The organism is Pseudomonas sp. BN102 (assembly GCF_029871245.1).
Taxonomy (GTDB): domain Bacteria; phylum Pseudomonadota; class Gammaproteobacteria; order Pseudomonadales; family Pseudomonadaceae; genus Metapseudomonas.
This window is the reverse complement of sequence record NZ_SSON01000077.1, coordinates 289,429-346,329: the sequence shown is the minus strand read 5'-3', so window position 1 is coordinate 346,329 and position 56,901 is coordinate 289,429. Positions and strand designations below refer to the sequence as shown.

Here is a 56,901-nt window from a genome sequence, read left to right as displayed (position 1 = left end):
GCAGGGGCGCAAGGTGCTGGCCAAGCTGCTGGTAGGGGGCAAGGCCGGGCGGCATTTCCAGCGCGAGCTGGCCGGCGTCAAGGCGCTCCACGACCAGAGGCTGGACTCCCCGGCGCTGCTGGCGGAAGGCAATCTGGCAGGGCAGGGCGGCTGGTTGCTGTTCGAGTACCTGGAATCCGCCGAAAGCCTCTGGGATGCCTGGCGCCAAGTGGAGCGCGACGTACCTTTGTCCGATGGCCAGCAGGCCGTTCTGGGCGAGGCCCTGGCGGCGATCGGCCGGTTGCATCTGGCCGGCCTCGCCCAGGAGGACCTGCACCTGGACAACCTGCTGCGCCATGGCGACAAGCTGCATGTAATCGATGGCGGCGGCATTCGCGCCGAAAGCCCAGGCAAACCGCTGACGCGGGACAAGGCGCTGGCCAACCTCGGTGTGTTCTTCGCCCAGTTGCCGGCGGAGCTGGACCCCTTCCTCGAAGAGCTGCTGGTGCACTACTTGCTGGTCAATGGCGAACACGCCCTGCCGCTGGAGGCCCTGGAGATGGAAATCGCCCGGGTGCGGCGTTGGCGCCTGGGCGATTACATGAAGAAGATCGCCCGCGACTGCAGCCTGTTCAGCGTCGTTGGTGGGGCATTCGGCCTGCGTGCGGTGCGCCGGGACGCCGAAGCCGGGTTGGAAAGTCTGCTGCAGGCGCCGGACGCCGCCCTGGAAGGGGGCCGCTACCTGAAGCAGGGCGCTACCGCCACTGTGGCCGAAGTCACGGTCGCTGGCCGCCAGCTGCTGCTCAAGCGCTACAACATCAAGGGGATGCTGCACTGGCTGACGCGCTTCTGGCGGCCAAGTCGGGCCTGGCACAGCTGGCGCGAGGGCAATCGCCTGGACTTCCTCGGCATCGCCACACCGCGGCCGCTGGCCGTGCTGGAACGGCGCTTCTGCTGGCTGCGCGGACGTGCGTACCTGATTACCGAATATCTCTCCGGGCAAGATATAATCGCCCGTTTTCGACCCTATCTGGACGACCCCGAAGGGGCCGGCGCTCCGCCCGAAGCCGAATTGCAGGCCCTCGACCAGCTGTTCGCCGCGCTGATCCGCGAACGCATCAGCCATGGCGACCTCAAGGGCTACAACCTGTTCTGGCAGGACGGCCGCTGGACCCTGATCGACCTCGATGCCGTGTGCCAGCATCGCAGCCAGCGTGGATTCGCCCGGGCCTACGCCCGCGACCGCGCGCGCTTCCTGAGGAACTGGCCGGCCGAGTCGGCGCTGTACCAGCTACTGGACAAACGTTTACCGCAGGTGCCCGGCACCTGCCCTGAAAGAGGTTAACCCCGTGGCATTGACGATTCTCGGCCTTTCCGGCGCCCTCAGCCATGATCCGTCCGCCGCGCTCTACATTGACGGCAAGCTGATCGCGGCCGCCGAAGAAGAGCGCTTCGTGCGCGACAAGCACGCGAAGAATCGCATGCCCTACGAGTCGGCCAAGTTCTGCCTGGAGCAGGCCGGCATCAAACCTTCCGACGTCGATGTGGTGGCCATCCCCTTCGCCCCCATCAGCCTGTTCGGCAAGGCCCGCTGGCATTACGCCAAGCGCTACTGGTACGCCCCGGATCGCGCGCTGGACGCCATCCTCATGGGCAACCGCCGCTACAAGCGCTACCGCAAGAAGATCGTCTGGTGCCTGGAGCAGCTGGGCTTCGACGCCAAGAAGGTGAAGATCGAGCCGGTGGAACACCACCTGGCCCACGCCTCCAGCGCCTACCATTGCTCGGGCTTCAAGGAGAAGACCGCGATCCTCGGTATCGACGGCAAGGGCGAATACGCCACCACCTTCTTCGGCTGGGGCGAGAACGGCAAGATCCACAAGATCAAGGAATTCTACGATCCGGATTCCCTCGGCGGCCTCTATGGCGCGATCACTGAGTACCTCGGCTTCGAGATGCTCGACGGCGAATTCAAGGTGATGGGCATGGCGCCCTACGGCGATGCCGCGAAGTACGATTTCTCGCGCCTGGCGAAGTTCGAGAACGGCGAGCTGATCATCAACACCGACTACGCCAACGTCATCGGTTTCCGCCGCCACAAGGAAAACGGCAAGGGCTACTACTTCTCGCCCAAGCTGATCGAGTGGCTGGGCCCGAAGCGCCAGGGCGATATCGCCGACGACCCTTACATCCACTATGCAGCCAGCATGCAGGCGCTGTTCGAGAAGCTGGCGCTGGAGATGATGGATTACTACCTCGGCGACATCATCCGCCAGACCGGCAAGATCGCCTTCGCCGGTGGCTGCGCGCTGAACGTCAAGCTGAACCAGAAGATCATCGCCCGTCCGGAAGTGAAGGAGCTGTTCGTCCAGCCCGCTTCCGGTGACGCCGGCACCTCCGTCGGCGCCGCCGCCTATGTCTCGGTCAAGCGCGGCGTGCCGGTGGAGAAGATGGAGCACGTCTACCTCGGCCCGTCCTTCTCCAACGAAGACGTGATCGCCGCTTGCGCCAAACACCCGAAGCAACCGGTGTTCAAGCGCATCGACAACACCCCGCAGCGCATCGCCAAGATCATGGTTGACGGCAATCCGGTGGCCTGGTTCCAGGGCCGCATGGAGTTCGGCCCGCGCGCCCTGGGTGGCCGCTCCATCATCGGTTGCCCGAGCGCGGTCGGCGTGGCCGACCGCATCAACGAACAGATCAAGTTCCGCGAGCGCTGGCGCCCCTTCTGCCCCTCGATGCTGGATACGGTGGCATCGCAGATGCTCAAGGTCGACCATCCCTCGCCCTTCATGACTTTCACCTTCGAAGTCAACGAAGAGTGGAAGACCCGCGTGGCCGAAGTGGTGCACGAGGACGGCACGTCCCGCGCCCAGGTGCTGGAGCGCCGTCACAATCCGCGCTGGTACGATCTGATGAAGGAGCTGGAGAACCTCACCGGCAACGGCGTGTCGCTGAACACCTCGCTGAACCGTCGCGGCGAGCCGATGATCTGCTCGCCCACCGACGCGCTGAACATGTTCTACGGCTCGGACCTGCAGTACCTGATCATGGAAGATATCCTCGTCGTCAAGGGCGGCAAGGACTGGTATGACAATGTCGACTAAGCCGCTGCTTAGTGTCGTCATTCCCAGCTACAACTACGCGGGCAAGCTCCCGCGTGCCGTCGAGTCGGTGCTGGTCCAGGCCACCCCGGAGGTCGAACTCTGGGTGGTGGACGATGGCTCCACCGACGACACCCCGGCGGTCTTCGCGGCCCTGAGCCAGCGCCATGGCGCCGCCTTCCAGGGCGTGCGCCAGGCCAATGCCGGCCCCTCGGCCGCGCGCAACAACGGTGTGCAGCTGGCCCAGGGGTGCTATGTGCTGCTGCTGGACGCCGACGACGAACTGGCGCCCGGTGTGCTGCCCGGTCTCTGCGAGCGCCTGCGCCAGCAGCCGGACATCGGCCTCTGGCTCGCCGGCCACGTGGCGGTGCAGCCCGACGGTCGCGAACGCGAGCACCCGGCCAGCGCGGTGCCTGTCGATCCATTCAAGCGCCTCAACGGCTACCTGCTGGACAAGAAGATCGCCCTCAGCCACGGCGCTTGCGTCTTCCTTCGCGAACTGCTGCTCGAGCGCCCCTATCCCGAGCACCTGCGCCACAGCGAAGACATCCCGGTCTTCGCCTACTGCCTGACCCAGCGCCAGGTGGAGGTTCTCGACCTGATGCTGGCGCGCATCCACAAGCACCCCGGCAGCCTGCGCCATAACGCCGAGGCAGCGCGCAAGGTGGGCCTGGCTCTGGTGGAGGAAGTCTTCCTCAAGCTGCCGGCCAGCCTGCAACCGCTCAAGCCCGCCTACCGCGCCCAACGCTGCCTGTCGCTGTTCCGCACTTGCCTGCTCGCCGGCGACGAGTCCAGCGCCCGCGACTACTACCGCGAGGCGCTGCGCACGGACTGGCGGGTGCTGTTCAAACTGTCTTACAGCCGCAAAGCTGCGCGCTTGTGGTTGCGGCAGGGCAAATGAAAGTCCTGGCACTCAGTTCCGTAGGGCGGGAGCCCGATTTTTCCTGCGTCTATGAGCAACTGGGCGGACAGGTCGATCTCGATCTGCGGGTCCTCGACAAGGATGCCCAGCGCAACCTGCGTCGCTCACTTAGCTCCGTCGACCTTTCTCGCTACGATCGAATCCTGGTCGATCTCCATTTCAAGAACATTCATGGGCAGACCCGATTCCTCAGCGGGCTCGGCGGTCTTCTGATCTACGAAGAGGATGCCTGCCAGAACTACCTGGAAAACTCCCGGTGGCGCGGCCGTTTCAGTCGCTTCTACAGGGCGCTGCCCAATGCGCGGATCGTCGTGACCGGCGCCAGCGTGGCCGAACGCCTGAAGGGCGAAGGCTTGAATGTCCAGTTCATTCCCAAAGGCTTTGATCCGCGGGTGATCTTCCGTGAAGAAGTGGAGCGGGACATAGAGCTGGGCTTCATCGGCCGGACCGCCAGCGCTGCCTATCAGGAGCGGAAGCGACTTCTGGACCTGCTGGCGGCCGAGGACTCGCTGCAACTCCTGCGTACGGCTCCTGGGGAGCCTTACCGGAAGATGCTGAACCGCATTCGCTATTTCGTCAGTGCCGATGTCGGGCTGGGCGAATACATGGCCAAGAACTTCGAGGCCATGGCCTGCGGTTGCGTCCTACTGGCCTGGCGTCAGGGACTCGAGGAGGAGGCCATTGGCCTGGAGGATGGCGTACACCTGCTCTTGTATTCCGACGTCGACGAACTGCGGAGACACCTGGCCAGGCTTCGTGATGACTCCAACCTGGCGCAGGCCATAGCCGACGGTGGGCGGCGTTTCGTAGAGCAGCACCTTTCCCATCCCCAACTGGCCGAGCGCCTCATCAAAGTGCTGGAGGAGCCCTGGCTGTCGCCTGCCCCTGTTTCTGTCTGGCAGGCTTTCTGGTCACGGATCAACCCATTCTGAGCTATCCCATGTCTTCGACGAACAATGGCCAGCAGCCGCTGGTAACCGTGATCATCGCCTCCTACAACCACGCGCCCTATATCGAGGCGAGCATTCTCAGCGTCCTGGCGCAGAGCTACCCGAACATTGAGCTGCTGGTGGTGGACGACGGGTCTCGTGACGACAGTGTTTCCCGCATCCAGGCACTGCAGTCTATCCATGGTTTCGACTTTCGAAGCCAAGCCAACAAGGGGCTGTCGAGAACTCTAAACGAGACCATCGCGCGGGCGAAGGGGAGCCTCATCGCACCTTTCGGTTCCGATGACATCATGCTTCCCGGGCGTATTGCCGCTCAGGTTGCCTACATGGCGGGCAAGCCGGAAGTCGGCATTTGTGCGGGAGATATCCAAACCATCGATGCGACAGGCCGGCCAAGCGGAAAAGACCGCGACTTGCCGCAGCGCCGGCTGGACTTCGAGGACGTGTTCCTGGATCGCAAGCCCGGTGCACCGGCGCCGACCCTGCTGTTCCGCCGAGAAGCCCTGGAGCGCGTCGGAGGCTTCGACCCGGAGGTCAGGCTCGAGGACCTGATGATCGAACTCAAGATCACGCGCGCCGGGTATTTCATCGATATCCTGGCAGAGCCGCTGGCACTCTATCGGGTGCACGAAAGCAATACCTACAAGAACTATCGCTTCATGGTGGATAACGTGCTGCGAACGTACGAGCGATTCAGTGACCACCCGGACTACCCGAAGGTCTGCGCGCGATTCCGCAATTCAATGCTGCTCAAGTGCGCCCGGCAGGATAAGGCGCTGGCGCGCGAGCTGCTCGCCGACTTGCCGTTGAGTGCGTGGAATATGAAGACCCTTCGTGGGCTGTGGCGCCTGCTACTGTCGGCGTGAGCGAGCGTAGGCGAGGAATGCTCCGAGATCGTCGCAGCAGAGCTTGCCGACGATCCTCCTGATTTCCTCCTCAGGCCATTCCCACCATGCCGATTTGAGGAGCTCGTTGCGAGTTTCCTCATCGAAGCGCCAGCGGATGTGCTGAGCGGGGTTCCCTGCCACAACTGAATAGGCGGGAACATCTCGGCTGACCACTGCGCCGGAAGCGACCACTGCACCGTGGCCTATGTTCACGCCGGACAGGATAGTGCAGTTGGAGCAGAGCCAGACGTCGCTGCCTATGACGACGTTCCCGCGGGTGCCGCCGAAGCCCTTGATATGGGCAGCCTCAGGAAGATACTCGGGAAAAGGATAGCTACTGACCCAGTCGATTCGGTGGTGGCCGCCGAGGAAAATCTGCACGTTGTCGGCCATGGAGCAGTAGCTGCCGATCTGCAGGGTGCTACCTTCATTCCAGTCGTGGACTACAGGCATCCCATAAGTGCCCAGGCCGATCTGGTAGTCCGGATAGCGTTTACGAAATCGGTCTTGGGGACGATAGAAGCGAGGCAGGTCGGGAATTCCGCGCCAACGCTTCCAGGCCTTTCGCAGCCTCTGCTCAAACTTTTTCAGTAAGTGCATGCATGCGTTCCTTGCTCTTGTGCAACATTTCGGCGGCAAACAACAAGGCCATGGGAATCCAGATCAGGAACCAATGCTCTTTCGGGCGAGAGAGGAAGGAGCCCCCTTCGGTCATGCTGGCGACGAGGCCGAACACCAGGAGCGTCGAGGCGATCATGGTCAGAGGGTCCTTGCGATTGCGCCAGGCGAACAGCAAGGCCACGACATAGAGCAGCACCCAGAGCGCCAGACCGACCGCGCCGCAGTAGTACAGAACGGCCAGTAGCATGTTGTGAGGATCGGCCATCGCGTAGTCCATTGCCGTTATCCAGATCTTCATCGGAGCATCGTAACCGTGCCCGAGCCAAGGGGCGTCGAGAATCTGCAGCCAGGTATTGGCCCAGATTTCCGGGCGCAACGAGAGCCCGCGGGAGGTCAGCACTCCGGGGTCGACAATCACCAGCAGAATGCCCGTCAGAATGGTGGCGGCCAGTATCAACAGGCTCCGTCTGTTCCAGTTGGCTAGCGCCAGCCATGCGCAGGCTACGGCAAGCGCGACAAGAGGTGTGCGTGAGCCCGTTGCGATGATGAGTGTCCCGAGGACCGCCAGAGAAATCAGGGGCATAGGAGAGTAGGGGCTTTTACCAAGGAACCAGTTCGCCGCCCAGAGCGCCATGAAGGCTCCGTACACGTGGGAGCTGAGGAGCGGGTTATAGAGAGCGCCGTAGCCCGTCAGGCGATCCGGGCTCCCCTCATACAGATAAAGGCCAAGGGATGCCAGTCCTGCCAGACTTGCGATCAGCGCGCTGCCTTGTAGGCTGATCTTTAGTCTGCCAGGTGCCTTCAGGGCCAGCAGGCCGGCGGAGAAGAACAGCATGAGTACATAGAGCGGCCTCTTGGCCAGTGAGCTGAAAGGGTCGTCAGTGCTCGACCAGGCCAGGGTGGTGAGGGTGTAGAGGCTGAACAGGGCGAAGACGGCCACAAGCGGCGAGGTTAACAACGACCTCAGGCACGTGGGGCGTAGCAAGACCGCCAGCAGGGTGGGAGTTGCCAGGAACACGTAGTAGAGCTTGTGGTAGAAGGTCCGGTCTCCAATCCAGAACATACCGGTGAGGAGGGCGACCCAGCCGACCGGCAGGACATTTCTGACAAGCCAGTCCGATATAGTCTCCATACGCCTGGAGGCGCTGTTCGGTGCGGAGTCGGATTTTTGGTGGAGGGTGGTCATAGCGATTTCAGTCGAAGGGCAAACTGGTTGGTGACAGTAAGGTTGGTACTGGCCAGGTAGGCTTCAAAAAAAACCTGATTGTCGCTGGAAAGAAGCCAGGCGCGGTCATCACCGTAACGCAGGAGATGTCGGAAATTACGTAAGCGTTTGCTTTTGCCCAGGGGAGTGGAATGCCCCTTGAGATCTGCGATGTCAATCAGGCCCAAGTTGTTTTCCGGCGTCAGGACGACGTTGCCGAGGTGAAGGGAGCGGAAATAGATGCCTTGGTCGTGAAGGGTGGCAACGAACTCGCCGAGCTGCGCATGGAGCACACAGGCAGCAGCTTCCCCGCGGGCTTTGTAGATCTGTCGCAGCGTATCTCCCGGCAACGGCTCATAGTGCACGACATCCCTGGCCAGGCTGCCGACACGATAGACGCCGAGAATGTTCGGACAGGGGATCCGCCGCTCACTGAGCAGGCGGGCATTGTCGGCAAACCGCTGCGCGTAGGGGTAAAGCATGGCAGAGGATAGTAGGCGTTTGCGCCGGAACAGCTTTAGAAAGCTCCCGTCAGCCAGGCGCAGCACTTTCGCTCCGTACCTGTCGCGTTCCAGTACGTGGGCGCCGGCGCTTAACTTCAGGTAAGTCGCGTGATCCAGGGCTTGCATCAATGGGCCTCGAATGGTGGCCGCGTATCTTACCCCAGCTCGCAGTGAGGAATGGGCAAAATGGGCCCTGTGTTACACTCGCGCTCTTTTTCGAGCATCCGAGTCCTATGAGTCTCAACGACCAGTCCCGGCCCTCCAGCCTGAAAATCTATCTGCGCCTGCTGGGTTATGTCCGACCCTACGTCGGCATGTTCATGATCAGCATTCTGGGCTTCATCATCTTCGCCTCCACCCAGCCAATGCTCGGCGGCATCCTCAAGTACTTCGTCGACGGGCTGACCAACCCGGAGGCTTCGCTGTTCCCCGATGTGCCCTACCTTCGCGACCTGCAACTGCTCCAGGCGGTGCCCCTGCTGATCGTGCTGATCGCTGCCTGGCAGGGCCTGGGTTCATACCTCGGCAACTACTTCCTGGCCAAGGTGTCGCTGGGGCTGGTGCATGACCTGCGGGTGGCCCTGTTCAACAACCTGCTGGTGCTGCCCAATCGGTATTTTGACAACCATAACTCCGGACACCTGATTTCCCGGATCACCTTCAACGTCACCATGGTTACCGGCGCCGCTACCGATGCCATCAAGGTGGTGATTCGTGAAGGCATGACGGTGATATTTCTGTTTGCCACTCTGCTGTGGATGAATTGGCAGCTCACTCTGGTGATGGTCGCCATATTGCCCTTGATCGCCCTGATGGTGAGCAGTGCCAGCCGCAAGTTCCGCAAACAGAGCAAGAAGATCCAGGTAGCCATGGGCGACGTGACCCACGTCGCCTCCGAGACCATCCAGGGCTACCGCGTGGTGCGCAGCTTCGGCGGTGAGGCCTATGAGCAGGCGCGTTTCTTCAAGGCTAGCCAGAGTAATACCGAGAAGCAGCTGCGCATGACCAAGACCTCGGCGGTCTACACGCCCTTGCTGCAGCTGGTGATCTTCTCCGCCATGGCGGTGCTGATGTTCCTCGTGCTGTACCTGCGCGGCGACGCCTCGGCGGGTGATCTGGTTGCCTACATCACCATCGCTGGCCTGTTGCCCAAGCCTATTCGCCAGTTGTCCGAGGTCAGCTCGACCGTGCAGAAAGGGGTCGCTGGCGCGGAGAGCATCTTCGAGCAGCTGGACGAGGAGCTCGAACTGGACCAGGGTGGCGTTGAGCGTGAAAGCGCGACAGGCCGCCTCGAGGTACGCAACCTGAGCTTCCAGTACCCCGGCACCGACAAGCCGGTGCTGCAGGGTATCTCCTTCAGCGCCGAGCCGGGCCAGATGGTCGCCCTGGTGGGGCGTTCCGGTAGTGGCAAGTCCACGCTGGCCAACCTGATTCCGCGCTTCTACCACCACGATCAGGGGCAGATCCTGCTGGATGGCGTGGATGTCGAGCAATATCGCCTGCGTAACCTGCGCCGCCATATCGCCCTGGTGACCCAGCAGGTGACGTTGTTCAACGACTCGGTGGCCAACAACATCGCCTATGGCGACCTGGCTGGTACGCCACGGGAGGATGTCGAGAAAGCTGCCGAGGCTGCCTACGCCAAGGAGTTCGTCGACAAGTTGCCGCGAGGCTTCGATACCGAGGTCGGCGAGAACGGTGTGCTGCTGTCCGGAGGCCAGCGCCAGCGCCTGGCGATTGCCCGGGCCCTGCTGAAGAATGCCCCGGTGCTGGTTCTCGACGAAGCCACTTCGGCCCTCGACACCGAATCCGAGCGGCATATCCAGGCGGCATTGGATCGAGTCATGGATGGCCGTACCACCCTGGTCATCGCCCACCGCCTGAGCACCATCGAGAAGGCGGATCTGATCCTGGTCATGGACCAGGGGCGGATCGTCGAACGTGGCACTCATGCCGAGCTGCTGGCCCTGAACGGCTACTACGCGCGCCTGCACGCGAACCAGTTCGCCGAGGAAGCTCACGTGGAGGTGAGCTGACGGAGGTCGACGGAACCTCTGGAGCTTGATGGAGGTGTCGCGCCCTGGTGCGACGGAGAAGGGATTTGCTCAATAGATTCAGGCTTTATCGGGAACGCGGGTGGGGGCTGCTGGAGGCGGCCTCCTACCGGGAAACCTGGCAACGCTACGGCGGCAGTGTCATCACCCATCCGCTGGTCGTCGAGCGCCTTTCGGCACTGGCAGGGATACCGGTGCGCTACCTTGGCCGGCGAGTCGACGACCAGCTCGTGGCCGCCATTCCCACCTGGGGAAGCCATCTGGCCCTGTCTCGTCGCGTACTGAAGCGGCGGGGGCAGCGCAACCTCTTCGACCTGGGCAATGCCGAGGTCATACTGCCGGTGGCGCCGGGCGCCCGTGCCCAGTTGCGCCACCGTGGCGACTACCTGTCCGAACTGAACCTCCGCGGCTGTAGCGGCTTGCGCCTGAAAAAGGAACAACTGGCACTGGCCCGTGCGCCGGAAGAGTTGTCGAAGAAATTCCGCTACAACCAGCGGCGCGAACAGCGGCTGTTCGAGGAGGCCGGCGGTGTCGTGCACCCGGTGCATGACTTCAGTCCCGGCGAGTTCGCCGCCATCTACACCGAACTGTTCGAGCGTCGCTGGGGCTTCGAGGTCCCCGGCAAGGAGCGTCTGGCCGATGTTTTCGGCCTGTTACGCGAGTTTCTAAGCGGCTCCCTGCTGATGGTCGAAGGCAGCCCGGCCGCCGTTCAGGTTCTGTTCAGGGTCGAATCGCCAGACTGGCTGAGTTTCGAGTACGTCAATGGTGGCGTCGACCCCGCTTACCAGCACCTCAGTCCAGGCAGCGTCCTCAGTTACATCAATACCCAGGCCGCCTGGGAAGATGCCCGCTCCCGGGGCAAGGCCCTGCGCTACTCCTTCGGGCGGGCCGATCGCGAATACAAGGATCGTTGGTGCAACAGGGTTGCCGCCTTTCAGGTGTGAGTGAATGGAAACACGCAAGCAGCAGTTGTTGCGCCGGCACCGGCGCAGCAAGCGCCTGTTCATGGTCGCGGCATTGCTGGTACTGGCGGCCCTCGACTGGTTCGGCTCCTGGAACAGCCTGCCGGTTCTCCTGGTGCTGGCCTGGATCGCCCATGAGGCCTGGTTTGCCGACCACCTGTTCTATTCCCCGCGAGAGGACTACCGCTACCGCTTCCCGGAAACGGCCGTCGCGCTGCCGGCGCGGATCGACGGGCAGGGACTGGGCCTGGATGCGGGGCAGTTGCCCACCGCTGCGGATACCCTGATCCTCGAGCTGGATATCCGCAGCACCTGGCTCGGTCGCTGGCTGGACCCCCACGTCCTGATCCGGGACGGCGAGCTGGCCGATCGCCAGGACTTCGAACGCGGCGTTCGGGGGCGGCGCTACCTGAACCTGTCGGGCCTGTTGCCGTCGCTGCGCACCGGGAATCTGCAGCTGCTCGGCCGATTCTGCCGCCTCTCGGGGGCGGCGACCCTCCACGCCTTCAGCAATCCGGATTACGGCAAGCGACGCGTAATGCTCCTGGCACCGCACGCGGATGATGCCGAACTGGCCGCTTTCGGCCTGTACAGCCGTAGCGCCGAGGCCAGCATAGTCACTCTGACCCAGGGTGAGATCGACGCGCAGAGCTACCGCCGCATGGGTCTGGACAAGGCTGCGGCCGCGCGTCTCAAGGGCCGGCTACGCAGCTGGAGCAGCCTGGCCGTACCGCTCTGGGGTGGTGTCCCGGCGACTCGCTGTGTGCAGCTTGGGTACTACTGCATGCGGCTGGCTTCCATGGCTGCTGATCCGGCGAAGGCATTCGGTTCGATGGAGTCGGGCGAGTCGGATATCCGCAGCGTTCGTCGCTTCAACCCGCTGGTGCTGCCCGGCGATATCGACGGCGTGCCGAGCTGGAACAACCTGGTAGCTGACCTGGCTGCGCTGCTCAGGCGCTTCCGTCCCGAAGTGGTGGTCCTGCCGCATCCGCAGCTCGACCCCCATCCCGACCATCTCCATGCGAGCAAGGTCCTGGACCAGGCCGTGGCGGCGAGCGGCTGGCGCCCTCACATTCAGCTGCTCTATGCCAATCACCTGTACGACAACGACCGCTGGCCCATGGGCCCGGCCGGCAATGGCATCGCCCTGCCGCCCTGTATGCAGCCCTTGCCGACCGATGGTTTGTGGAGTCCCGTGCTGGACGGTGCAGTGCGCCTCGACAAGGCCCAGGCCCTGGCCATGCAGCATGACCTGCAGACGCCTCTGCCGCTGAAGAATCGCCTGCGTCGGGCGATCCAATGGGTCCTGGCAGGTAGACGTTGGCCAGAGGTCGGTCAGGACGATTTTTTTCGCAAGGCGGTGCGCCGCCATGAGCTGTTCTGGGTGCGTACGCAGCCCGATTGAGAGTCTCGGGAGCGCTGAGCTGCTATGTTATGATCCGCGCCGTTTTTGACGTCCGGAGACTCCATGAAGCTGTCCATGCCCCGATTCGATCAGGCCCCCGTTCTGGTGGTGGGCGACGTCATGCTCGACCGTTACTGGCATGGCGGTACCTCGCGCATTTCCCCCGAGGCGCCAGTACCCGTGGTCAAGGTCGATCAGATCGAGGACCGCCCCGGCGGCGCGGCCAACGTTGCGCTGAACATCGCCGCCCTGGGTGCGCCGGCCATGCTGGTGGGCATCACCGGTATCGACGAGGCGGCAGACAGCCTCACCGACAGCCTCAACGCCGCGGGTGTCGACGTGCACTTCCAGCGTCTGAACCAACAGCCGACCATCGTCAAACTGCGGGTCATGAGCCGTCACCAGCAGTTGCTACGCATGGACTTCGAGGAAGCCTTCGACACTAACGCCGAGGCCCTCGCCGCGGAAGTCGAGCGCTTGCTGCCGCAGGCCAAGGTGCTGGTGCTTTCCGATTACGGCAAAGGCGCCCTGAAGAACCACCAGGTGCTGATCCAGGCCGCCCGCCGCAATGGCGTGCCGGTGCTGGCCGACCCCAAGGGCAGGGACTTCAGCATCTATCGCGGCGCCAGCCTGATCACCCCGAATCTCAGTGAGTTCGAAACCATCGTCGGCCGCTGCCTGGACGAAGCCGAGCTGGTCGCCAAGGGTGCAGCGCTGATGCAGGAGCTGGAACTGGGCGCCCTGCTGGTAACCCGCGGCGAGCACGGTATGACGCTGCTGCGCCCCGGTCACCACGCCCTTCATCTGCCGGCCCGCGCCCGTGAAGTGTTCGACGTCACCGGCGCTGGCGATACCGTGATCTCCACCCTGGCCGCCGCCCTGGCCGCGGGCGAGGAACTGCCCCAGGCCGTGGCCCTGGCCAACCTCGCTGCCGGCATCGTGGTCGGCAAGCTGGGTACCGCCGCCATCAGCGCCCCGGAGCTGCGCCGCGCGGTGCAGCGCGAGCAGGGCTCCGAGCGCGGGGTGCTGAGTCTGGACCAGCTGCTGCTGGCCATAGACGACGCCCGAGCCCACGGCGAGAAGATCGTCTTCACCAACGGCTGCTTCGACATCCTCCATGCTGGCCACGTGACCTACTTGGAACAGGCGCGTGCCCAGGGCGACCGCCTGGTGCTGGCAGTCAACGACGATGCTTCGGTCAGCCGCCTCAAGGGGCCGGGCCGTCCGATCAACAGCGTCGAGCGGCGCATGGCCGTGCTGGCCGGACTGGGGGCAGTGGACTGGGTCGTCAGCTTCGCCGAGGACACCCCCGAGCGCCTGCTCGCCGAGGTCAAACCCGACGTGCTGGTCAAGGGTGGCGATTACGGTATCGACCAGGTGGTCGGCGCCGACATCGTCCGTGCCTACGGCGGCGAAGTGAGGGTGCTCGGCCTGGTGGAGAACAGCTCCACCACCGCGATAGTCGAGAAGATCCGCAGCAAGTGACCCCTGGCCACTGGCCGCTCTGCCAGTGGCCTGCGTCGGCCCGGTCATAGGCGTCCGGGCCGGCGACGCCCATCATCGCGGCATCCTCATCCTGCATGGAGTGCGATGCCGATGAATCCCAATACCCAGGGTCGCGCCCTGGCCGTGCTGAATCGCGTGGCCCAGGCCGACTGGCCCGATCGCCTGAAGCTGCGCAAGGCCTTCGAAAAGCTGCTCTATCGCGGAACCCGTGTCGGCTTCCTGCTGGCAGCTCGGCGGGCGCGCAAGGCGCCGCGGCAGGCGAGTGCGGATGAGTTGTTCGACCTGTCGCTGTCCGACGAGCAGCGCATGCTGGTGGACATGCTGGACGCTTTCGCCCTTCAGACCCTGCGCCCGGCCGCCCATGATGCCGATGCCCGCGCCGCGCTGCCCGCCGGTCTGTTCAACCAGGCCCATGAGCTGGGCCTGGCGCACTATGGCGTCGGCGAGGCGCTGGGCGGTCTGGCCGGTGAACGCACCATCCTGACCAATGCCCTGATGGCCGAGGCCTTGGCCAAGGGCGACCTGAGCCTGGCCGCGGTACTGCTGGCGCCACTTTCGGCCGCCAACTGCATTCGCCGTTGGGCCTCGCCCGAGCAGCAGGCCGCCTGGCTGCCGGCCTTCGTCGCCGCGCAGCCGGCGCCACGCACGGCGATAGCGGTGAGCGAGCCGGCGCTGCTCTTCGATCCCCTGCGGCTGGCGACCCGCGCGCGGCGCAAGGGCCGGCACTACCTGCTGAGCGGCGAGAAATGCCTGGTCCTGGACGGGGTGGAGGCCAGCCGTCTGATAGTGGCCGCCGAGACTGGCAGCGGACCGGCGCTGTTCATGGTAGAAGCCGGCAGCAAGGGGCTGCAGTTGCGCCCGGAGCCGGCCATGGGCCTGAAGGCCTGCGGCACGGCGCGGGTCAGGCTGAAGGGTGTGAAAGTGCCCGTGGAAAATCGCCTGGACGGCGTCGGTTTCGATTACCAGGCCTTCCTCGACCTTGGCCACCTGGCCTGGTGCGCCCTGTCCCTCGGCACCGCCCAGGCCGCGCTGGACTACGTGGTCGGCTATTGCAACGAACGCACGGCCTTCGGCGAGCCCATCAGCCACCGCCAGGGGGTGGCCTTCATGATCGCGGACATGGCCATCGAACTGGACGCCATACGCCTGATTGTCTGGCGTGCCTGTGCCCGCGCGGACCGCGGCGAGGCGTTCCGCCGCGAGGCCTACCTGGCCCGCCTGCTCTGCGCCGAAAAGGCCATGAAGATCGGGACCGATGCGGTGCAACTGCTTGGCGGCCACGGTTTCACCCAGGAGCACCCGGCCGAGCGCTGGTACCGCGACTTGCGCGCCATCGCCGTGATGAGCGGCGGTCTGCACCTATGAGGAGAGCCACATGAACCTGGAAATCCCGCAGAAATTCCGCGCCCTGGGCAACCAGGCCCAGCAAGTGGCGGCCCAGTACTTCCGTCCCCTGTCACGCAAGTACGACAAGGCCGAACATGCCTATCCACGCGAGCTGGACCTGTTGGCGGCGTTGCTGGATGGGATGAACGCCGGCTCCCCGGAATCCGTCGGCGCCGGTTCCGCCAGCAAGCGCAGTGCAGCGACGGAGGCGGGCGTGCGCAATGGTGGCAACCTGTCCGCGCTGCTGGGGGTGATGGAGCTCTGCTGGGGCGATGTCGGCCTGCTGCTGGCCATGCCGCGCCAGGGGCTGGGCAATGCCGCCATCGCCGCCGTGGCTAACGAGGAACAGCTCGAACGTTTCAAAGGCACCTGGGCGGCCATGGCCATCACCGAGCCGGGTTGCGGTTCGGATTCGGCGGCGATCCGCACCACGGCCATCAAGGATGGCGAACACTACGTCCTCAATGGCGAGAAAATCTTCGTCACTTCCGGCGCGCGCGCCGATGCGGTGGTGGTCTGGGCCACCCTGGATCGCGGCCTGGGCCGGGCAGCCATCAAGTCCTTCGTGGTGGAAAAGGGCACGCCGGGCATGACCGTGACGCGCCTGGAGAGGAAGCTCGGCATCAAGGCCTCGGATACCGCGTCGATCAACTTCAACGATTGCCGGGTGCCGGCCACGAATCTTCTGGGCGATGCCGAGGTCGATGTGCAGAGGGGCTTCGCCGGGGTCATGGAGACCTTCGACAACACCCGCCCGCTGGTGGCCGGGATGGCGGTGGGCGTGGCCAAGGCCGCGCTGGACCGCACCCGCGAGCTGCTGGAGAAGGCTGGCTGCAAGTTCGACTACCGCAGCCCGCTGCTCAGCGTCAGCCATGCCGAGGCCACGCTCTACCGCCTGGAGGCCGAATGGGAGGCCGCGCGCCTGCTGACCCTCAAGGCGGCCTGGATGGCAGACAATCGCCTGCCCAACTCCAGAGAGGCCTCCATCGCCAAGGCCAAGGCCGGTCGGGTGGCCAACGAGATCACCCTGAAGTGCGTGGAACTGGCGGGCGCGCTGGGCTACGGGGAGGACGAGCTGCTGGAGAAATGGGCGCGGGATTCGAAAATTCTCGACATCTTCGAGGGCACCCAGCAGATCCAGCTGCTGATCGTCGCGCGGCGGCTGCTCGGCAAGAGCTCGAGTGAACTGAAGTAAGCAAGGGTAGGGTGCGCCCTGCGCACCGCCTAGGTTTCAGGCTTTTGTGCGCACGGCACACCCTACAAATCTGCAGGGCCAACTCAGTCGCGCCGGGGCGCCTTGCGCGTCCCCGGCTTCAGCACGCCACCTTCTTTCCCGTCGGCCGCGCCGTCCCCACTCGCGCTAACCAATCCTTCCAGCGCACGCGCTCTTCATGGACCAGCCAGCCGTCCTGCTCGGCGAAGCTCTCCGAAAGCCAGACGCCGCGGGTGCTGGTGGCAGAGAACTCGCCATTGCGCAAGGTCAGCAGCTCGCCGGTGGGGACGCCCTGGTACAGCGGCAGCAGGTAGATGTCGGGCCGGCGCCTCTCCAGGCTCGCCACCAGCTCGCGGCCCTGCAGCACTTCATCGACATGGAAGAGGCTGATCTGGTGGCTGTCCCGTGGCAGGTCCAGGCGCAGGTCGTAGACCAGCTGCAGCGAGGCGGTGGGCAGGTGGACATAGGCCTGCGGCCGCTCCAGCAGGGTCAACTTGCCATTGCGCACCGGCCGCGCCGCGCCGGAGAGCGGACTCAGGCGGAAGTGATTGGCTTCGCGATAGCGCAGCTGGCGCTGATAGGGCGTGGGCAGCCAGGTGTCGGCGAAACGACCGGCCAACCAGCCTTCCGGAGTTTCGATCAGGCACTCCTCGGCCACTTCCTGGATGGCGGTGAGCAGTGGCAGGTTCAGCTCGTGGGCCGGGACATAGCCGGAAATCAGCTTGAGCACGGTGTCGCCCCGATCGTGTCGGCGCTGGCGCACCACCAGCCAGTAGTCGCGGCCCTGGAGGTTCAGGGTCAGCCGCACCGAAACGCCGAGGTTCGCCAGTTCCACCGCGAAGCGCCGGCTGTCGTTCACCTCTACCGGTCTTCGGCGCTCCAGCATCTGCGAGAAGTTCAAAGGCCGCCCCAGGCTCTGGTAGCTCAACGCGTCGGCACTGGCTTCGACATGCAGTGGGAGGGTCTTGAATGCGCTGGGGTCCTTGCGGGCGAGGATTCGCGGCATGTCGGCTCCTTCTGGAGGGGGGCGGCTAGGGTAGACCCCCGATCACTGCGGCGGCCGTCGCGACATTATGGGTCAGATGCAGCGGATTGATGGTCCCGACTATCGCGCTGGTCACCCCGGGATGACCGAAGATCAGTTCGAAGCTGGCGCGCACCGGATCCACCCCCGCGCCCAGGCAGGCATGGCCGCTGGCCAGGCCTTTCTTGACCAGGATGCCCTTGTTCTGTTGCAGCGCGAAGTCGAGCACCGGCTTCTCGTCCTGCTCGTTGAGGTTGTAGGTGACCATGGCGCAGTCGCCCTGTTCCAGGGCCAGCAGGCCGCCTTCCACCGTCTTGCCGGACAGGCCGAAGGCGCGGATCTTGCCGGCCTGCTTCAGCTCGGCAAGCGTCTCGTACACGCCGCTGTCGCGCAGTACCGCCAGGTCGTTGCCGTCGGAATGCACCAGCACCAGGTCGATGAAGTCGGTTTCCAGGCGTTTCAGGCTGCGTTCGACGGAGAACCTTGCGTGTTCGGGGCTGAAATCGAAACGGGAAACACCACCGTCGAATTCCTCGCCCACCTTGCTGACGATCACCCAGTCCTGGCGCTGGCCGCGCAATAGCGGACCGAGGCGCTCTTCGCTGCGGCCATAGGCCGGCGCGGTGTCGATCAGGTTGATGCCGAGATCCCGGGCCAGGGCCAATAGCTGACGGGCCTCGAAGTCGTCGGGAATGGTGAACCCGCTGGGGTACTTCACCCCCTGGTCGCGGCCCAGCTTGACGGTGCCCAGGCCCAGCGGGGAAACCAGCAGGCCGGTGCCGCCGAGGGGGCGATGGAGGTTGTGCAGGTTGTTCATCCCAGCAGCTCCTCCCAGACGGGTTGCGCCACGGGAGGGCGGGGCAGGTGAGGCAGGGGAGGGTGGGCAGCCGGGCGCAGCCCGTCGCGTTCGAAGGCGGCCAGCACGCGGTCGGCGAAGTCTGGCGCCAGGGCCAGCTTGGTCGGCCAGCCCACCAGCAGCGCGCCCTGCTCACTGAGGAAGGCGTTGTCCGGACGGACCAGGCCGGATTGCGCCGGCTCGGCGCGGTCGACCCGCAGGGTCGCCCACTGGGCGGCGGACAGGTCGATCCAGGGCAGCAGCTGGCGCAGTTCCTGTTCGGCGGCGGCGATCTGCTCGGCCTCGTTGCGGGCCACGCCATCGGCTTCGGCCAGGTCGCCACCCAGGTACCAGACCCATTGGCCGTCGGCGGCCGGGTGGCTGGTGACCGTGATCCGCGGCTTGGGTCCGCCGCCCAGGCAGTGGGCGTAGAGCGGCTTCAGGCTGGGCGCCTTGAGCATCACCATGTGCAGTGGGCGGCACTGCATGGCCGGCTGGCTCAGTCCCAGGGCCTCGAGCAGCGCCTGGTTGCCGGCGCCGGCGCTGAGGACGATGCGCTGGGCCCGGACCTCGCGGCCGTCGATACGCAATCCGATGAGCCGGCCATCCTCCTGCAGGGGCTCGACCTCACGGGCGGCCAGCAGGCCGTCGCCGGCCAGGTCAGCCAGGCGGGCGATCAGGCTGGGTACATCCAGCACCAGTTCGGCCAGTCGATAGACCTTGCCCTTGAATTTCGGGTGTTGCAGGGCGGGCGGCAGGTCGTCGCCCTTGACCTGGTCGACGCGGCCGCGTACCGCCTTGCTGGCGAAGAAGCTGGTGAGGTTGCCGGCCAGGGTGCCGGGGGACCAGAGGTAATGGGCGTCGGAAAGCAGGCGCACGCCGGTGAGGTCGAGTTCGCCCTGGCCTGCCAGGGCCTCGCGCCAGCGTCGCGGCATCTCGGCGATGGCCTCGGAGGCGCCGGTGAGGGCGCCGTGCAGGGCGTACTTGGCGCCACCGTGGATGATCCCCTGGGACTTCACGCTCTGCCCACCGCCGAGGCTGGCGTTCTCCACCAGCAGGGTGGCGAAGCCTTGCTTGCGCAGGCGGGCGTTGAGCCAGAGGCCGGCGATGCCGCCGCCCAGGATGAGCACGTCGGTGGAAAGGGATTCGGCCATGGGAGGGAAGCGCCTCAGAAAAAACAGGGGCGCAGTATAGCGCCCCTGTCGGTGAAGCTGCCTGGAGCCGGTCGTCGACCGGTTCTCAGTGGCCGGTGCTGCTGGAGAACAGCTGGATGACGACGACGCCCGAGACGATCAGCCCCATCCCGAGCATGGCCGGGGTATCCAGCTTCTGCTGGTAGAGCACCAGCGCGGCGACGCTCACCAGCACGATGCCGAGCCCGGCCCAGATGGCGTAGGCGATGCCCACCGGGATGCTGCGTACCACCAGGGTGAGCATCCAGAAGGCGATGGCGTAGCCGCCGATCACCAGGATCAGGGGCAGGGGTTTGTTGAAGCCGTCGATGGCCTTCATCGAGGTGGTGGCGATCACTTCGGCGGCGATGGCGATAGCGAGATAAGCGTAGCCGGTCATGGTCGGGCCTCCTGTGCAATGACGCGGATTCTAAGTGCTCTGGCGATGGGATAAAGTCATTACCTATCTGTTTTTGAGATGGGTGGCCGGTCATGCAATGGAACCTGGAGCAGATTCGCCTGTTCGTCGGCGTCGCCGAGGGACAGTCCTTTTCCGCCGTGGCCCGACAGCTGCGTCGCGCCCAGTCGGCGGTCAGCAGCGGCATTGCCCTGTTGGAGGAGGACCTCGGGGTGCAGTTGTTCGATCGCAGCAGCGGGCGCCAGCCGCGCCTCACGGAGGCGGGCAAGGCCCTGCTGGAGGAGGCGCGCGAGGTGCTGCGCCAGTGCCAGCGCCTGGACGGCCGCGCGCTGGGTTTGGCGCGGGGCGAGGAAGCGCGGCTGCGCCTGGCCCTGGACGAGGCCATGCCCTACCAGCCGGTGCTGGCCAGCCTGGAGGCGCTAGGGCGGGCCTTCCCGCTGCTGGAGGTGCAGCTGGCCAGCAGCGCCCAGGGGGACGTGGCGCGCAAGCTGCTGGAGCGCCGCGCCGACCTCGGCCTGCTGTTTCACCTTGAGCGCATGCCCGATGCCCTGGAGCGCCAACGCCTGGGCACCATCGAGATGGTCACGGTCTGTGGCGCCGGCCACCCCCTGGCGGCGCAGTCCTACGCCGACCGGCATGAACTGGCGCGCCATCGCCAGGTGCTCATGGCGCCCCAGGACAGCCACTACCCCGGCGGCGAGCAAATTGGCCCGCAGGTCTGGCGCGCCGACAGCTTCTACGTCATGGCTGAACTCCTGATGCGCGGCCTCGGCTGGGCCTGGCTGCCGCGCCATGTGGCGCAGTACCCGGGCTACCAGGGACAGCTGGTGGAGTTGCGCAGCGACTGGACGCCGCCGTCGCTGGTGGTGGAGCTGGTCTGCCGCCGGGATGAGGCCCTGGGCCCGGCGGCGCTCTGGCTGGCGGACAGCCTCGCCGAGCACTTGCAGGCGATGGGCTGAGCAGATGCCAGGTGCCATTGGCGGCCAGTTTGGCTAAGCTCCGCGCCCATGAATCGAGCCCTCTATACCTTGCTGTTCCATCTCGGTCTGCCCTTGGTGGCCCTGCGCCTGGCCTGGCGGGCCTGGCGCGCGCCGGCCTATGCCCGGCGCGTCAAGGAGCGTTTCGCCTTCGGCCTGCCACCGCTCGCGCCCGGTGGCATCTGGGTCCATGCGGTGTCGGTGGGCGAAAGCATTGCCGCCGCCCCCATGATCCGCGCCCTGCTGGAACGCCACCCGGATCTGCCCATCACCATCACCTGCATGACGCCCACCGGCTCCGAGCGCATCCGCGCGCTGTTCGGCGAGCGGGTGCAGCACTGCTACCTGCCCTATGACCTGCCCTGGGCGGCGGCGCGCTTCCTCGACCTTGCGCGGCCGAGGCTGGCGGTGATCATGGAGACCGAACTCTGGCCCAACCATATCCATCAGTGCGCCGCGCGCGGCATTCCCGTGGTACTGGCCAACGCCCGCCTGTCCGAGCGCTCGGCCCGTGGCTATGCGCGCTTCCACAAGCTCACCGCGCCCATGCTGGCCGAGCTGAACTGGATCGCCGTGCAGACCGAGGCCGAAGCCGAGCGTTTTCGCGCCCTGGGCGCGCGGCCGGAGTGCGTGGGGGTGACCGGCTCGATCAAGTTTGACCTGCGCATCGATCCGGCCCTGCTCGACCGCGCTGCCGCCCTGCGCGGGCAGTGGCATGCAGAGGATCGGCCGGTCTGGATCGCCGCCAGTACCCACGCCGGCGAAGACGAAGTCATCCTCGCGGCGCACAAGACCTTGCTGGCGCGGCGGCCGGACGCGTTGCTGATCCTGGTGCCGCGCCATCCCGAGCGCTTCGGCTCGATGTTCGAGCTGTGCCGCCGTGAGGGGCTGGCGACCGTGCTCCGCTCCACGGGTGAGGCCGTCACAGCGGACACCCAGGTGTTGGTGGGTGACACCATGGGCGAACTGCTGTTCCTCTACGCCCTGGCGGATATCGCCTTCGTCGGCGGCAGCCTGGTGCCCAACGGCGGCCACAACCTGCTGGAACCAGCGGCCCTGGGCAAGCCGGTGCTGTCGGGGCCGCACTTGTTCAACTTCCTCGAGATCGCCGCGCAGCTACGCGATGCCGGTGCGTTGGCAGAGGTAAGCGATGCCGGGCAACTGGCCGCGCAGGTAAGCGGGCTCTGGGCCGACCCGGTTCGCGCGGCGACCATGCGCGAGGCTGGGCTGGGTGTACTCAAGGCCAACCAGGGGGCGCTGGAGCGGTTGTTGGGCGGGATTGCGCGGCTTCTGGGCTGAAGCTGGCGAAATCCTTGTAGGGGCGATTTCAATCGCCAAGCAGGCCGAAGGTCTGCCATTCGATTTTGCTTCGGGGTGGCTGTGCCACCCTTGGCGAATGAATTCGCCTCTACAGAAATGACTTCCGTCAGCGACTAGAACGTCGGCGGGGTGATCACCCAGAGCACCAGCGCATCCTTATCCCCGGGATTGCCGTAGCGGTGCGGTTCCTGGCTGGAGAAGCTGAAGCTGTCGCCTTCCTGCAGGCGGAAGTGGCGGTCGCCGACCCAGAGTTCGAATTCGCCACTGAGCACGTAGCCAGCCTCTTCTCCCTCGTGGCTATAGCTCTCTTCGCTGTAGCTGCCGGGCGGGAAGCGCGAGTGGAGCATTTCCAGCTGGCGCAATGGCTGCGGGCTGAGCAGCTCGTCGGTGATGCCATCCTCGTAGTGCAGGCTGGTGCGCGCATTGCGCCGCACCACGTAGCCGCGGTCGGCCTCGCTGGTGGGCGCCTCGCTGGCGAAGAACCATTGGATGGTCACTCCCAGGCTGCGGGCGATATTGAACAGCGCCGGGATCGAGGGATAGGCCAGGTTGCGTTCCAGCTGGCTGATGTAGCCGGCGGTGAGCTTGCTCTGCTCGGCCAGTTCGCTGAGGGTCATGCCTTGGCGTTTGCGCAGCGCGCGGATGCGCGTGCCGAGGAACTGGCTCTCGGCGTTGGCGTTCGGCGATGGCAGGCTGGGGCTCATGGTTCCCTCCACAGGGCGCAGGATCGCGGCATTGTAAGGCAGCCGCGACCCGCCGGGGCCCTCAGATGTTCCAGCCGACCTTCAGCCCTTCGTAGATGGCTTCCTCCACCGTCCGGGGCGCCAGGCAGTCGCCGATCCGCTTGAACTCCACCAGCCCCTGCAATTCGGCGCCCAGGTCGTCCACCGGCTGGTGGCCCTGGCAGAGCACCAGGGTGTCCACCTCCTCGAACAGCATGGGTTCGCCGCAGGTCGCGTGCATCATGTACACCGTGCTGTCGTCGCAGCCGTACAGGCGGGCGTAGGACGTGACCGGGATGCCCAGTTTGTGCAGCTCGCCGGCCAACTGGTCGCGCACGTAAAGCGGCAGGCTCTCGCCGCAGTGGGGGCCGTTCACCGCCAGGCGCACCTGGTGGCCGTTGCGCGCCAGGCGCTCGGCGATGCCGGGAGCGATCCAGTCGCCGCGCCAGTCGGTGACCAGCACTGAGCGGCCCGGTTGCACCTCTTCGCGCAGCACCTGCCAGGCGTCCACCACCTGCAATTCGCCGCCCCGCTCGAAGGGCGGCCAGTAGGGCCGGGCGCCGGTGGCGAGGATGACCAGGTCGGGGCGTTCCCGCTCCACCCGTGCACGGTCGACCCGCACGTTGCGTTGCACCTGCACACCCGCGAGCTCCATTTCCCGCTGCAGGTTGGTGGACGCGCCGCCGAACTCGCTGCGCCGGGGCAGCAGTTGTGCCAGCAGCACCTGGCCGCCGAGCTGGCTGCCGGCTTCGAACAGGGTCACATCGTGGCCGCGCTGGGCCGCCACCGCCGCGGCTTTCATGCCCGCCGGACCGCCGCCCACCACCATCACCCGCTTGCGCCGGGCCGCGGGATTGGCCTGACCGTAGGTCAGTTCGCGGCCGGTTTCGGGATGCTGGATGCAGGAGATCGGGTAGCCGCGGTGGAAGTGGCCGATGCAGGCCTGGTTGCAGGCGATGCAGGCGCGCACATCATCGCTGCGGCCGGCGGCGGCCTTGTTCGGCATCAGCGGGTCGCAGATCAGCGCGCGGGTCATGCCGCAGACGTCGGCCTGGCCCCGGGCGATGATGGTGTCGGCTTCCTGGGGCTGGTTGATCCGTCCGGTGACGAACAGCGGGATGTCCAGGCGCGCCCTGAAACTGCCCGCGGTGGGCGCCAGGTAGGCGGCCTCGATGGCCATGGGCGGCACGATGTGGATGGCGCCGACGAGGGAAGCGGAGGTGCCGGCTACCAGGTGGACGTAGTCCAGCTGCCCCTGCAGGGACAGCACCGCGGCCAGGGATTCGTCCTCGGTCAGGCCTTCCGGGTCGCGTTCGTCGGCGGAGATGCGCAGCCCGACGATGAAGTCTGCCGAACACTCGGCGCGCACGGCCTGGATCACTTCGCGGAGGAAGCGCAGGCGCGCCTCCAGGTCGCCGTTGTAGCCGTCCTCACGCTGGTTCACCCGCAGATTGAGGAATTGCGCCGGCAGGTAACCATGGCTGGCGACTATCTCCACCCCGTCCAGCCCGGCTTCGCAGAGGCGCCGCGCGGCGGATGCGTAGCCGGCGACTATCTCGTCGATCATCGGCTGGTCCAGGGCCCGTGGCATCACCCGGAATCGCTCGTTGGGCGAGGCCGAGGCGGACCAGGCCACCGCCAGCAGGCCGTCGCTGGACTCCATGATTTCCCGGCCCGGATGGAAGATCTGCGACAGCACCACGGTGCCTTCAGCGTGGCAGGCCTCGGCCAGGCGACGGTAGCCCTCGATGCAGGTGTCGTCGGTGGCCATCAGCACATGGGAGGTGTAGCGCGCACTGTCGTGGACCCCGGCGACCTGCAGCACGATCAAGCCGACGCCGCCTTGAGCTCGGGCGCGGTGATAGGCGACGAGCTGGTCGTTGACCAGGTTATCGGCGGGCATGGAGGTGTCGTGTCCGCTGGACATGATGCGGTTCTTCAAGCGCTTGCCGCGGATTTCCAGGGGCTCGAAGAGGTGCGGGAAGGCTTGGGCTGACTGGACGGCAGTGGACATGGGGGCTCCTGTGGACCTGTCGGTCCCGCTTGTTCTTGTGTGGCCATGGAAATTTACCTTCAGTAAAAAATCAACTTGTTTTTTTACTTTGCCCTGGCTAGTTTCGAGTCAGCCCGAGCCGGGCAGGCTTCATGACAACAACAAGAGGAGAAGCACCATGCGGCATTCGTTCGTCCCTCGCCAGAATCCCGATTCAACCCGCACTGCCTCGTTTTCAGTCCATTCCCACACACTCTGTCGCGGCCTGCTGGCCGGGCTGGCGCTGGCCTCCACCCTGGGCGTTGCCCAGGCGGCGGACAACATGGTGGTGGTGGGTTACGGCGGGCAGGGCAGAAGGCCTTGAGCGACGCCTTCTTCAAGCCCTTCGCCCAGGCCAGCGGCACCCCGCTGACGGAGGGTGAGTACAACGGCGAAATGGCGCGGATCAAGGTGATGGCCGATACCGGCAGCGTCGATTGGGACCTGGTGGAGATCGAGGCGCCCGATCTGGTTCGCGGTTGCGAGGAAGGGCTGTTCGAGCGGCTCGACTGGCAGCGCATCGGCAATGCCGACCAGTTGATCACCGATGCGGCCCAGGAGTGCGGTTCGGCCACCATGGTTTGGAGCGTGGCCCTGGCCTACGACGCCGGCAAGCTGGCCGAGGCGCCGAAGTCCTGGGCGGACTTCTGGGACGTGCAGCACTTTCCAGGTAAGCGCGGGCTGCGCAAGCGTGCGGTGTACAACCTGGAGTTCGCCCTGCTCGCCGATGGGGTGAAGCGCGAGGATGTCTACAAGGTGCTGGCCACTCCGGCCGGGGTGGAGCGGGCCTTCGCCAAGCTCGACCAGCTCAAGCCGCATATCCAGTGGTGGGAGGCCGGTGCCCAGCCGGTGCAATGGCTGGCCGCCGGTGACGTGACCATGACCTCGGTCTACAGCGGCCGCATCGCCGCAGCCCACCAGGAAGGGCACAAGTTTGCCGTGGTCTGGCCGGACAGCCTGTATGGCATGGACTACTGGGCGATCATCAAGGGCTCGAAGCACGTCGAGCGCGCCCACCAGTTGATCGCCTTCATCAATAAGGCCGAGAACCAGGCCGACTATGTCAAGCGAATCCCCTACGGGCCGGTCAACCAGCAGGCCTTCGACCGTCTCGACCCGACCCTGACCGGCTGGCTGCCCAGCGCGCCGGAGAACATTGCCCAGGCCCTGCCCATGGATGTGGAGTTCTGGACCGACCATGGCGAGGACCTGGAGCAGCGCTTTAACGCCTGGGCGGCAAAGTAGGAGCGAATTCATTCGCGATTGAGGGGCGGCACCGAGGATGCAGCTGCGCGAATGCGTTCGTAGGGTGGATCACGCTGCATCGATCCACCATCGGTGTCATGTCGAGCGGCGCTGGTGGATAGGAAAAGCCCTATCCACCCTGCTGGCACGGCCAGAACGAAAAAGCCCGGCAATCATGCCGGGCTTTTCGTTTGCCGCGGACCTCAGTATTCCGGGTCGCCGCGCAGCTCGGCTTCCGCCGCCTTGGCCAGATCCGGCGGGAGGAAGTCCTTGTCCGGGTCGTAGTCGGGCTTGAGGAAGCCGGCCAGGGCCTCCAGGTCCGCCGGGCTCAGGGTGCCGGCTGCCTGCTTGAGGCGCAGGTTGTCGAGGATGTAGTCGTAGCGGGCGTTGTTGTAGTCGCGCACCGAGCTGTACAGCTGACGCTGGGCGTCGAGCACGTCGACGATGTTGCGGGTGCCCACCTGGTAGCCGATCTCGGTGGCTTCCAGGGCGCTCTGGTTGGAGATGATTGACTGCTTGCGCGCCTTCACTTGCTCCACGTCGGTATTCACCGCGCGGTGGAAGTTGCGGGTGTTCTGCACCACGGTGCGGCGCAGGCTTTCGCGTAATTGCTCGGTCTGGTTCAGGCGCTGGTAGGACTCGCGCACCTGGGAGCTGGTCAGGCCGCCGCTGTAGATCGGGATGTTCAACTGCAGGCCGATGCTGCGCTGCTCCACGTCGCTGCCGAACGGTGGCTGTCCGGGCGTGGAGTCGACGTTGCTGAAGCCGAGGCTGTCGTTATCGCCTTTCTGGTAGCTGGCCACGGCGTCCAGGGTCGGCGCATGGCCGGCCTTGCGCTGGCGCAGGGTTTCCTCGGCCGCATCGACCGCATGGTTGCTGGCCTGCAGGTTGAGATTCTGCTGGGAGGCAGTGTCGACCCAGGCCTTGGCGTCATTCGGCGCCGGGACCACGATCGGCAGGGTGTGCAGGATACCTTCGAGGGATGCGTATTCACGGTTGGTCAGGGTGACCAGGGCCTGGAAGGCGTCATCCACGCTGCGCTCGGCGATTATTCGGTTGGCGCGTGCGGTGTCGTAGCCGGCCTGGGCTTCGAGCACGTCGGTCTTGTCCGACAGGCCGACGTCGAAACGTTCATTAGCCTGGTCGAGTTGGCGCTTGAAGGCCGCTTCCTCGGCCTTGGTCGACGCCAGGTTGTCCTGGGCGCGCAGCACGGCGAAGTAGGTTTCGGCAGTCTGCAGAATCAGGTTCTGCTGGGTCGCGGAGAACTCCAGGGCGGCCTGCTCGGTGGTGGCCTCGGCGGCCTGCAGCTGGAACCAGCGGTCGGCACGGAAGATAGGCTGGCTCAGGGTCGCCTGGTAGGCGATGCCGCTGCGCGAGAAGGTGTTGGAGGGCTCGTCCAGCTTGGTACGGGTGTCGTTGCTCGTGGCGCCGCCGTTTATCTGCGGCAGCAGCCCGGAACGGGCCTGGGGTACGACCTCGCGCACCGCGTCATAGTTGGCGCGGGCGGCGGCGAGGTCGGCGTTGTTGTCGACGGCGTCCTTGTAGACGGTCACGAGGTCCGTCTTGGCTGACAGGGGGGCATCTTCGGCCCAGGCGGTTCCGGCAAAGGCGGATGCCACGGCGATGGCCAGCGAGAGTCTGCGCAGCATGATCAATCCTGGATTCTGGTGTGTCGGGCAAGGCTACGGGGCCGCTCGGGGCGGGTCAAGACGCCCCTGCGGCGGCCTGAGTGTAGTTTGCGGCAAGCTATGTTGCCTGCCTGCAACAATCGAATTCCGTGGCGAGGGGAGTCGTCATTTCCCGACGGGGTGGTCATTTTATTCTGACCACCGGGTTGGTTTTCTCCGGTGAGCTTGATTAGACTGGCCGGGTTCTTGTCGGGGTGCCTCGAGTCGGAGGCTGAGATCGGAGAGTTCCGGATCCCGTTGAACCTGATCAGGTTAAGGCCTGCGTAGGGAACAAGATGTGCCGCGGTTCGCGGCTCCTCTCGGCACCAGTCCTGGTGCGCTCTGCCTTCAGGTTCGCTCCGACATCACCCCAGGAGCCAGCCGATGACCGCAAAAGAACAAAAGAACCTGAGCGAAAGCGCCCAGGTCGACCAGCAATCCATCCAGCCTTTCCCCCGTTCGCAGAAAGTCTATGTGCAGGGCTCCCGCCCGGATATCCGCGTGCCGATGCGCGAGATCAGCCTGGACGTGACCCCCACCGCCTTCGGTGGCGAAATCAACGCTCCGGTCACCGTCTATGACACTTCCGGCCCCTACACCGACCCCAGCGTCAGCATCGACGTGCGCCAGGGCCTGGCCGACGTGCGCTCGCCCTGGATCGAGGACCGTGGCGACACCGAGCGCCTGCCGGGCCTGACCTCCGAGTTCGGCCAGCGCCGCCTGGCCGATGCCGAACTGTCCGCCATGCGCTTCGCTCATGTGCGCAACCCGCGCCGCGCCAAGGCCGGCCAGAACGTCTCCCAGATGCACTACGCGAAGAAGGGCATCATCACGCCCGAGATGGAGTACGTCGCCATCCGCGAGAACATGAAGCTGGCCGAGGCCCGCGCCGCCGGCCTGCTGAACGAGCAGCACCCGGGCCAGAGCTTCGGCGCGTCCATCCCGAAGGAAATCACCCCCGAGTTCGTCCGCGAAGAGATCGCCCGCGGCCGCGCCATCATCCCCGCCAACATCAACCACGTTGAGTTGGAGCCGATGATCATCGGCCGCAACTTCCTGGTGAAGATCAACGGCAACATCGGCAACTCGGCCCTGGGTTCCTCCATCGAGGAAGAAGTGGCCAAGCTGACCTGGGGCATCCGCTGGGGCTCGGACACCGTGATGGACCTGTCCACCGGCAAGCACATCCATGAAACCCGCGAGTGGATCATCCGCAACTCGCCGGTACCGATCGGCACCGTGCCGGTCTACCAGGCCCTGGAGAAGGTCGGCGGCATCGCCGAAGACCTGAACTGGGAGCTGTTCCGCGACACCCTGATCGAGCAGGCCGAGCAGGGCGTGGACTACTTCACCATCCACGCCGGCGTACTGCTGCGCTATGTGCCGCTGACCGCCAAGCGCGTCACCGGCATCGTTTCCCGCGGCGGCTCGATCATGGCCAAGTGGTGCCTGGCCCACCACAAGGAGAATTTCCTCTACACCCACTTCGAGGAAATCTGCGAAATCATGAAGGCCTACGACGTCAGCTTCTCGCTGGGCGACGGCCTGCGTCCGGGCTCGATTGCCGACGCCAACGACGCCGCGCAGTTCGGCGAACTGGAAACTCTCGGCGAGCTGACCAAGATCGCCTGGAAGCACGACGTGCAGACCATGATCGAAGGCCCCGGCCACGTGCCGATGCACCTGATCAAGGAGAACATGGACAAGCAGCTGGAATGCTGCGACGAGGCGCCGTTCTACACCCTCGGCCCGCTGACCACCGACATCGCCCCCGGCTACGACCACATCACCTCCGGCATCGGCGCCGCGATGATCGGCTGGTTCGGCTGCGCCATGCTCTGCTACGTGACGCCCAAGGAGCACCTGGGCCTGCCGAACAAGGACGACGTGAAGACCGGCATCATCACCTACAAGATCGCCGCCCACGCCGCCGACCTCGCCAAGGGCCACCCGGGCGCGCAGATCCGTGACAATGCCTTGTCCAAGGCGCGCTTCGAGTTCCGCTGGGAAGACCAGTTCAACCTCGGCCTGGACCCGGACACCGCCCGTGCCTTCCACGACGAGACCCTGCCGAAGGACTCGGCCAAGGTCGCACATTTCTGCTCCATGTGCGGGCCGAAGTTCTGCTCCATGAAGATCACCCAGGAAGTCCGCGACTACGCCAAGGAAAACGGCCTGACCGACGAGCAGAAGGCCATCGAGGCCGGCTTCGCCGAGCAGTCGGGGCGCTTCAAGGAAGAGGGTTCGGTGATCTACAAGCAGGTGTGAACGTCTGTTGCAAGACCGTGAACAGGCACTGACCTGTCACACCCACGCTGGAAGCCGGGCCCTGTGCCCGGCTTTCCGGTTTGTGGATAACCTGATAACAACAGTCCACAAGGACATCTGCCATCGTGAACACCCCGCCCAACTATTCGCCGTCCCTCCCGGTCGCCTTCGACCAGCGCGTTCTCGGCACGCGCGACCTGTTTTCCCTCTGGTTCTCCCTGGGCCTCGGCCTGATGGTGCTGCAGACCGGCGCGCTGCTGGCGCCGGGCCTTGGCGCCAGCGACGCGCTGCTGGCGATCCTGCTCGGCACCGGTGTCGGCGTGCTGCTGCTGGGGGGCGCGGCCATGATCGGCAGCGACACGGGCCTGGCCGCCATGGCCTCGCTCAAGCTCAGCCTGGGCTCGGCCGGCGCGGCGCTGCCGGCGCTGCTCAACCTGCTGCAACTGGTGGGCTGGGGCGCCTTCGAGATCATCGTCATGCGTGATGCCGCCAGCCTGCTGGCCGCCCGCGGCCTGGGCGGTGACAACCTGTTGGCTTCGCCGACGCTCTGGACCCTGGCATTCGGCGCCCTGGCCACCCTGCTGGCGGTGGCCGGTCCGCTCGCCTTCGTGCGCCGTATCCTGCGTCGCTGGGGCATCTGGCTGCTGCTGGGCGCCTGCATCTGGCTGACCTGGGACCTGCTCAACCGTGCCGATCTCTCCGCCTTGATGGCGCGGGCCGGCGACGGCTCCATGTCCTTCGCCCTGGGCTTCGATATCGCCATCGCCATGCCGCTGTCCTGGCTGCCGCTGATCGCCGACTACTCGCGCTTCGGTCGGCGTGGCGGCGGGGTCTTCGCAGGCGTGGCGCTGGGCTTCTTCATTGGCTGCCTGTGGCTGATGGGCCTGGGCGTCGCCTACACCCTGGCCTTCGCCGAAGGCAGCGATGCCAACGCGCTGCTGCTGGCCCTGGCCGGCGCCGGCATGGGTATCCCGCTGCTGCTGATCCTGCTGGACGAGTCGGAGAAGGCCTTCGCCGATATCCACTCGGCAGCGGTTTCCATCGGCATCCTGCTGCCGCTGAAGGTGGAACAGCTGGCCCTGGCCATTGGCGCGATCTGCACCCTGATCGCCTGGTTCGCGCCGCTGGCCGAGTACCAGAACTTCCTGCTGCTGATCGGTTCGGTGTTCGCCCCGCTGTTCGGCGTGGTGCTGGTGGATCACTTCATCCTGCGCCGCCGCCGCGCCGAGCTGGCTCCGCGCGTCGCGTTGCGCTGGGACACCCTGGTGGCCTGGGCCTGCGGCGTGGCGATCTACCACCTGCTGGCCAACCGCTGGCCGGAGCTGGGGGCTACCCTGCCGGCGCTGCTGGCGGCCGGCGGATTGCAGTTCCTGCTGGGGCGCTTCAGCCGCGTCCGGGGAAATACTGGGGCTTCAGTATTCCGTTGAGCTGCGGATAGGGGATGCGAATCTCCGGGTGCCCGCTGGAATAAGGCGCGATGCTGTAGACGTCGTACTTGAGCAGCATGGCGCCATAGCCCAGGCCGATATTGGCGGTGCGCTCGAAGGGCCAGGTCCGGGCGAAGTCGGGGTCCTGGTCGAACTTGTTGGCCGCCAGCCAGCGCTGGTGGGCCTGTTCGGCCACCTTCCAGAAGGCGTCTTCCTGGCCGGGGAGCAGCATGTCGCCGAGGCTCAGCGGTTTTTCCAGCTTGCGGTCGTAGTTGATGAAACCGCGCCCCGGCATGCCGTGAGCGCCGCCGGTGAAGAGGTAGCTGGACAGCTCGATCAACACCAGCTTGTCATGCTGTTCCAGTACCTTGGCTTGCAGGTAGCTGCTCCAGCCAGGCTCGGCGCTGCCGAGGAAGTCCTTCTCGTAGGATTCCAGGGAGGCCGGCAGCGGCGCGCCGGGGGCGTCCTGGGTCATCTGCAGCAGGCGGTGCCTGATCAGGTCGTTGAGCTGCGGCTCGCCTTCGAAACTGATGGTGTCGATGTTCACCAGCGGGCAGCTCTCGCCCTGGCAGCCGGGCTTCAGGTGTTCCCAGGCGTGGCGCTGTGGTTCCAGCTTGTCGCTGGTGCCGGGCAGCATCTGGCAGGCGCTGAGCAGGGTGCCGAGGCTGGCGACGGCGAGGAGTCTGGCAAAGTACATCGGCTTCATCTTCGGGGGCGGATTCCGGAAAAGTGCAGGCTTCGACTGCTGTCGCGGCCATGAGTTCGGGTGCGACGCGGCAGCGTTTCGCCGCGCATCTTCCCAGCCCTGCGGCGATCTGCAAAGAGGCTGCGCCGCATGTCACCAAGGGGTAGGATGCCCGGAACACAGCCCTCCCACGCAAGCGAGATGCCCATGACCGAAAGCTTCAAGCCTGGCCCCGACGCCGTCGAGATGATCGAACGTGAGACCTGTTTCCAGGGTTTCTACCGCCTGGACCGCCTGAGCCTGCGCCATCGCCTGTTCGCCGGCGGCATGGGACCGGTTATTCATCGGGAACTCTTCGTCCGTCATGATGCTGTCTGCGTTCTGCCCTATGATCCGCAACGGGATGCAGTGGTGCTGATCGAGCAGTTCCGCGTCGGCGCCCTGGGCAAGAGCGAGAGCCCCTGGCTGCTGGAGCTGGTGGCCGGGTTGATCGACAAGGACGAGGAGCCGGAGGAGGTCGCCCGTCGGGAAGCCGTTGAAGAGGCCGATCTGCAGTTGACTTCGTTGTGGCCGATCACCACCTACTATCCTTCACCAGGGGGCTCCAACGAGCGTGTGCACCTGTTCCTCGGCCGCTGCGACAGCAGCAACGCGGGCGGTGTCCACGGACTGGCGGAGGAGGGCGAGGACATCCGCGTGCACGTGCTGCCGCTGGAAGACGCCCTGGCCCTGATGCGTGAAGGGCGGTTGGACAATGCCGCGAGTATGCTGGCCCTGCAGTGGCTGGCGCTGAACCGTACCGAAGTCAGGGGGTTGTGGACGTGAATCTGTTGCGCGATCGCTACCGGGTCGATCTCGTCGGGCTGCAGGCAGCCTGCGAGGCGAACTACGCGCGCCTGATGCGTCTGCTCCCGCAGATGCGCGAGGTGCGCGGTTCCCGCCGCGTCGCGCTGAGCCAGGGCGAGCGCCTGCTCGGCGTGCTGGCCCTGGAAGTGGTCGAAGCCTGCCCTTACACCACCACCCTGCAGGTGCGCCAGGAGCACAGCCTGCCCTGGCTGCCGTCGCCGCAGTTGGAAGTGCGGGTCTACCATGACGCGCGCATGGCGGAAGTTGTCGGTGCCGAGAATGCGCGGCGCCTGCGCAGCGTGTATCCCTATCCCAATGCCGATATGCACCAGCCCGATGAGAAGAGCCAGCTCAATCTCTTCCTCGGCGAATGGCTGAGCCACTGCCTGGCCTGTGGCCACGAGCTGGAACCCGTCGTCCTCTAGGTTCTGAACGAAAGCTGCCTACGCTCGATGATGCGTCGTTAAAAATCGATTCGGAAAGCCGCTTGCGGCTAACGCGCTTTAGCGCGACCCGAAGGACGAGCGAAGCGAGTAATGCTCATTTACAGCACGTAAACTGCGCTTCCTCGTTGATTTTTGCCTAGCCTGACCATCACTCGGCGACTTTTCGTCCAGAACAAATCGGCCCGCAGCGATCCGCTGCCGCCAACTGTGAACCATTCCCGCTTCGCGGGTTTACCCGTTACGCGCGCAGCAACCATAATCTGAGCATTCCGCCGAAGGAGAAGGCCTTGCCCAATCCACTCCCCCACGCCGCTGACGAGTCGGTGCTGCTGGTGCAGCTCTCCGACAGCCACCTGTTCGCCGAAGCGGACGGCAAGCTGCTGGGCATGGAAACCCGCGACAGCCTGCAGCGGGTGATCGACCAGGTGCTCGAGGAGCAGCCGCGCATCGACCTGGTGCTGGCGACCGGCGATCTCTCCCAGGACGGTTCAACCGCCTCCTACCAACATTTCCGCGAGCTGGTCGAACGCATCCCCGCGCCGGCCCGCTGGTTCCCCGGCAACCACGACGAGGTGCCGGCGATGCGCGAAGTCTGCGCCGGCACCGCCGCCCTCGACCCCGTGGTCGACTTCCCGCATTGGCGCCTGGTGTTGCTGGATTCCACCATCGCCGGCGCCGTGCCCGGGCATTTTCCCGCCGAGCAACTGGCTTTGCTGGAGGAGGCCCTGGAAACCGCCGATGAGCGCCATGTGCTGATCAGCTTCCACCACCATCCGGTGCCCATCGGCTGTGCCTGGATGGACCCGATCGGCGTGCGCAACGCCGAGGCACTGTTTGCCGTGCTGGACCGCTATCCACGGGTGCGCGCGCTGCTCTGGGGGCACGTCCACCAGGAGTTCGACCAGCTGCGCAACGGTGTACGCCTGCTGGCTTCGCCATCAACCTGCGTGCAGTTCGCTCCGGGCAGCGAAGACTTCTGCGTCGGCTCTGAGGCGCCGGGCTACCGCTGGCTGCGCCTGATGCGCGACGGCAGCCTGGAAACCGGCGTCTCAAGGGTCAGCAGCATCGCCTTCGAAGTGGACTACAGCATCAAGGGTTATTGACCTTCTCGTCGTGGCACGGCAAGAAGTACAACTTTCCCTCGATTTGCCAGGAAGCCGCGTGTCCAGCCCTCAGCCCAGCATCCTCTACATCCACGGACTCAACAGTTCGCCGGCGTCTCACAAGGCGCGCCAGCTCAGTGCACTCATGCAACGCCTGGGGCTTGCCGAACGCCTGCGGGTGCCGGCCCTGCACCATCATCCGCGCCAGGCCATTGGCCAGCTCGAAGCGGCCATCGCCGAGCTGGGCCGCCCGGTGCTGGTCGGCAGCTCCCTGGGCGGCTACTATGCGACCCACTTGGCCGAGCGCCACGGCCTGAAGGCCGTGCTGATCAACCCGGCGGTGGCCCCGCACCGGTTGTTCGACGGGCGTCTCGGCCCGCAGAAGAACTACTACAGCGACGAAACCTGGGAGCTGACGGCGGAGCACGTGATGGCGCTGGCCGAACTGGAAGTGCCGCCACCACAGGACCCGACCCGTTACCAGGTCTGGTTGCAGACGGCCGATGAAACCCTCGACTACCGCCAGGCGGAGCGTTACTACCGCGCCTGTGCCCTGCGCATCGAGGCCGGCGGCGACCACGGTTTCCAGAATTTCCCTGCCCATCTGCCCGCCTTGCTGGCTTTCGCCGGCTTTCCCGCGCAGCTGTGGCGTGACATCGACTTTTCCGACCTCTGACTGAAAGGGAGTCCATGGCTACTTACAACGCGGATGCCATCGAAGTCCTCTCCGGCCTCGACCCGGTACGCAAGCGCCCGGGCATGTACACCGATACCTCGCGGCCCAACCACCTGGCCCAGGAAGTCATCGATAACAGCGTGGACGAGGCCCTGGCCGGCCACGCCAAGAGCGTGCAGGTGATCCTTCACGAGGACAATTCCCTGCAGGTGATCGACGACGGCCGCGGCATGCCGGTGGATATCCACCCGGAGGAAGGGGTGCCCGGCGTCGAGCTGATCCTCACCAAGCTGCATGCCGGCGGCAAGTTCTCCAACAAGAACTACCAGTTCTCCGGTGGCCTGCACGGCGTCGGCATTTCGGTGGTGAACGCGCTGTCCACCCGCGTCGATGTGCGGGTCAAGCGCGATGGCAGCGAGTACCTGATGACCTTCGCCGACGGCTTCAAGGCCAGTGAGCTGGAAGTCGTCGGCAGCGTCGGCAAGCGCAACACCGGTACCAGCGTGCACTTCTGGCCGGATGCCAAGTATTTCGATTCCCACAAGTTCTCGGTCAGCCGCCTCAAGCACGTGCTCAAGGCGAAAGCCGTCCTCTGCCCGGGGCTGCTGGTCAGCTTCGAGGACAGGGCCGCTGGCGAAAAGGTCGAGTGGCACTACGAAGACGGCCTACGCTCCTACCTGGTGGATGCGGTCAGCGAATTCGAACGTCTGCCGAGCGAACCCTTCTGCGGCAGCCTGGCCGGCAACAAGGAAGCGGTGGACTGGGCGCTGCTCTGGCTACCCGAGGGTGGCGACAGTGTCCAGGAAAGCTACGTCAACCTGATCCCGACCGCCCAGGGCGGAACCCACGTCAACGGTCTGCGCCAGGGCCTGCTGGACGCCATGCGCGAGTTCTGCGAATTCCGCAACCTGTTGCCGCGCGGCGTCAAGCTGGCTCCCGAGGACGTCTGGGAGCGCATCGCCTTCGTCCTCTCGATGAAGCTGCAGGAACCGCAGTTCTCCGGCCAGACCAAGGAACGCCTGTCTTCCCGCGAGGCGGCCGCCTTCGTTTCCGGCGTGGTCAAGGACGCTTTCAGCCTCTGGCTCAACGCCCACCCGGAGATGGGCATGCAGCTGGCCGAACTGGCCATCAGCAACGCCGGCCGTCGGCTGAAGGCCAGCAAAAAGGTCGAGCGCAAACGCATCACCCAGGGCCCGGCACTGCCCGGCAAGCTGGCCGATTGCGCCGGCCAGGACCCAATGCGCTCCGAACTCTTCCTGGTGGAGGGCGACTCCGCCGGTGGATCGGCCAAGCAGGCGCGGGACAAGGAGTTCCAGGCGATCATGCCGTTGCGCGGCAAAATCCTGAACACCTGGGAAGTGGACGGCGGCGAAGTGTTGGCGTCCCAGGAAGTCCATGACATCGCCGTTGCCATCGGCGTCGATCCCGGCGCCCATGACCTGACCCAGCTGCGCTACGGCAAGGTCTGCATCCTTGCCGACGCCGACTCCGACGGCCTGCACATCGCTACCTTGCTGTGCGCGCTGTTCGTCCGCCACTTCCGTCCGCTGGTGGAAGCGGGGCACGTCTACGTGGCGATGCCGCCGCTGTTCCGTATCGACCTGGGGAAAGAGATCTACTACGCCCTGGACGAAGCCGAGCGCGATGGCATCCTCGACCGCCTGGTGGCCGAGAAGAAGCGTGGCAAGCCACAGGTCACCCGTTTCAAGGGCCTGGGTGAGATGAATCCGCCGCAGCTGCGCGAGACCACCATGGACCCCAACACCCGGCGCCTGGTCCAGCTGACCCTGGAAGACAGCGAAGGCACGGTGGAAATCATGGACATGTTGCTGGCGAAGAAGCGTGCCAGCGACCGCAAGTCCTGGCTGGAGTCCAAGGGCAACCTGGCCGAGGTCATGGTGTGAGGGGAGCCTTCTTCCTTCTTGGCCTGCTTTTCGCCGCACCGCTCTGGGCCGCCGATTCGACGGAACAACTGCGCCTGGCCGCCGAATACCCGGTGGAAGGCATGCCGTCCGGCAACCTCTCCGGACTGGCCTACTGCGGCGACGAGTTGGTGGCGGTTTCCGACCGGGTGGATGAGCGGCTGTACCGGCTCAAGCCCATAGGCGGCTTGCTCCAGGCCGAGGCCGAGCCCTTCCTGGTGCCGCCGGCGCCGCCGAACAACCTGCCCTGGGGTGTACGTGCGCGTACCTGGGCAATCAGCCTGCTGCGGGGCAACGAGCTGGACTTCGAAGGCATCAGCTGCGATTCCAGCGGCAATCGCTATCTGGTCAGCGAAACCCACGCGGCAGTGTTGCAGGTACCCATCGCCGGCGAACCCAACTGGCTGCTGCTGCCGGACAACCTGATCCGCCAGGCTCGCGCCAGCGGCATGCTGCTGCACTTCAACGCCCTGCTCGAAGGCATTGCCGTCGACCCCCAGGGCGAGCGCCTCTGGCTTGCCGCCGAGCGCGAGCGCCGTGGCCTGATGGTACTGCACAAGCAGCAGTCCACCTGGCTCTGCACCGGTGGCTGCGTGGTCTTCAGCGAAGCCGGCCGCGAGCCGCCGCCAGCTCCCATCGGCAGCGAGCAGCGCATGCCGCGGGACTTCTCCGACGTCGCCTTTCACGAAGAGAAACTCTTCACTCTGGAGCGCCTGGCGCACCAGATCTGCCGGCGCAAGCCGAGTAACGGCGAAGTGGAGCGCTGCTGGTCCTTCGCCGAGGAGGCCCTGGCCGATACCCGCCGCTATGGTGTGCCGTTCGGCATGGCCGAGGGCCTGTGGATTGATGCCGAAGGCGCCTGGGTCGGCCTCGATAACGGTGGCAAGGCGCGTGCCGACGGCGAGCGGCGGCCCATCGTCTGGCGCTTCACCGCGCCCAAGGGCGGCTGGAGCGAGAAATGACCACGCAAACGCCGGGCAAACGCGCAGGAAGAGTCATGCTGGTGCTCGCCTGGGGTATCGGCCTGCTCCTGGCCACGCGTTTCTTCGGCCAGTGGGAAGACCGCCAGCACAACCCCAACCGCGCCCCCGAGTCGGTGCACGGCGACGGTTATGTCGAAGTGCGCCTGGCCAGCAGCCGCCAGGGCCACTACCTGCTGGACGGCCGCATCGACGGCCAGGCGGCCACCTTCCTGCTCGACACTGGCGCCACCCAGGTGGCGGTGCCCAGCAAGCTGGCCGAGCGTCTCGGGCTCGAGCGCGGCGCGCCGGTCACCGTAAGTACCGCCAACGGCCGTGTCACCGGCCATCGCACCCAGCTGCAGGACCTGCGCCTGGGTGACATCCGTCTGACCCAGGTGCCGGCAATCATAGTGCCGGGCATGGACGGCGAAGAGGTGCTGCTCGGCATGAGCGCCCTGAAACAACTCGAATTCACCCAGCGCGACGGCACCCTGGTGCTGCGCCAAGTCACTTCCCCGTGAGGCACGCATGAGCGAATCCCTCGATCTGAGTCTGGAAGGCGTTGAGCGCCGCTCCCTGGCCGACTTCACCGAACAGGCCTACCTCAACTACTCCATGTACGTGATCATGGACCGCGCCCTGCCGCATATCGGCGACGGCCTGAAGCCGGTGCAGCGGCGCATCGTCTACGCCATGAGCGAGCTGGGCCTGGATGCCGACTCCAAGCACAAGAAGTCGGCGCGCACTGTCGGCGACGTGCTCGGCAAGTTCCACCCCCACGGCGACTCGGCCTGCTATGAGGCCATGGTGCTGATGGCCCAGCCCTTCAGCTACCGCTACACCCTGGTGGACGGTCAGGGCAACTGGGGTGCGCCGGACGATCCCAAGTCCTTCGCCGCCATGCGTTACACCGAGGCGCGCCTGTCGCGCTACGCCGAGGTGCTGCTCTCCGAGCTGGGCCAGGGCACGGTGGACTGGGTGCCGAACTTCGACGGTACCCTGAACGAGCCGGCGACCCTGCCGGCGCGCCTGCCCAACCTGCTGCTCAACGGCACCACCGGCATCGCCGTGGGCATGGCCACCGACGTGCCGCCGCACAACCTGCGGGAAGTGGCCGCCGCCTGCGTGCGCCTGCTGGACGAGCCGAACGCCACGGTGGAGCAGCTCTGCGAGCACATCCTCGGCCCGGACTTTCCCACCGAGGCGGAAGTCATTACCCCGCGCGCCGAACTGTTGAAGATCTACGAGACCGGCCGCGGCTCGGTGCGCATGCGCGCCGTGTATCGCGTCGAGGACGGCGACATAGTGGTCACCGCGCTGCCGCACCAGGTCTCCGGGGCCAAGGTGCTGGAGCAGATCGCCGGCCAGATGCAGGCGAAGAAGCTGCCGATGGTCGCCGACCTGCGTGACGAGTCGGACCACGAGAACCCCACCCGCATCGTCATTATCCCGCGCTCCAACCGGGTGGATGCCGATGAGCTGATGCAGCACCTGTTCGCCACCACCGACCTGGAATCCAGTTATCGGGTCAACACCAACGTCATCGGCCTGGACGGCAAGCCCCAGGTCAAGGACCTGCGCACCCTGCTCAGCGAATGGCTGACCTACCGCATCGGCACGGTGCGCCGGCGCCTGCAGTTCCGCCTGGACAAGGTGGAAAAGCGCCTGCACCTGTTGGACGGCTTGCTGATCGCCTTCCTCAATCTGGACGAAGTCATCCACATCATCCGCACCGAGGACCAGCCCAAGCTGGTGCTGATGGAGCGCTTCGATCTCACCGAGATCCAGGCCGACTACATCCTCGATACCCGCCTGCGCCAGCTGGCGCGACTGGAAGAGATGAAGATCCGCGGCGAACAGGACGAGCTGCTGAAGGAACAGAAGAAGTTACTGGCCCTGCTGGGCAGCGACGCCAAGCTGAAGAAGCTGGTGCGCGACGAATTGATCAAGGATGCCGAGACCTACGGCGACGACCGCCGCTCGCCGATAGTCGCGCGCGCCGAAGCCAAGGCCCTGTCGGAAACCGAGCTGATGCCCACGGAGCCGGTAACCGTGGTGCTCTCCGAGAAGGGCTGGGTGCGTTGCGCCAAGGGCCACGACATCGACGCCACCGGCCTGTCCTACAAGGCTGGCGACGGTTTCAAGGCCGCCGCGCCGGGCCGCTCGAACCAGTACGCGGTGTTCATCGACTCCACCGGTCGCAGCTACTCCCTGGCGGCCCACTCGCTGCCTTCGGCCCGTGGCCAGGGCGAACCGCTCACCGGCCGGCTGACTCCGCCGCCGGGTGCCAGCTTCGACTGCGTGCTGCTGCCGGAGGATGACGCCACCTACGTGATCGCCTCGGACGCCGGTTACGGCTTCGTGGTCAAGGGCGCCGACCTGCAGGCCAAGAACAAGGCGGGCAAGACCCTGCTCAGCCTGCCCAATGGGGCGAAGGTGGTGGCGCCGCGACCGGTGCAGAGCGTCGAAGAAGACTGGCTGGCGGCGGTGACCACAGAAGGCCGCCTGCTGCTGTTCAAGGTCGCCGACCTGCCGCAGTTGGCCAAGGGCAAGGGCAACAAGATCATCGGCATCCCCGGCGATCGAGTGGCGAACCGCGAGGAATACCTCACGGATCTCGCCGTTCTTCCGGCCGGTGCAACCCTGGTCCTGCAGGCTGGCAAGCGCACCCTGTCGCTTAAGGCCGATGATCTGGAGCACTACAAAGGCGAGCGCGGGCGCCGTGGCAACAAGCTGCCCCGCGGCTTTCAGCGGGTCGATGCGCTGCTGGTGGAGTCGCTTGCCTGACCCTGATTCCGACGAAATGACGTGGGGCTCTGGAGTCCCGCGTCACATTGACGGATGATATGTCGCCTCGCCACCCTTGTCCGTGGCATGAATGATTGAATTCGACTGCAGGCTGCCCACAAGGCGGCCGTGGGTGAGATTGATGACTGTGGTGCGTTTTCCCTTGGCTTTGATGCTGGCTGGCCTGCTTGGTCTCGCCGGTTGTGTGCATAGCCCGCCCGTTCCCATGTTCCAGCTGGACGCCGGCACTCCCGAGGTACCGTCGCGGAATGCCGGGATACAAGTGCTGCTCGGCCCGGTGACAGTGGCCGACTACCTGCAGCGCGAAACCCTCCTGCAGCGCCAGGCCGACGGCAGCCTCACCGCCGCCCCGGATGGTCGCTGGGCGGGCAGTCTGGCGGCAGACATCGACCAGGTGCTGCTGCGCCAGCTGTCCTGGCGTCTGGACAGCCAGCGCCTGGTGCTGGCTCCGGGCAACCCCGGCTTCACCCCCGAGGTCCAGGTGCTGCTGAACATCAGCCGCCTGGACTCCGGCCCTCAGCGGCCGGCCGTGCTGGAGGCGCAATGGCGCCTGCTGGACCGTGCCGGCAAGCTGCGTGACAGCCGCCTGGTGCGTCTGGAAGAGCCCCATGCCGGAACCGCTGCCGATCAGGTGCGGGCCCAGAGCCGACTGCTGCAGCAACTGGCCGAGCAATTGGCCGCTGCGGTGAAGCCGCTCGAAGGCCAGCCGGTAGCCGCCGAGGCACCGCGCAAGCCGGCGGCACCCGCTACCCCGGCCAAGACCAAGGAGCCGCAGCCGCCGAAGATCCCGATGGCGGCGCCGGTGCGCACGGATGTGGAAGTTTTCCGCTTCTGATCCTGAGATCACGAAAAAAGCCCGCTAGATGCGGGCTTTTTTCTTTCTGTTCGCGACTTTTTCCGCTTCGCTCCGGCCGTAGGGTGCGCTGCGCGCACCGGGTTCGATGCCTGGGCCGGACGCCGAGTCCGCCGACATCACTGCCGGTGCGCACGGCGCATCCTACGCCCAGCCTTTCGGTTCATGCGTAGCCGTGATCAGGTTGTGAGCGAATTCATTCGCGAAGGCCGCGCAGCGGCCCATGGACTCAGCCGGGTAGCCCGGATGCAATCCGGGAAAGGTTTGCCGCCCGCCGAATTAGGCCGGGTTGCGGTTTTCCCATAGAGCTGTCAGGCAACAGGTTCGAGCGCCCACAAAAAAGCCCGCATCTGCGGGCTTTTTCGTTATCCGTGCCGCGATCAGTGCGCTTTTGCCTCGTGCATGCGTGCCAGCTGGCGCTCCAGCAGCGAGGGGTAGGGGTCCAGCAGGCGTTCGACGCAGCAGGCGCCTTCGGGGCTGGTGATCGCGCGGATGCGGGCACGCTGGCGCACCAGTTCGTCCTCGGCGATGCTGCGCTCCACCAGCAGCAGGTTGCGGCTGTGCTGGCTCAGCGCGAGGGCGCTCTGGGTGGTGTCGTTGAGCAGCAGGTCGCCCTGGCCGAGACCCGAGAGGTCGTCGCCCAGGGTCAGGCCCAGCTGCAGCTGCAGGGTGATGCCGCTGTCGGCGACCTCGATTTGCAGGGCATGGCCCAGGGCGCGCATCAGTTCGCCGCAGCAGATGGCGTGGGTCAGGTAGTCCTCGCCGCTGTCCTGGCCGTGGAAGAGCATCAGGCTGCTGCCGTCGTTGAGGGTCAGCAACTGGCCGTGGTAGAGGCGGGCAGCCTGGTCCAGACAGTCACGGTACCTCTGCAGCAAGTCCATCAGGCGGGCTCTTGGCAGGCGGCGCAGCTGGTCCTGGGCGCCCAGCTGGATGGCCAGCACGGCGCTGTTCTGCGGCTCTTCCGGGGCCGCAGGCGCAGGCGCCGGGTCCGGTTCGGTCATTTCTTCGCGTAGATCGGCGAAGGGGTCTTCCTCGTCCGGGGTGAACAGCTTGCTCGAGGCCTCTTCGTCGCCGTCGAAGCTGTCGTCACGCAGATCGCGCACTTCGAAGCCTTGCTGGTCGTCCTGCTCGTCGTCTTCGAGGTAGTCCTCGTCGGTCTCGTCGAACTCCACTTCGGGCTCGGGCTCTGGCTCTGGCTCGGGTTCAGGCTTTTCCGGTACCAGGCGTGCCTGTAGCTGACGCGCCAGATCGCCGATCTCGTCTTGGCGGCCGGCACCGGGAGCCGGGTCGTCCGGATCGCGCAGCCAGACGCGCAGCTGCAGCAGCGGCGTGGAGATGTGCCGGCCGAGACGCAGGCTCAGGGACAGGGTCAGGGCCAGCAGGATCAGGCTGAGCAGCCCCATGCTCTGCAGGCTGATGGTCATCGGCTGCTGGAACTGCTCCATGTCCAGGCTCAGGCGCAGGTGCCCGGCAATCACCTCCTGAAAGGTGATGGGGGTGGAGTAGAGGCCCTCGGCTTCGCCCAGCAGGCCCTGCTTGGGCCGTGCACCGGCTTCGGCGAGGATGCGGTTGTCGACGCTGTAGATGGCGGCGTGGGCCACCAGTGGGTTCTTCACCAGGTTGCTGAGCAGCACGTTGAGGCTGAGGATGTCGTTGGACACCAGCAACTCAGTGGCCGAGGCAGCGGTCTGCGCGGTCAGGCTCTGGCCCAGCGCGTCGGCCTGCTGGTGCATGGCCTGCTTGAACTGCATGCCCATGACCCAGGCATAGATGACCAGCGCAAGGGCCACCAGCAGCAAGCTGTGGCTGGCGATGCGCAAGGCGATCGGCACCCGCCGCTGGCGCAGCGCGTGGAAGATCAGCAGGAAGAAATTATCGGGTTTGACAGGCGTGGGCCGGTTCACAGAGCGCGGCTCTTCTCGAACGAAATTGTGGCGCAGTATAGCGAGCGCCCCTTGCAGGGCAAAGCGCCGGGCATGCTCCCGGTGGTCCGAAAGTGGGTAGAATGTGCGCCTTTTCATGCGCAGAGGGAGGTGTGCCTTGCGCGAGATTGTCCTGATCAACATCACTGGGGAAGACCGCCCCGGCCTGACCGCGGCCATCACCGGCGTGCTCGCCCAGGGCGGCGTAAACATCCTGGACATCGGCCAGGCGGTGATTCACGACACCCTGTCGTTCGGCATCCTGGTGGAAATCCCGGATAACGCCATGGCCTCGTCCGTACTCAAGGACGTGCTGTTCACGGCCTACAAGCTGGACCAGCAGGTGCGCTTCACCCCGGTGTCCGAGGCCGACTACCAGCAGTGGGTGGGTGGCCAGGGCAAGAGCCGCTACATTGTCACCCTGCTGACGCGCAAGGTGACCGCGGAGCAGCTGCAGCGAGTGAGTTCCATCACCGCGAAGTACGGTCTCAACATCGACCACATCGACCGTCTGTCGGGACGCATGCCGCTGGACATGCCGGTCGACCAGGGCAAGGGCTGCATCGAGTTCTCCGTGCGCGGCGAGCCGGCCGACCCGGTGGCCCTGCGCGCCGAGTTCCTCAGCGTGGCACAGGAGTTGAACGTCGATATCGCCTTCCAGCGTGATTCGGTGTTCCGCCGCAACCGCCGCCTGGCGGTGTTCGACATGGACTCGACGCTGATCGAGGCCGAAGTCATCGACGAATTGGCCAAGGCCGCCGGCGTCGGCGAGCAGGTGGCAGAGATCACCGAGCGCGCCATGCGCGGCGAGTTCGACTTCCGCGCCAGCTTCAAGGAACGCCTGGCGCTGCTCCAGGGGCTCTCCGAGGATGTGCTGGAAGAGATCGGCGCTTCGCTGCGGCTCACCGAAGGGGCGGAAACCCTGTTCGCCGAGCTCAAGCGCCTGGGCTACAAGACCGCCATCCTCTCCGGCGGCTTCAGCTATTTCGCGAAGCAATTGCAGGCCAAGCTGGGCATCGACTACGTGTTCGCCAACGAGCTGCAGATTGTCGACGGCAAGCTGACCGGCGTGGCCGTGGAGCCGATAGTCGACGCTCAGCGCAAGGCCGACCTGCTGCGCGAGCTGGCCGAGAAGGAAGGGCTGCGCCTGGAGCAGACCATTGCTGTGGGTGACGGCGCCAACGACCTGCCGATGCTTGGCCTGGCCGGCCTGGGCGTGGCCTTCCGCGCCAAGCCGCTGGTCAAACAGTCGGCCAAGCAGGCCATCTCTACCCTGGGCCTGGACGGCATTCTTTACCTGCTGGGTTTCCGCGATCGCGACGGACAGGACTGATCGCCGTGCCGGACACGAAAAAGCCGCCTTCGGGCGGCTTTTTCGTGGCTGGAATCTGTGAGTCGGGGTAGAGGTTAAGCTTCGCTCTGCTTGGCGAATGAGCTAGCCCCTACTCGTCCCCCGACGAGAAGTCGTAATCCATGGCCTGGCTGGGGCCTTGCAGGTAGTAGCCCTGGATGTAGTTGACGCCGGCCTGCCAGAGGGTCGCCAGCACGCTGGCGGTCTCGACGAAGGGCACTATGGTCAGCTTGGCCTGGGCATGCAGGCTGGCCAGCAGGGTTTTGAGGACTTCCTGGTTCTCCGCCCGGCTCAAGTCGTGGGTGAAGGAGCCATCGACTTTCACGAAGTCGATGGTCAGGTGCTTGAGGGTATTGAAGGGGTTCAAGGCGCAGCCAAACTGGCTCATGGCCACCTGGCAATGCAGCTCCGCCAGTCCCTGGGTCAGCACCTTGGCCTGCTTCAGGTAGGCGATGGCGTCCGGTTCGCTGAACTGGAAGATCAGCGCGTCGGACGGCAGCCGTGCCGCCTTCAGCGCGACGCTGAGCCAGGGCAGCAGGGTCTGGTCCTGCAGGCTGGCGCCGGAGAGGTGGACGAACAACCGGGTGTTGTGACCCTTGGTGCGGTGTTCTGCAAGCAGCTTGATGGAGTTGAGTATCACCCAGCGGTCGATCCTCTCGGCCAGGCCGGCTTCCTTGGCGGCGTCGAGGAAGTCGACGGGCGGCACTTCCTCGCCCTGGGGGCTGAGCAGGCGCAGCAGCACTTCATAATGCTCGAAACTGTCGCCGCGCAGGCTGATGATCGGCTGGAACAGCAGGCGGAAGCTGTTGTTCTCCAGGGCCTGCCGGACCATGGCCAGCAGATTGCCGCGGTTGGCCGCGGCGGCCAGTTCCTCGGCCGGGTCGTAGAGCTTCAGGCCGTTCTCGTCCCCTAGCTCGTCGGCGCACCGGTGGGCGCGGTCCACCACGTCCTGGGCCTTGGGCGTGGTTTCGCTGAGGCCGGCGACGCCGATGCACAGGCTGACCTGCACGGTCCGGCTGCTGACGTCGAACAGGTGAATATCGATCTTTTTCAGCAGGCTGCGCAGGCCTTCCGCGGCCTGTTCTGGCGTGAGTCCCTGTTGCAGTACGCCAAACACGTCGTCGCCGTAGCGGGCCAGTTGGGCGTCCCCGGCGAAGTGAGCGCGCAGCAGGTTGGCCAGGTCGGTGAGCAGCAGGTCGACGCCGGCGATTCCGATTTCGGCCAGGAGGCTGGAATAGCGGGCAACCCGGATGTAAGCGAGGCTGGCCGGCTGGCCGGCCTTGACCGCACGCTCGGTGGAGGCGTCGAGCAACTCGTTGAAGTGGGCGCGATTGAACAGGCCGGTGACCAGGTCCTGGCTGCTGATCTCGCGCAGCTTCTCTTCCAGCTCTGCGCTATCGGACTCGGCGCGGATCACCACCTGGATGCAGGGTTCGCCATCGTAGGTGGCGGGGGAGAAGCCCATGCGCGCCTGGAAGGGTTGGCCGTCCACCTTGCAGCCATTGCAGGTGAGTTCGCCGCTACCTTCGCCGTCGCGGTAGTTCTTCAGGAAGTCCTTGAAGCCGGCCTGGTCGGCGCCGGCGATCAGGTCGATCATCGGCATGCCTTCGAGTTCGTCGCCATCGTCGTAGCCGAACATTTCCACATAGGCGCGGTTGGCATAGATATGCATGCCGTCGTGGACGTAGGCGATGGCGTCCACGGAGCTGTCCAGCAGCAGTTGGCAGCGCTTCTCCGCCTCGCGCAGACCGACTTCGGCGGCGCGCCGCGCACGGCGTTGCTCGAGGTTGGCCAGTTCGCGGTTGGCCACCAGCACCAGGCGCTCGTCCTCGCCCTGGGGCAGAGCGTCCTGCGCGCCTAGGGCCAGGGCTTCGGTGATCAGGTCTGAGTCGTTGTCCGGCACCAGCTGGATGAAGGGAATGTCCTTGGACTGGCGGCGGATGCTGTTGAGGGCTTCGCTGGGGTTCAGGAGTTCGCTGCTGGGCGCGGCGATCAGCAGGTCCCAGCTCTGCTGCAGGGCTTCGCTGAGGTCATCGGCGGAAAGGATGCGGTGCACGCGGGTCGCGCGTCCGGCATTGCGGAATAGGCTGACCAGGCGCTCGGCTTCGTTCTGCGAGTCTTCCAGGATCAGCAGACGGATCGTTTTCTTTTCGATGGCCATGGCCTGTGCTTAGCGCCGAATGAGCGCGAATAGGCGACGAATGGTGATGAGTCGGGAATCTACAGCGACTTCCATAGCGAGTCAAAATCTTCCTCGCCACCTTGGGGATGGCTTCCCGGAGCTGTGACAGGTTTCCCCTGGGGCGATGCCGGCTGCTCGAAAACGCGGTACTCGAACTGATTGAAACTGCCGGTGCTGGTCAGGCGCCGGGTCAGCACGGCGCGGTACTCGTCGCCGTGCAGGTTGATCTGCACCTTGTTGCCCTCCTGGAAGGGCAGGCGCGTTGTGATCAAGGTGGCGGGACGGGAAATGGCGCCGATCGCCGGCAGCAGCAGGGCGCGCAGATAGTGGCTGTTCTGCTCGCCCTTGCGCAGCAGGAGCGCACCGCAGGACTGTGCCTGGGGGGCCACCAGCTCGATGCCCATCTGCGTGCCGCCGCCGCGTACCTGGCGGATCCAGCGCACCACGGCGATGCTCCAGCCCTGGCCCGGGGCGTCCTGCACGCCGAGCAGTTCGCCGGCCTGCAGTTGGCTGGGGACCTCCCTGGGCCAGCTCAGGCAATAACCGCCGGGGCTGTGGTTGACCACTGAGACGCTGAAGGTCGGGTAGCTTTCCGGCGCGGCACTGGCCTGGCGCGGCGGCGCACTGCTTTCGGCGACGGGCCTGGTGTATTCGATCTCCTCCATGGCCATGCCCGACCGCCAGCCCTGGTCGGGCTGGGCGTCGAAGGCATTGGCCCAGATGTCTTTCGCAGGCTTGCTGCCAGACGTGTCGAACACCGCCTGGCCGACTTCCTGGGGCAGCTTGAGCACATCGCCGAAGGGGCGGCTGTCGGCCAGGAAGAAGTGCAGAGCGCTCATGCCGATGCACAGGGTCAGGCGGCCCTGGCCGGGGTTGCGCTGGAAGGTGCGCTCGGAGATGTCGCCCCAGGCCGAACTCAGGTGCTGCAGCAGGTCCAGGCTCAGGCCTTCGGGCATCAGCAGGCGCGACCGCTGGCGCTCCTCATCCGGCAGCAGCAGGTATTCCTTGATGGCGTCCACCAGCGGCAGCGAGTCGAGGCCTAGCAGGGTGCGCGGGTCGACCTCATGGAACAGCGCCTTGTAGCGCGGCGGGCCGTCCAACTGTGGCGCCACGGCGAACAGGCTGGAAGGCAGCTCGGCCGATTGCAGGCGCACCAGGGCGCTCCAGGGCTCCAGGGCCTCCGCCAGGCGGGCGATGCCATTCTGGCGCATCTGGTTGCAACGGGCGCAGCCCAGCAACAGCGCTACCAGGTAGCTCTGCTCGGCGCTGAGGGCTTGGGTATGGCGTGCCAGTGGGTCGCGCACGGTGATGCGTTGGAGCTGGCGGCTCTGCGCCAGTTGATAGATCTGGTGCAGCTCCAGCCAGAGGCCTTCGGGTACCGGGCAGTAGAGCTGGCTGGAACGTATCAGCGGGCCGTTCAGGCTGTGCATTGCCCGTTGCAGGGCGACAGTGAGGACCTGGGTGCGCTCGCGATCGCGGCTCGAGTGAGGCGATTCCTGCACGATGATCAGCTTGTAGCCAATGGCCAGATGGTTCTGCAGGGCCTGGCAGAGGTTGGCGACCTTGCGCGGGCGCTCGTCCAGGACAATGGACTGGCCGAGGAAGTGTCGTTCCAGGTGCAGGCACACGAAATGGACTTCCGGGCGCATCAGCTCCAGCAATTGCAGGCGGTTTTCGCTGGGGGTCACCAGCTGGTTCAACTCCATCAGGGCCTGGTAGAGCTGGCGCGCGGTTTCGCCGAGGTTGGCCTTCGGCAGGAGAGAGATCCAGCGTTTCAATTCGCGAGGCGTGGCACCGCAGAAGGACAGGCTCCGTTTGCTCGGCGTGGGAACGCGCAACAGCAGGTGAGGGCTCTGGTGGTCCATCTGGATCCGGTACTCCGACGTCTCGTTTGTTAGTTTGGATAGGATTTCAGCACTCTATCAGCATCGGTACGCAGTGGCAGCCTATCCATGGCAGGGCTGTAGTCGCGTTGGCACTGCGCGGCCTGCGCGTGCCTCCTTCCTGATCCAACCCTGGCCGAACCCCGCGGTTCGGCCGGATCGATACCGGGTCAGGCGTTCCGGGGCAGCGCGAACAGTTCGCCCATGCGTACCTGGCTGCCGGGCCAGGCGCTCTCGGCCCAGCGCACCTGGTCCGGGCCGAACAGGACGATAGCGGTGGAGCCCAGTTTGAAGCGGCCGATTTCGTCACCTTTTTCCAGGCGGATGGGCGCGCGCGCCGCTTCGTCGTAGCTGAAGGTTTTCAGCTCGCGCTTCGGCGGGGTGACCAGGCCGGCCCAGACGGTCTCGATGGAGGCGACGATCATCGCGCCCACCAGCACCACGGCCATGGGGCCGCGCTCGGTATCGAACAGGCAGACCACCCGCTCGTTACGGGCGAAGAGCTCGGGCACGTTCTCCGCGGTGCTCTGGTTCACCGAGAAGAGTTTGCCAGGGACATAGACCATCTCCCGCAGCGTACCGCCCAAGGGCGCGTGAACCCGGTGGTAGTCCTTGGGTGACAGGTAGACAGTGGCGAACTCGCCGCCCATGAAGGGGGCGGCGCGCTCGGCGTCGCCACCCAGCAGTTCCAGCACGCTGAAGCTGTGGCCCTTGGCCTGGAAGCAGCGACCGTGCTCGATAGGGCCGAGTTGGCTGATCGCGCCGTCAGCCGGACAGAGGATGGCGCCGGGGGTTTCGTCCAGCGGCCGCGCGCCGGGCTTGAGCGCGCGGGTGAAGAAGGCGTTGAAATGTTCGTAGGCGCTGAGATCCTCCACCAGCGCTTCACTCATGTTCACCTGATAGCGCTTGGCGAACCAGGCGGTGAAGGCGTTCTTGAACCAGCGCACGCGGCACTCGGCGATGCAGCCGGCCAGGCGCGACAGCAGGTTATGCGGCAGCAGGTACTGGCCGATGATGAAAAGGCGTTCTTTCATTGGGTTTCCTTGGCGAATGGAGCCTCAGAGTTCTACTGGGGTATCCGGATGATTGCCCCACTCGGACCAGGAGCCGGCGTAGCCCTTGACCCGCGGATAGCCGAGGGCCTTGGCCACCAGGTAGGTGAAGCCCGAGCGGTGGTGGGTATGGCAGTGGGTGACGATTTCCTTGTCCGGGGTGATGCCCAGGGATTGCAGCACCTCGGCCATGTCGGTGCGGATGCGCAGGGCGCGGGCCGGGTCCATGCCGGCGGTCCACTCGAAGTGGACCGCGCCCGGGATGTGCCCGCCCTTGGCGGCCAGGACCTTGGTGCCGTTGTATTCACCGGGGCCGCGGGCGTCCCAGATGGCCAGGTCGCTGGCGCCCAGGCGGCCCTGCAGGTACTCGCGGCTGGCGGTGGGCTCGTCGTGCAGGGTCAGGGCGACCGGGCCGCCCACGGGGGCCGGAACGGCTTCGGAAAGCCCTCGGCTTTCAGCCAGCCAGGCGTGCAGGCCGCCGTTCAGGTAGTGGTAGCGGTGGTGGCCGATGACATCCAGCAGCCAGATGAAACGGCCTGCCCAGCCGCCGCCTTCGTCGTCATAGACCACGTAGGTGGCATCGCTACAGTGGCCGAGTTCGCCGAACAGCGCCTCGAGGTCGGCCTTGGCCGGCACCAGGCCGGGGGCCGGCGGCTGGCCGAGCTGGGTGCGTTTCGGGTCGACGAAGCGGGCGCCCGGGATATGGCCTGCGGCGTAGCGGGCGGCGCTGGTGAGATCGACCAGGATCATCTTGTCGGCGTCGAGCAGGGGCGCCAGGTCGGCCGGTTCGATCACCAGCGGCAGGTTGGAGAAGGCGGACATGGAAGCCTCCAGAATTAGACAAAGTGGCGAATTGTAGCGGAAAGCCTAATAGCCTATTCACAATCTGTTGCGCGTCGGAATAACTGCGTTGAAATGGCTTCGGAAAGCTACCCGCGGCTAACGCGCTTCGGCTGTAACTCCGCTTCACTGCGTTTCGCCTTGTTCTTCTCTGGCTCGCAAGACCCTGAATGGACTCTACCGGCCGCGGCTGGCGAAGTTGGCAAGGGCGCGTTCCACGCACTGCGCAGCCTTGGCAAAGGCGCGCAGGCTGAGGTCGGCGAAGGGGGCGCCGTCCTGGTCGGCCACCACCAGCATCGCCACCCGGCCGTTCACGGCGATCGAGCGCAGCAGCAGGTGGTGCCCCGGGAACAGGCTCTTCAGTTGGCCCGGGAGCAGGGCGGAGAATTGCGCCATGTTGTCCGGCCCGAGGCGCAGTTGCCCGGGCTGGGTGAGCAGGCGCCGCAGCACCTGGCTCTGGCTGGGGTCCAGCTGCAGGCCGCTGGCTTCCCTGGGCAGGCCGGCCTGCTGCTGGGCGAGCAAGCGGCTGTGGTTGCGGTCAGCCAGCAGCACCAGGACCCGACGCATGCCGCCGCTCTCCAGGGCATCACGGGCGCACGCGCTGAGTTGCACCACATTGGTGAAGGGGCTGGGGTCGTGGAGCAGCTCGGCGCAATGGCGGCGCCAGGCTTCCAGGGCGCCGGCGCTGGGAGGCAGTGCGACGGCCGGTTCGGGGCGCAGGCGGTGCTGGCTCCAGGGCCAAAGCAGGGCCTCGGCCGGGTGCCAGAGGTTGCCTCGGGCATGCAGGCGGGCGCTTTGCGCGGCCTGCTGGTGGACCAGTTGCTGCAGTTCGTCCAGCGGCAGCTTCATGAACAGTCCGCTAAGACGCTGCCAGCGCAGGCTGTGGTCATCGCCCCAGCCCGCGTGGGCGGAGACCGCCAGCCCGTTGGCCAGAAGCACCGTGTTGCTCGGCTGGGTCAGCCAGCGGCTCAGGGCCGGATCGGCGTCCAGTTGTTGTTGCTGGTGCAGCGGGTGTTCCTTGTCACGGGCAATGTGCAGGGCCTTGACCAGCAGGCGGCGGTCGTCGCTGAGCAGGCGGTAGCCCTGGATTATCCAGTCGGGAAGCCTCCAGTGTTCGGCCAGCGCCTGACAGAGCCGCAGCAGCGGCACGCCGAGCAGCTCGCGCTCGACCTTGGCGGCCGGCTCTCCCTCACCCAGTACGCGTTTCTCCCAGGTGGCGAAGAGTTCCGGGTGGCTGGCCAGCAGCGGCCAGAGGGGCGAGAGGAAGAGCAGGCTGCACCAGTGGATTTCCTGCCAGAGGCGCGCCAGGCGTGCGGCGAACAGGCCATTGGCCTGCTGCGCAGCATGCTGGCCGATCAGCTGCAACTGGCGCAGGGCCTGGGGAATCTCCTCCTCGGGCACAGCCGGCAATCGATTGAGCAGGGTTTCGGCGCGTTTCAGGCCCAGGCGGCTGAGGGCGACCTCCAGGCTCTCCGCCGGGCTGCTCAGCAGGTTGCCGGCGGCATTGGCCTCGCGCAGCAGGCTGAGGGCGAGGGCGGGGCTGTCCTGGGTCAGCTCGGCGATGTCGCGCAGGGAGCGGCGACTGTCGCCAAGGGCGCGGCGGACTTTCTCATGGCTGGCGGCCGGAACGGGCAGGCGCACGCCGTCGAGGTGCTTGATCCAGCTGTCGAGGCTGCGTCGCATGGGCTTTGCGGTTGACATAGGGGGGCGCCAATCTGGCTTTTCGCCGGAACAGGCTATAGTCTGGCGCAAATTTTCCGATAATTAGAAGGGCTGTTTTTCATAACCCTTTCTACTGACCCTTCAAGCTTCCTTCCTATGGCAAAAATCCTCGGCATCATCGTCGTATTCGCCAGTGTGCTCGGCGGATACGTCCTTTCCCACGGCAAGATCGCCGCGCTGATCCAACCGTTCGAGATCATGATCATCGGCGGCGCCGCGCTGGGTGCCTTCCTGCAGGCCAACCCGGGCAGCACCACCATGACGGTGTTCAAGAAGTCGCTGAAGATGTTCAGCTCGCGCTTCACCCATGGTTTCTATCTGGAAGTGCTGCGGCTGCTCTACGAAATCCTCAACAAGAGTCGCCGCGAAGGGATGATGGCCATCGAGGCCGATATCGAGGACGCCGCCGCCAGCCCGATCTTCAGCAAGTACCCGGGCATCCTCAAGGATGAGCGGATGACCGCCTACATCTGCGACTACTTGCGCATCATGTCCTCCGGCAATATGGCGCCCCATGAATTGGAGGGCCTGTTCGACATGGAGCTGGCCAGCCTGAAGGAAGAGCTGGAACATCCTTCCCACGCGGTGAACCGCATCGCCGACGGCCTGCCGGGCTTTGGTATCGTCGCGGCGGTACTGGGCATCGTGGTCACCATGGCCATGCTCGGTGAGGCTGAGCAGGCCGCCCTCGGCCAGCACGTGGGTGCGGCGCTGGTGGGGACGTTCCTTGGTATTCTCGCGGCCTATGGCTTCTTCGGCCCGCTGTCGGTTTCCCTGGAGCACGATGCCCGCGAGGAACTGAACGTGTTCGAGGCCATCAAGGCCTGCCTGGTGGCTTCGGCGTCCGGGATGCCGCCGTCGCTGGCGGTGGAGTTCGGGCGCAAGACGCTGTTCCCGGCGCATCGCCCCAGCTTCAGCGAGCTGGAGCAGGCCGTGCGCGGCAGCTGAAGGCTGAGTCATGGAGAACAACCAGCCAATCATCGTCAAGCGCGTCAAGCGCTACGCCGCCGGTCACCACGGCGGCGCCTGGAAAATAGCCTTCGCCGACTTCGCCACGGCGATGATGGCCTTCTTCCTGGTGCTCTGGCTGATGTCCTCAGCCACCCCCGAGCAGAAAAAGGCCATTTCCGGCTACTTCAAGGACCCCATAGGTTTCAGCGAAAGCGCCAGCCCCTACGTCATCGATCTCGGCGGTACGCCGACGCCGGCGCCCGACCGTACCCTCAATCCGGACCTGAAAGACGCTCCCGACGCCCAGGAGGCGGCGGTGGACGCGGATGACCGGCAGAAGGTGGACGCCAGCCAGGTCGAGACCCTGGCCGAGCAGATCGAGCGCGAGCGCCTCGAACTGCTGCTGCAGGAGCTGCAGAACAAAGTGGAAGAAAACCCCGAGCTGCGTAAGTTCAAGGACCAGATCCTCTTCGAGATCACCCAGGACGGCTTGCGCATCCAGATCATGGACGCCGCCAACCGGCCGATGTTCGACATCGGCAGCGCGCGCTTGCAACCTTACTTCGAGGACATCCTGCTGATCCTTGCCGAAACCATCAAGGCAGTGCCGAACAAGGTCAGCATCAGCGGCCATACCGACGCCAAGCCGTATGCCGGTGACGGCGATTTCGGCAACTGGGAGCTGTCCGCCGGTCGCGCCAACGCCGCGCGGCGCACCCTGATCGCCGGCGGTTATCCGGAGCAGCAGGTGGCGCGAGTGGTGGGTTATGCCTCTTCGGCGCTGTTCGACCGCAAGGACCCCTTCAATCCGGTCAACCGCCGCATCGACATCATCGTGCTGACCAAGAAGGCCCAGCGCGCCATCGAGGGCGAGCAGGGCGACAGCGACAAGCCTGCCGCGCCGGAGCAGCCCCAGCCGCCCGTCGAAGGGGCGGCTCCGCCGGCGCCCGCGGAAAAACCGGCTGCCCCCGTCCAGCCGCGCGAACTGCGCGAGAAGCTGAATATCTTCGAGGACGGCGTGCTGAACATGGACGAGCCCAAGGGGCAGTGATCCGCACACAAACGAAAAGGCCACGCAATGCGTGGCCTTTCTGTTTCATGGGGACTGCGGGGGGTAGAGCCGCACCCTGCCTTCTGCCAGGTATGGCGCGCTCAGTACTCGTCCTGCGGCAGGCTGGCGAGGATATGCCGGTAACTGGCCATGCGTTGCGGGTGCACGCGGCCGTCTTCGAGGGCCTTGAGCAGGGCGCAGCCGGGCTCGCGGTCGTGCTTGCAGTCGCGGAAGCGGCAGGTGCCGAGCAAGTCGCTGAATTCGATGAAGCCGGCTTCCACGTCGTCACGGCTGACATGGCCCAGGCCGAACTCGCGGATACCGGGGGAGTCGATCAGCTCACCGCCGCCGGGGAAGTGGAACAGGCGCGCGGTGGTGGTGGTGTGAGTGCCCTTGCCGGTGAGTTCGGAGAGGGCGCCGACGCGGGTGTCCACGCCCGGCAGCAGGCTGTTCACCAGGGACGACTTGCCCACCCCGGACTGGCCGACGAACACGCTGATATGGCCGTCGAGCCGGGTCATCAGGTCTTCCATGCCGCCGCCCTGGCGCGCCGACACTTCCAATAGCGGATAGCCCAGGTGGCGGTAGACGCCGAGCAGGTCGTCGAGCATGGCGCTGTTCTGCTCGTCCACCAGGTCGGCCTTGTTCAGCAGCAACAGCGGGTGGATGCCGGCGTGCTCGGCGGCTATCAGGTAGCGGTCGATCAGGTTGGCGTGAGGATGGGGCAGGGGTGCGAAGACGATGACGATCTGGTCGACGTTGGCCGCCACCGGCTTGAGTACCCCGCGCATGTCCGGGCGGCACAGCTCCGAGCTGCGCGGCAACTGGGCGACGATCACGCCGCTGCCCTGGTTGCTGTCGCGCCAGACCACGCGGTCGCCGGTGACAAGGGTGGGCAGGTTGGCGCGAAGGTGGCAGCGCACGATCTGCCCGGCCTGCTCGCCCTCCAGCGCCTCGACCTCGACCTGGACGCCGAAGTGGGCGATTACCAGGCCGGTCTGCTCGGGGCCGAGGTCGCCGCCTTCGAGTTCGTCGAGCGCACGGGATTCGCGCTTGGCCGCACGGGCGGCGCGCTCTTCCTGGATTTTCTCGATGCGCCAGCTTTGCCGGCGGGTGAGTTGGCGTTTGGCCATGGTCGGTCCGCTTGGAAAAAACCGCGCGAGTTTAGCACGCAGCCCGCAGCAGCAGGCTCTAAGCTAGAATGCGCGCCCCGCCCTGGAGACCGAATATGCAGAATGCCCTGAACCTGATCTGGATCGATCTGGAAATGACCGGACTGAACCCGGACACGGACGTCATCATCGAGATGGCGACAATAGTCACCGACAGCGAGCTCAATGTGCTCGCCGAAGGTCCGACCATCGCGATCCACCAGAGCGACGAGATCCTCGCCGGCATGGATGAGTGGAATACCCGTCAGCACGGCCAGAGCGGTTTGACCCAGCGGGTGCGCGAGAGCGTCATCAACATGGCTGAAGCCGAGGCGCAGACCCTGACCTTCCTTGAACAGTGGGTGCCCAAGGGCAAGTCGCCGATCTGCGGTAACAGCATCTGCCAGGACCGCCGCTTCCTCTATCGCCACATGCCGCAGCTGGAAGCCTACTTCCACTACCGCAACTTGGACGTCTCCACCCTCAAGGAACTGGCGGCGCGCTGGGCGCCCGCTGTGCGCGACGGGGTGAAGAAGAGCAGCAGCCACCTGGCCATGGACGACATCCGCGACTCGATCGCCGAGCTGCGGCACTATCGCGAGCATTTCATCAAGGTCTGAGAGGGCGCTCACGATATCGTGAGCAGGCTCTGAGTCAGGCTGCGCTCGCCCCGTGGCGGGCAAGCGCCCACT

The 56,901-nt window shown here is 65.7% G+C and carries 47 protein-coding genes, 1 pseudogene and 1 riboswitch (2 of these 49 cut by a window edge); of the genes and pseudogenes, 29 read left to right on the top strand and 19 right to left on the bottom strand.

Annotated elements, in window-relative coordinates:
- The 5 genes in view from E8F12_RS25590 to E8F12_RS25570 are tightly spaced (at most 8 nt apart) and all read left to right on the top strand, a layout consistent with a single transcriptional unit that may run on beyond the window.
- Positions 1 to 1,324, top strand: the 3' portion of a protein-coding gene (locus E8F12_RS25590; RefSeq protein WP_280328007.1) for a lipopolysaccharide kinase InaA family protein. 134 nt of this gene lie to the left of the window's left edge; the window shows 1,324 of its 1,458 coding nt (coding positions 135-1,458); its start codon lies off the left edge, out of view; it ends in the stop codon at positions 1,322 to 1,324.
- A 4-nt stretch (positions 1,325 to 1,328) separates the two neighbouring features.
- Positions 1,329 to 3,086, top strand: a complete 1,758-nt coding sequence (locus tag E8F12_RS25585; protein WP_280328006.1) for a carbamoyltransferase — start codon at positions 1,329 to 1,331, stop codon at positions 3,084 to 3,086.
- The gene (locus E8F12_RS25580; RefSeq protein ID WP_348532437.1) at positions 3,070 to 3,984 is read left to right on the top strand and encodes a glycosyltransferase family 2 protein; all 915 of its coding nucleotides are present in this window, start codon (positions 3,070 to 3,072) and stop codon (positions 3,982 to 3,984) included. The genes E8F12_RS25585 and E8F12_RS25580 overlap by 17 nt, the downstream gene beginning before the upstream one ends.
- A complete protein-coding gene (locus E8F12_RS25575; RefSeq protein ID WP_280328005.1) occupies positions 3,963 to 4,937 on the top strand; it encodes a glycosyltransferase in 975 nt (324 codons plus the stop codon). The genes E8F12_RS25580 and E8F12_RS25575 overlap by 22 nt, the downstream gene beginning before the upstream one ends.
- A gap of 8 nt (positions 4,938 to 4,945) precedes the next feature.
- The gene (locus E8F12_RS25570; protein ID WP_280328004.1) at positions 4,946 to 5,821 is read left to right on the top strand and encodes a glycosyltransferase; all 876 of its coding nucleotides are present in this window, start codon (positions 4,946 to 4,948) and stop codon (positions 5,819 to 5,821) included.
- Here E8F12_RS25570 and E8F12_RS25565 read toward each other — a convergent pair.
- From E8F12_RS25565 to E8F12_RS25555, 3 genes are read right to left on the bottom strand one after another with little or no spacing between them, the layout of a single operon-like run.
- Entirely contained in the window at positions 5,807 to 6,442 is a 636-nt protein-coding gene (locus E8F12_RS25565; protein WP_280328003.1) for a CatB-related O-acetyltransferase, read from the bottom strand. The genes E8F12_RS25570 and E8F12_RS25565 overlap by 15 nt on opposite strands.
- Entirely contained in the window at positions 6,420 to 7,649 is a 1,230-nt protein-coding gene (locus E8F12_RS25560; protein ID WP_280328002.1) for an O-antigen ligase family protein, read from the bottom strand. The genes E8F12_RS25565 and E8F12_RS25560 overlap by 23 nt, the downstream gene beginning before the upstream one ends.
- Entirely contained in the window at positions 7,646 to 8,296 is a 651-nt protein-coding gene (locus tag E8F12_RS25555; protein WP_280328001.1) for a toluene tolerance protein, read from the bottom strand. The genes E8F12_RS25560 and E8F12_RS25555 overlap by 4 nt, the downstream gene beginning before the upstream one ends.
- Before the next feature lie 107 nt (positions 8,297 to 8,403).
- On the opposite strand from E8F12_RS25555, the gene msbA reads away from it, so the two are divergent.
- From msbA to E8F12_RS25525, 6 genes are all read left to right on the top strand, one after another.
- Positions 8,404 to 10,206, top strand: coding sequence for a lipid A export permease/ATP-binding protein MsbA (gene msbA, locus E8F12_RS25550; protein WP_280328000.1), 1,803 nt, complete (start codon positions 8,404 to 8,406; stop codon positions 10,204 to 10,206).
- 65 nt (positions 10,207 to 10,271) lie between these two features.
- Positions 10,272 to 11,168 (top strand): GNAT family N-acetyltransferase, encoded by an 897-nt coding sequence (locus E8F12_RS25545; RefSeq protein WP_280327999.1) that lies wholly within the window; start codon positions 10,272 to 10,274, stop codon positions 11,166 to 11,168.
- A gap of 4 nt (positions 11,169 to 11,172) precedes the next feature.
- Positions 11,173 to 12,591, top strand: coding sequence for a PIG-L family deacetylase (locus E8F12_RS25540; RefSeq protein ID WP_280327998.1), 1,419 nt, complete (start codon positions 11,173 to 11,175; stop codon positions 12,589 to 12,591).
- 63 nt (positions 12,592 to 12,654) lie between these two features.
- Positions 12,655 to 14,076 carry a bifunctional D-glycero-beta-D-manno-heptose-7-phosphate kinase/D-glycero-beta-D-manno-heptose 1-phosphate adenylyltransferase HldE gene (gene hldE, locus E8F12_RS25535; RefSeq protein WP_280327997.1) on the top strand — a complete coding sequence of 474 codons (1,422 nt, stop codon included), beginning with the start codon at positions 12,655 to 12,657 and terminating at the stop codon, positions 14,074 to 14,076.
- A gap of 105 nt (positions 14,077 to 14,181) precedes the next feature.
- Positions 14,182 to 15,462: an acyl-CoA dehydrogenase family protein gene (locus tag E8F12_RS25530; RefSeq protein WP_280327996.1), complete on the top strand. Its 1,281-nt coding sequence runs from the start codon at positions 14,182 to 14,184 to the stop codon at positions 15,460 to 15,462.
- 10 nt (positions 15,463 to 15,472) lie between these two features.
- Positions 15,473 to 16,678, top strand: coding sequence for an acyl-CoA dehydrogenase family protein (locus E8F12_RS25525; RefSeq protein ID WP_280327995.1), 1,206 nt, complete (start codon positions 15,473 to 15,475; stop codon positions 16,676 to 16,678).
- Positions 16,679 to 16,796: 118 nt separating this feature from the next.
- On the opposite strand, the gene E8F12_RS25520 is transcribed toward E8F12_RS25525, so the two are convergent.
- From E8F12_RS25520 to E8F12_RS25505, 4 genes are all read right to left on the bottom strand, one after another.
- The gene (locus E8F12_RS25520; protein WP_280327994.1) at positions 16,797 to 17,702 is read right to left on the bottom strand and encodes a metal ABC transporter ATPase; all 906 of its coding nucleotides are present in this window, start codon (positions 17,700 to 17,702) and stop codon (positions 16,797 to 16,799) included.
- A gap of 25 nt (positions 17,703 to 17,727) precedes the next feature.
- Positions 17,728 to 18,537 (bottom strand): aldo/keto reductase, encoded by an 810-nt coding sequence (locus E8F12_RS25515; protein WP_280327993.1) that lies wholly within the window; start codon positions 18,535 to 18,537, stop codon positions 17,728 to 17,730.
- Positions 18,534 to 19,709: an FAD-dependent oxidoreductase gene (locus E8F12_RS25510; RefSeq protein WP_280327992.1), complete on the bottom strand. Its 1,176-nt coding sequence runs from the start codon at positions 19,707 to 19,709 to the stop codon at positions 18,534 to 18,536. The genes E8F12_RS25515 and E8F12_RS25510 overlap by 4 nt, the downstream gene beginning before the upstream one ends.
- An 85-nt stretch (positions 19,710 to 19,794) precedes the next feature.
- Complete coding sequence (locus E8F12_RS25505; protein WP_280327991.1) at positions 19,795 to 20,127, bottom strand: multidrug efflux SMR transporter; 333 nt, start codon at positions 20,125 to 20,127, stop codon at positions 19,795 to 19,797.
- A 92-nt stretch (positions 20,128 to 20,219) separates the two neighbouring features.
- On the opposite strand from E8F12_RS25505, the gene E8F12_RS25500 reads away from it, so the two are divergent.
- The gene (locus E8F12_RS25500; RefSeq protein WP_280327990.1) at positions 20,220 to 21,104 is read left to right on the top strand and encodes a LysR family transcriptional regulator; all 885 of its coding nucleotides are present in this window, start codon (positions 20,220 to 20,222) and stop codon (positions 21,102 to 21,104) included.
- A 48-nt stretch (positions 21,105 to 21,152) separates the two neighbouring features.
- Positions 21,153 to 22,421 (top strand): lipid IV(A) 3-deoxy-D-manno-octulosonic acid transferase, encoded by a 1,269-nt coding sequence (gene waaA / locus E8F12_RS25495; RefSeq protein ID WP_280327989.1) that lies wholly within the window; start codon positions 21,153 to 21,155, stop codon positions 22,419 to 22,421.
- A 134-nt stretch (positions 22,422 to 22,555) separates the two neighbouring features.
- On the opposite strand, the gene E8F12_RS25490 is transcribed toward waaA, so the two are convergent.
- Both E8F12_RS25490 and E8F12_RS25485 read right to left on the bottom strand, forming a co-directional pair.
- Positions 22,556 to 23,146: a cupin domain-containing protein gene (locus E8F12_RS25490; RefSeq protein WP_280327987.1), complete on the bottom strand. Its 591-nt coding sequence runs from the start codon at positions 23,144 to 23,146 to the stop codon at positions 22,556 to 22,558.
- Between the two features lie 61 nt (positions 23,147 to 23,207).
- A complete protein-coding gene (locus E8F12_RS25485) occupies positions 23,208 to 25,178 on the bottom strand; it encodes an FAD-dependent oxidoreductase (protein ID WP_280327986.1) in 1,971 nt (656 codons plus the stop codon).
- 157 nt (positions 25,179 to 25,335) lie between these two features.
- Here E8F12_RS25485 and E8F12_RS25480 point away from each other — a divergent pair.
- Positions 25,336 to 26,441, top strand: a pseudogene (locus tag E8F12_RS25480) (ABC transporter substrate-binding protein).
- Between the two features lie 203 nt (positions 26,442 to 26,644).
- Here E8F12_RS25480 and E8F12_RS25475 read toward each other — a convergent pair.
- Entirely contained in the window at positions 26,645 to 28,090 is a 1,446-nt protein-coding gene (locus E8F12_RS25475; protein WP_280327985.1) for a TolC family outer membrane protein, read from the bottom strand.
- A 219-nt stretch (positions 28,091 to 28,309) separates the two neighbouring features.
- Positions 28,310 to 28,416: riboswitch (TPP riboswitch) on the top strand.
- A gap of 76 nt (positions 28,417 to 28,492) precedes the next feature.
- On the opposite strand from E8F12_RS25475, the gene thiC reads away from it, so the two are divergent.
- Both thiC and cytX read left to right on the top strand, forming a co-directional pair.
- The gene (gene thiC / locus E8F12_RS25470; protein ID WP_280327984.1) at positions 28,493 to 30,376 is read left to right on the top strand and encodes a phosphomethylpyrimidine synthase ThiC; all 1,884 of its coding nucleotides are present in this window, start codon (positions 28,493 to 28,495) and stop codon (positions 30,374 to 30,376) included.
- Positions 30,377 to 30,501: 125 nt separating this feature from the next.
- Complete coding sequence (cytX, locus tag E8F12_RS25465; RefSeq protein WP_280327983.1) at positions 30,502 to 31,803, top strand: putative hydroxymethylpyrimidine transporter CytX; 1,302 nt, start codon at positions 30,502 to 30,504, stop codon at positions 31,801 to 31,803.
- Here the strand turns inward: cytX and E8F12_RS25460 are convergent.
- The gene (locus E8F12_RS25460; protein WP_280327982.1) at positions 31,760 to 32,500 is read right to left on the bottom strand and encodes a DUF3298 and DUF4163 domain-containing protein; all 741 of its coding nucleotides are present in this window, start codon (positions 32,498 to 32,500) and stop codon (positions 31,760 to 31,762) included. The two genes, cytX and E8F12_RS25460, sit on opposite strands and share 44 nt — an antisense overlap.
- 195 nt (positions 32,501 to 32,695) lie before the next feature.
- Here E8F12_RS25460 and E8F12_RS25455 point away from each other — a divergent pair, with 195 nt between their 5' ends.
- The 9 genes from E8F12_RS25455 (at position 32,696) to E8F12_RS25415 (ending at position 42,086) form a co-directional block, all read left to right on the top strand.
- Positions 32,696 to 33,313 carry an NUDIX domain-containing protein gene (locus E8F12_RS25455; RefSeq protein WP_280327981.1) on the top strand — a complete coding sequence of 206 codons (618 nt, stop codon included), beginning with the start codon at positions 32,696 to 32,698 and terminating at the stop codon, positions 33,311 to 33,313.
- Positions 33,304 to 33,759, top strand: a complete 456-nt coding sequence (locus E8F12_RS25450; RefSeq protein ID WP_280288269.1) for a DUF1249 domain-containing protein — start codon at positions 33,304 to 33,306, stop codon at positions 33,757 to 33,759. The genes E8F12_RS25455 and E8F12_RS25450 overlap by 10 nt, the downstream gene beginning before the upstream one ends.
- A 308-nt stretch (positions 33,760 to 34,067) precedes the next feature.
- Positions 34,068 to 34,883 (top strand): 3',5'-cyclic-AMP phosphodiesterase, encoded by an 816-nt coding sequence (gene cpdA / locus E8F12_RS25445; RefSeq protein WP_280327980.1) that lies wholly within the window; start codon positions 34,068 to 34,070, stop codon positions 34,881 to 34,883.
- A gap of 58 nt (positions 34,884 to 34,941) precedes the next feature.
- Positions 34,942 to 35,559, top strand: a complete 618-nt coding sequence (locus E8F12_RS25440; protein WP_348532436.1) for a YqiA/YcfP family alpha/beta fold hydrolase — start codon at positions 34,942 to 34,944, stop codon at positions 35,557 to 35,559.
- 14 nt (positions 35,560 to 35,573) lie between these two features.
- Complete coding sequence (gene parE, locus E8F12_RS25435; protein ID WP_280327979.1) at positions 35,574 to 37,463, top strand: DNA topoisomerase IV subunit B; 1,890 nt, start codon at positions 35,574 to 35,576, stop codon at positions 37,461 to 37,463.
- Positions 37,460 to 38,443: an esterase-like activity of phytase family protein gene (locus tag E8F12_RS25430; protein ID WP_280327978.1), complete on the top strand. Its 984-nt coding sequence runs from the start codon at positions 37,460 to 37,462 to the stop codon at positions 38,441 to 38,443. The genes parE and E8F12_RS25430 overlap by 4 nt, the downstream gene beginning before the upstream one ends.
- Entirely contained in the window at positions 38,440 to 38,964 is a 525-nt protein-coding gene (locus E8F12_RS25425; RefSeq protein ID WP_280327977.1) for a TIGR02281 family clan AA aspartic protease, read from the top strand. Before E8F12_RS25430 ends, E8F12_RS25425 begins: the two co-directional genes overlap by 4 nt.
- A 7-nt stretch (positions 38,965 to 38,971) precedes the next feature.
- On the top strand, positions 38,972 to 41,230 hold the full coding sequence (parC, locus tag E8F12_RS25420) for a DNA topoisomerase IV subunit A (protein ID WP_280327976.1): 2,259 nt from the start codon (positions 38,972 to 38,974) through the stop codon (positions 41,228 to 41,230).
- Between the two features lie 142 nt (positions 41,231 to 41,372).
- Positions 41,373 to 42,086: an ABC-type transport auxiliary lipoprotein family protein gene (locus E8F12_RS25415; RefSeq protein ID WP_280328097.1), complete on the top strand. Its 714-nt coding sequence runs from the start codon at positions 41,373 to 41,375 to the stop codon at positions 42,084 to 42,086.
- A 398-nt stretch (positions 42,087 to 42,484) separates the two neighbouring features.
- Here E8F12_RS25415 and E8F12_RS25410 read toward each other — a convergent pair whose 3' ends face one another.
- Positions 42,485 to 44,008, bottom strand: coding sequence for an AhpA/YtjB family protein (locus E8F12_RS25410; protein ID WP_280327975.1), 1,524 nt, complete (start codon positions 44,006 to 44,008; stop codon positions 42,485 to 42,487).
- A gap of 136 nt (positions 44,009 to 44,144) precedes the next feature.
- Between E8F12_RS25410 and serB the strand changes: the two genes are divergently transcribed.
- Positions 44,145 to 45,359 carry a phosphoserine phosphatase SerB gene (gene serB, locus E8F12_RS25405; RefSeq protein ID WP_280327974.1) on the top strand — a complete coding sequence of 405 codons (1,215 nt, stop codon included), beginning with the start codon at positions 44,145 to 44,147 and terminating at the stop codon, positions 45,357 to 45,359.
- 109 nt (positions 45,360 to 45,468) lie between these two features.
- Here serB and E8F12_RS25400 read toward each other — a convergent pair whose 3' ends face one another.
- The 5 genes from E8F12_RS25400 to E8F12_RS25380 form a co-directional block, all read right to left on the bottom strand.
- On the bottom strand, positions 45,469 to 47,538 hold the full coding sequence (locus E8F12_RS25400; protein WP_280327973.1) for an EAL domain-containing protein: 2,070 nt from the start codon (positions 47,536 to 47,538) through the stop codon (positions 45,469 to 45,471).
- Between the two features lie 59 nt (positions 47,539 to 47,597).
- Entirely contained in the window at positions 47,598 to 49,424 is a 1,827-nt protein-coding gene (locus tag E8F12_RS25395; RefSeq protein ID WP_280327972.1) for a molecular chaperone, read from the bottom strand.
- A gap of 188 nt (positions 49,425 to 49,612) precedes the next feature.
- Complete coding sequence (gene asd, locus E8F12_RS25390; protein ID WP_280327970.1) at positions 49,613 to 50,476, bottom strand: archaetidylserine decarboxylase; 864 nt, start codon at positions 50,474 to 50,476, stop codon at positions 49,613 to 49,615.
- 24 nt (positions 50,477 to 50,500) lie between these two features.
- Positions 50,501 to 51,316: a thiosulfate sulfurtransferase gene (gene rhdA, locus E8F12_RS25385; RefSeq protein WP_280327969.1), complete on the bottom strand. Its 816-nt coding sequence runs from the start codon at positions 51,314 to 51,316 to the stop codon at positions 50,501 to 50,503.
- A gap of 195 nt (positions 51,317 to 51,511) precedes the next feature.
- The gene (locus E8F12_RS25380; protein WP_280327968.1) at positions 51,512 to 53,035 is read right to left on the bottom strand and encodes an HDOD domain-containing protein; all 1,524 of its coding nucleotides are present in this window, start codon (positions 53,033 to 53,035) and stop codon (positions 51,512 to 51,514) included.
- A gap of 117 nt (positions 53,036 to 53,152) precedes the next feature.
- Here E8F12_RS25380 and motA point away from each other — a divergent pair, with 117 nt between their 5' ends.
- Both motA and motB read left to right on the top strand, forming a co-directional pair.
- Positions 53,153 to 54,004 carry a flagellar motor stator protein MotA gene (gene motA, locus E8F12_RS25375; protein ID WP_280292490.1) on the top strand — a complete coding sequence of 284 codons (852 nt, stop codon included), beginning with the start codon at positions 53,153 to 53,155 and terminating at the stop codon, positions 54,002 to 54,004.
- A gap of 10 nt (positions 54,005 to 54,014) precedes the next feature.
- The gene (gene motB, locus E8F12_RS25370; protein WP_280327967.1) at positions 54,015 to 55,058 is read left to right on the top strand and encodes a flagellar motor protein MotB; all 1,044 of its coding nucleotides are present in this window, start codon (positions 54,015 to 54,017) and stop codon (positions 55,056 to 55,058) included.
- A gap of 101 nt (positions 55,059 to 55,159) precedes the next feature.
- On the opposite strand, the gene rsgA is transcribed toward motB, so the two are convergent.
- Positions 55,160 to 56,191 (bottom strand): small ribosomal subunit biogenesis GTPase RsgA, encoded by a 1,032-nt coding sequence (gene rsgA / locus E8F12_RS25365; protein WP_280327966.1) that lies wholly within the window; start codon positions 56,189 to 56,191, stop codon positions 55,160 to 55,162.
- A gap of 95 nt (positions 56,192 to 56,286) precedes the next feature.
- Between rsgA and orn the strand changes: the two genes are divergently transcribed.
- The gene (orn, locus tag E8F12_RS25360; RefSeq protein ID WP_280327965.1) at positions 56,287 to 56,829 is read left to right on the top strand and encodes an oligoribonuclease; all 543 of its coding nucleotides are present in this window, start codon (positions 56,287 to 56,289) and stop codon (positions 56,827 to 56,829) included.
- 34 nt (positions 56,830 to 56,863) lie between these two features.
- Here the strand turns inward: orn and queG are convergent, their stop codons facing one another.
- A protein-coding gene (gene queG / locus E8F12_RS25355) for a tRNA epoxyqueuosine(34) reductase QueG (RefSeq protein WP_280327964.1) crosses the window boundary here: on the bottom strand, positions 56,864 to 56,901 show its 3' portion. It continues 1,033 nt past the right edge of the window; the window shows 38 of its 1,071 coding nt (coding positions 1,034-1,071); its start codon lies beyond the right edge, outside the window; the stop codon is at positions 56,864 to 56,866.

Excerpts from the sequence above, each read along its gene's own strand:
- E8F12_RS25395 (WP_280327972.1), bottom strand. The coding sequence starts at position 49,424 with ATGGACCACCAGAGCCCTCACCTGCTGTTGCGCGTTCCCACGCCGAGC.
- thiC (WP_280327984.1), top strand. The coding sequence starts at position 28,493 with ATGACCGCAAAAGAACAAAAGAACCTGAGCGAAAGCGCCCAGGTCGAC.
- parE (WP_280327979.1), top strand. The coding sequence starts at position 35,574 with ATGGCTACTTACAACGCGGATGCCATCGAAGTCCTCTCCGGCCTCGAC.
- E8F12_RS25380 (WP_280327968.1), bottom strand. The coding sequence starts at position 53,035 with ATGTCAACCGCAAAGCCCATGCGACGCAGCCTCGACAGCTGGATCAAG.
- E8F12_RS25490 (WP_280327987.1), bottom strand. The coding sequence starts at position 23,146 with ATGAGCCCCAGCCTGCCATCGCCGAACGCCAACGCCGAGAGCCAGTTC.
- E8F12_RS25525 (WP_280327995.1), top strand. The coding sequence starts at position 15,473 with ATGAACCTGGAAATCCCGCAGAAATTCCGCGCCCTGGGCAACCAGGCC.
- parC (WP_280327976.1), top strand. The coding sequence starts at position 38,972 with ATGAGCGAATCCCTCGATCTGAGTCTGGAAGGCGTTGAGCGCCGCTCC.
- E8F12_RS25415 (WP_280328097.1), top strand. The coding sequence starts at position 41,373 with ATGACTGTGGTGCGTTTTCCCTTGGCTTTGATGCTGGCTGGCCTGCTT.
- rsgA (WP_280327966.1), bottom strand. The coding sequence starts at position 56,191 with ATGGCCAAACGCCAACTCACCCGCCGGCAAAGCTGGCGCATCGAGAAA.
- E8F12_RS25500 (WP_280327990.1), top strand. The coding sequence starts at position 20,220 with ATGCAATGGAACCTGGAGCAGATTCGCCTGTTCGTCGGCGTCGCCGAG.
- msbA (WP_280328000.1), top strand. The coding sequence starts at position 8,404 with ATGAGTCTCAACGACCAGTCCCGGCCCTCCAGCCTGAAAATCTATCTG.
- E8F12_RS25540 (WP_280327998.1), top strand. The coding sequence starts at position 11,173 with ATGGAAACACGCAAGCAGCAGTTGTTGCGCCGGCACCGGCGCAGCAAG.
- E8F12_RS25460 (WP_280327982.1), bottom strand. The coding sequence starts at position 32,500 with ATGTACTTTGCCAGACTCCTCGCCGTCGCCAGCCTCGGCACCCTGCTC.
- E8F12_RS25475 (WP_280327985.1), bottom strand. The coding sequence starts at position 28,090 with ATGCTGCGCAGACTCTCGCTGGCCATCGCCGTGGCATCCGCCTTTGCC.
- E8F12_RS25455 (WP_280327981.1), top strand. The coding sequence starts at position 32,696 with ATGACCGAAAGCTTCAAGCCTGGCCCCGACGCCGTCGAGATGATCGAA.
- E8F12_RS25510 (WP_280327992.1), bottom strand. The coding sequence starts at position 19,709 with ATGGCCGAATCCCTTTCCACCGACGTGCTCATCCTGGGCGGCGGCATC.
- motA (WP_280292490.1), top strand. The coding sequence starts at position 53,153 with ATGGCAAAAATCCTCGGCATCATCGTCGTATTCGCCAGTGTGCTCGGC.
- rhdA (WP_280327969.1), bottom strand. The coding sequence starts at position 51,316 with ATGTCCGCCTTCTCCAACCTGCCGCTGGTGATCGAACCGGCCGACCTG.
- E8F12_RS25565 (WP_280328003.1), bottom strand. The coding sequence starts at position 6,442 with ATGCACTTACTGAAAAAGTTTGAGCAGAGGCTGCGAAAGGCCTGGAAG.
- E8F12_RS25485 (WP_280327986.1), bottom strand. The coding sequence starts at position 25,178 with ATGTCCACTGCCGTCCAGTCAGCCCAAGCCTTCCCGCACCTCTTCGAG.
- E8F12_RS25425 (WP_280327977.1), top strand. The coding sequence starts at position 38,440 with ATGACCACGCAAACGCCGGGCAAACGCGCAGGAAGAGTCATGCTGGTG.
- asd (WP_280327970.1), bottom strand. The coding sequence starts at position 50,476 with ATGAAAGAACGCCTTTTCATCATCGGCCAGTACCTGCTGCCGCATAAC.
- E8F12_RS25515 (WP_280327993.1), bottom strand. The coding sequence starts at position 18,537 with ATGAACAACCTGCACAACCTCCATCGCCCCCTCGGCGGCACCGGCCTG.
- motB (WP_280327967.1), top strand. The coding sequence starts at position 54,015 with ATGGAGAACAACCAGCCAATCATCGTCAAGCGCGTCAAGCGCTACGCC.
- E8F12_RS25530 (WP_280327996.1), top strand. The coding sequence starts at position 14,182 with ATGCCGATGAATCCCAATACCCAGGGTCGCGCCCTGGCCGTGCTGAAT.
- E8F12_RS25580 (WP_348532437.1), top strand. The coding sequence starts at position 3,070 with ATGACAATGTCGACTAAGCCGCTGCTTAGTGTCGTCATTCCCAGCTAC.
- E8F12_RS25570 (WP_280328004.1), top strand. The coding sequence starts at position 4,946 with ATGTCTTCGACGAACAATGGCCAGCAGCCGCTGGTAACCGTGATCATC.
- E8F12_RS25520 (WP_280327994.1), bottom strand. The coding sequence starts at position 17,702 with ATGCCGCGAATCCTCGCCCGCAAGGACCCCAGCGCATTCAAGACCCTC.
- E8F12_RS25505 (WP_280327991.1), bottom strand. The coding sequence starts at position 20,127 with ATGACCGGCTACGCTTATCTCGCTATCGCCATCGCCGCCGAAGTGATC.
- E8F12_RS25560 (WP_280328002.1), bottom strand. The coding sequence starts at position 7,649 with ATGACCACCCTCCACCAAAAATCCGACTCCGCACCGAACAGCGCCTCC.
- orn (WP_280327965.1), top strand. The coding sequence starts at position 56,287 with ATGCAGAATGCCCTGAACCTGATCTGGATCGATCTGGAAATGACCGGA.
- waaA (WP_280327989.1), top strand. The coding sequence starts at position 21,153 with ATGAATCGAGCCCTCTATACCTTGCTGTTCCATCTCGGTCTGCCCTTG.
- E8F12_RS25555 (WP_280328001.1), bottom strand. The coding sequence starts at position 8,296 with ATGCAAGCCCTGGATCACGCGACTTACCTGAAGTTAAGCGCCGGCGCC.
- E8F12_RS25400 (WP_280327973.1), bottom strand. The coding sequence starts at position 47,538 with ATGGCCATCGAAAAGAAAACGATCCGTCTGCTGATCCTGGAAGACTCG.
- hldE (WP_280327997.1), top strand. The coding sequence starts at position 12,655 with ATGAAGCTGTCCATGCCCCGATTCGATCAGGCCCCCGTTCTGGTGGTG.